Annotated in this window: 50 protein-coding genes and 1 tRNA gene (1 of these 51 running past the window's edge); 27 read left to right on the forward strand and 24 right to left on the reverse strand. The window is 30.3% G+C overall.

Annotated features, from left to right (window positions below):
* Nucleotides 1–1148: 1148 nt before the first annotated feature.
* The 3 genes from PKN74_RS00005 to PKN74_RS00015 all read right to left on the reverse strand — a co-directional run bounded on the left by PKN74_RS00005 (nt 1149) and on the right by PKN74_RS00015 (nt 3742).
* The gene (locus PKN74_RS00005) at nt 1149–1562 is read right to left on the reverse strand and encodes a hypothetical protein (RefSeq protein WP_472307305.1); all 414 of its coding nucleotides are present in this window, start codon (nt 1560–1562) and stop codon (nt 1149–1151) included.
* Between the two features lie 250 nt (nt 1563–1812).
* The gene (locus tag PKN74_RS00010; RefSeq protein ID WP_472307307.1) at nt 1813–2322 is read right to left on the reverse strand and encodes a hypothetical protein; all 510 of its coding nucleotides are present in this window, start codon (nt 2320–2322) and stop codon (nt 1813–1815) included.
* Nucleotides 2323–2509: 187 nt separating this feature from the next.
* Entirely contained in the window at nt 2510–3742 is a 1233-nt protein-coding gene (locus PKN74_RS00015; protein WP_472307309.1) for a hypothetical protein, read from the reverse strand.
* A 218-nt stretch (nt 3743–3960) separates the two neighbouring features.
* Between PKN74_RS00015 and PKN74_RS00020 the strand changes: the two genes are divergently transcribed.
* The 7 genes from PKN74_RS00020 (at nt 3961) to miaB (ending at nt 9172) form a co-directional block, all read left to right on the forward strand.
* Nucleotides 3961–4434, forward strand: a complete 474-nt coding sequence (locus PKN74_RS00020) for a hypothetical protein (RefSeq protein WP_472307311.1) — start codon at nt 3961–3963, stop codon at nt 4432–4434.
* Nucleotides 4435–4608: 174 nt separating this feature from the next.
* Nucleotides 4609–5160: a YceD family protein gene (locus PKN74_RS00025; protein ID WP_472307313.1), complete on the forward strand. Its 552-nt coding sequence runs from the start codon at nt 4609–4611 to the stop codon at nt 5158–5160.
* 82 nt (nt 5161–5242) lie between these two features.
* Nucleotides 5243–5425 (forward strand): 50S ribosomal protein L32, encoded by a 183-nt coding sequence (gene rpmF, locus PKN74_RS00030; protein WP_472307315.1) that lies wholly within the window; start codon nt 5243–5245, stop codon nt 5423–5425.
* Between the two features lie 3 nt (nt 5426–5428).
* Nucleotides 5429–6409, forward strand: a complete 981-nt coding sequence (plsX, locus tag PKN74_RS00035) for a phosphate acyltransferase PlsX (protein WP_472307317.1) — start codon at nt 5429–5431, stop codon at nt 6407–6409.
* A 29-nt stretch (nt 6410–6438) separates the two neighbouring features.
* Nucleotides 6439–6792, forward strand: coding sequence for a ribosome silencing factor (gene rsfS, locus PKN74_RS00040; protein WP_472307319.1), 354 nt, complete (start codon nt 6439–6441; stop codon nt 6790–6792).
* Between the two features lie 132 nt (nt 6793–6924).
* Nucleotides 6925–7773 (forward strand): 30S ribosomal protein S2, encoded by an 849-nt coding sequence (gene rpsB, locus PKN74_RS00045; protein WP_472307321.1) that lies wholly within the window; start codon nt 6925–6927, stop codon nt 7771–7773.
* Nucleotides 7774–7858: 85 nt separating this feature from the next.
* Nucleotides 7859–9172 (forward strand): tRNA (N6-isopentenyl adenosine(37)-C2)-methylthiotransferase MiaB, encoded by a 1314-nt coding sequence (miaB, locus tag PKN74_RS00050; protein WP_472307323.1) that lies wholly within the window; start codon nt 7859–7861, stop codon nt 9170–9172.
* A 59-nt stretch (nt 9173–9231) separates the two neighbouring features.
* On the opposite strand, the gene PKN74_RS00055 is transcribed toward miaB, so the two are convergent.
* Genes PKN74_RS00055 through PKN74_RS00065 form a run of 3 tightly spaced genes read right to left on the reverse strand, consistent with a single transcriptional unit; the run spans nt 9232 to nt 13491 of the window.
* Nucleotides 9232–11250, reverse strand: a complete 2019-nt coding sequence (locus PKN74_RS00055) for an ABC transporter ATP-binding protein (RefSeq protein ID WP_472307325.1) — start codon at nt 11248–11250, stop codon at nt 9232–9234.
* Nucleotides 11247–12977 (reverse strand): ABC transporter ATP-binding protein, encoded by a 1731-nt coding sequence (locus PKN74_RS00060; protein ID WP_472307327.1) that lies wholly within the window; start codon nt 12975–12977, stop codon nt 11247–11249. Before PKN74_RS00060 ends, PKN74_RS00055 begins: the two co-directional genes overlap by 4 nt.
* 4 nt (nt 12978–12981) lie before the next feature.
* On the reverse strand, nt 12982–13491 hold the full coding sequence (locus PKN74_RS00065; protein WP_472307329.1) for a MarR family winged helix-turn-helix transcriptional regulator: 510 nt from the start codon (nt 13489–13491) through the stop codon (nt 12982–12984).
* Between the two features lie 693 nt (nt 13492–14184).
* Here PKN74_RS00065 and PKN74_RS00070 point away from each other — a divergent pair.
* The 6 genes from PKN74_RS00070 to PKN74_RS00095 all read left to right on the forward strand — a co-directional run bounded on the left by PKN74_RS00070 (nt 14185) and on the right by PKN74_RS00095 (nt 22516).
* Nucleotides 14185–16839, forward strand: a complete 2655-nt coding sequence (locus PKN74_RS00070) for an O-antigen ligase family protein (RefSeq protein WP_472307331.1) — start codon at nt 14185–14187, stop codon at nt 16837–16839.
* Nucleotides 16836–17087 carry a hypothetical protein gene (locus PKN74_RS00075; RefSeq protein WP_472307333.1) on the forward strand — a complete coding sequence of 84 codons (252 nt, stop codon included), beginning with the start codon at nt 16836–16838 and terminating at the stop codon, nt 17085–17087. Before PKN74_RS00070 ends, PKN74_RS00075 begins: the two co-directional genes overlap by 4 nt.
* 14 nt (nt 17088–17101) lie before the next feature.
* A complete protein-coding gene (gene recG / locus PKN74_RS00080; protein ID WP_472307335.1) occupies nt 17102–19447 on the forward strand; it encodes an ATP-dependent DNA helicase RecG in 2346 nt (781 codons plus the stop codon).
* Between the two features lie 23 nt (nt 19448–19470).
* Entirely contained in the window at nt 19471–20373 is a 903-nt protein-coding gene (gene lgt, locus PKN74_RS00085) for a prolipoprotein diacylglyceryl transferase (RefSeq protein ID WP_472307337.1), read from the forward strand.
* Nucleotides 20374–20393: 20 nt separating this feature from the next.
* Nucleotides 20394–21218: a hypothetical protein gene (locus PKN74_RS00090; RefSeq protein WP_472307339.1), complete on the forward strand. Its 825-nt coding sequence runs from the start codon at nt 20394–20396 to the stop codon at nt 21216–21218.
* 95 nt (nt 21219–21313) lie between these two features.
* The gene (locus PKN74_RS00095; protein ID WP_472307341.1) at nt 21314–22516 is read left to right on the forward strand and encodes an alkaline phosphatase; all 1203 of its coding nucleotides are present in this window, start codon (nt 21314–21316) and stop codon (nt 22514–22516) included.
* Nucleotides 22517–22725: 209 nt separating this feature from the next.
* On the opposite strand, the gene rsmD is transcribed toward PKN74_RS00095, so the two are convergent.
* From rsmD to thiI, 8 genes are all read right to left on the reverse strand, one after another.
* Nucleotides 22726–23283 carry a 16S rRNA (guanine(966)-N(2))-methyltransferase RsmD gene (rsmD, locus tag PKN74_RS00100; RefSeq protein ID WP_472307343.1) on the reverse strand — a complete coding sequence of 186 codons (558 nt, stop codon included), beginning with the start codon at nt 23281–23283 and terminating at the stop codon, nt 22726–22728.
* 69 nt (nt 23284–23352) lie between these two features.
* Nucleotides 23353–23428 (reverse strand) — tRNA-Gly (locus tag PKN74_RS00105).
* A 33-nt stretch (nt 23429–23461) separates the two neighbouring features.
* Complete coding sequence (locus PKN74_RS00110) at nt 23462–24607, reverse strand: tetratricopeptide repeat protein (protein WP_472307345.1); 1146 nt, start codon at nt 24605–24607, stop codon at nt 23462–23464.
* 19 nt (nt 24608–24626) lie between these two features.
* On the reverse strand, nt 24627–27023 hold the full coding sequence (locus PKN74_RS00115; protein ID WP_472307347.1) for an esterase/lipase family protein: 2397 nt from the start codon (nt 27021–27023) through the stop codon (nt 24627–24629).
* A 5-nt stretch (nt 27024–27028) separates the two neighbouring features.
* Nucleotides 27029–27895 carry a polyprenyl synthetase family protein gene (locus PKN74_RS00120; RefSeq protein WP_472307349.1) on the reverse strand — a complete coding sequence of 289 codons (867 nt, stop codon included), beginning with the start codon at nt 27893–27895 and terminating at the stop codon, nt 27029–27031.
* Nucleotides 27896–27934: 39 nt separating this feature from the next.
* Nucleotides 27935–28471 (reverse strand): bifunctional nuclease family protein, encoded by a 537-nt coding sequence (locus tag PKN74_RS00125; protein ID WP_472307351.1) that lies wholly within the window; start codon nt 28469–28471, stop codon nt 27935–27937.
* A 76-nt stretch (nt 28472–28547) separates the two neighbouring features.
* On the reverse strand, nt 28548–29312 hold the full coding sequence (locus tag PKN74_RS00130; protein WP_472307353.1) for a lysophospholipid acyltransferase family protein: 765 nt from the start codon (nt 29310–29312) through the stop codon (nt 28548–28550).
* The gene (thiI, locus tag PKN74_RS00135; RefSeq protein ID WP_472307355.1) at nt 29309–30538 is read right to left on the reverse strand and encodes a tRNA uracil 4-sulfurtransferase ThiI; all 1230 of its coding nucleotides are present in this window, start codon (nt 30536–30538) and stop codon (nt 29309–29311) included. Before thiI ends, PKN74_RS00130 begins: the two co-directional genes overlap by 4 nt.
* Before the next feature lie 487 nt (nt 30539–31025).
* On the opposite strand from thiI, the gene PKN74_RS00140 reads away from it, so the two are divergent.
* The 14 genes from PKN74_RS00140 (at nt 31026) to PKN74_RS00205 (ending at nt 45600) form a co-directional block, all read left to right on the forward strand.
* Complete coding sequence (locus tag PKN74_RS00140; RefSeq protein WP_472307357.1) at nt 31026–31607, forward strand: TetR/AcrR family transcriptional regulator; 582 nt, start codon at nt 31026–31028, stop codon at nt 31605–31607.
* A 94-nt stretch (nt 31608–31701) separates the two neighbouring features.
* A complete protein-coding gene (locus PKN74_RS00145; RefSeq protein ID WP_472307359.1) occupies nt 31702–33147 on the forward strand; it encodes a radical SAM/SPASM domain-containing protein in 1446 nt (481 codons plus the stop codon).
* 232 nt (nt 33148–33379) lie between these two features.
* On the forward strand, nt 33380–34690 hold the full coding sequence (gene mtaB / locus PKN74_RS00150) for a tRNA (N(6)-L-threonylcarbamoyladenosine(37)-C(2))-methylthiotransferase MtaB (RefSeq protein WP_472307361.1): 1311 nt from the start codon (nt 33380–33382) through the stop codon (nt 34688–34690).
* On the forward strand, nt 34680–35495 hold the full coding sequence (locus PKN74_RS00155; RefSeq protein WP_472307363.1) for an aminotransferase class IV: 816 nt from the start codon (nt 34680–34682) through the stop codon (nt 35493–35495). The genes mtaB and PKN74_RS00155 overlap by 11 nt, the downstream gene beginning before the upstream one ends.
* Nucleotides 35496–35534: 39 nt before the next feature.
* Complete coding sequence (locus PKN74_RS00160) at nt 35535–35822, forward strand: DciA family protein (RefSeq protein WP_472307365.1); 288 nt, start codon at nt 35535–35537, stop codon at nt 35820–35822.
* Nucleotides 35823–35845: 23 nt separating this feature from the next.
* Nucleotides 35846–37777 (forward strand): DNA gyrase/topoisomerase IV subunit B, encoded by a 1932-nt coding sequence (locus PKN74_RS00165; RefSeq protein ID WP_472307367.1) that lies wholly within the window; start codon nt 35846–35848, stop codon nt 37775–37777.
* Between the two features lie 200 nt (nt 37778–37977).
* Complete coding sequence (locus PKN74_RS00170; RefSeq protein ID WP_472307369.1) at nt 37978–38274, forward strand: hypothetical protein; 297 nt, start codon at nt 37978–37980, stop codon at nt 38272–38274.
* Nucleotide 38275: 1 nt separating this feature from the next.
* Nucleotides 38276–39586 carry a cell division protein FtsA gene (locus PKN74_RS00175; protein WP_472307371.1) on the forward strand — a complete coding sequence of 437 codons (1311 nt, stop codon included), beginning with the start codon at nt 38276–38278 and terminating at the stop codon, nt 39584–39586.
* Nucleotides 39576–40700, forward strand: coding sequence for a cell division protein FtsZ (gene ftsZ / locus PKN74_RS00180; protein ID WP_472307373.1), 1125 nt, complete (start codon nt 39576–39578; stop codon nt 40698–40700). The genes PKN74_RS00175 and ftsZ overlap by 11 nt, the downstream gene beginning before the upstream one ends.
* Nucleotides 40666–41820 carry an ATPase, T2SS/T4P/T4SS family gene (locus tag PKN74_RS00185; RefSeq protein ID WP_472307375.1) on the forward strand — a complete coding sequence of 385 codons (1155 nt, stop codon included), beginning with the start codon at nt 40666–40668 and terminating at the stop codon, nt 41818–41820. Before ftsZ ends, PKN74_RS00185 begins: the two co-directional genes overlap by 35 nt.
* Before the next feature lie 36 nt (nt 41821–41856).
* Nucleotides 41857–43068 (forward strand): hypothetical protein, encoded by a 1212-nt coding sequence (locus PKN74_RS00190; protein ID WP_472307377.1) that lies wholly within the window; start codon nt 41857–41859, stop codon nt 43066–43068.
* Nucleotides 43069–43088: 20 nt separating this feature from the next.
* Nucleotides 43089–43988 (forward strand): DUF5685 family protein, encoded by a 900-nt coding sequence (locus PKN74_RS00195; RefSeq protein ID WP_472307379.1) that lies wholly within the window; start codon nt 43089–43091, stop codon nt 43986–43988.
* Between the two features lie 86 nt (nt 43989–44074).
* A complete protein-coding gene (locus tag PKN74_RS00200; protein ID WP_472307381.1) occupies nt 44075–44644 on the forward strand; it encodes a hypothetical protein in 570 nt (189 codons plus the stop codon).
* Nucleotides 44641–45600 carry a P1 family peptidase gene (locus PKN74_RS00205; RefSeq protein ID WP_472307383.1) on the forward strand — a complete coding sequence of 320 codons (960 nt, stop codon included), beginning with the start codon at nt 44641–44643 and terminating at the stop codon, nt 45598–45600. The genes PKN74_RS00200 and PKN74_RS00205 overlap by 4 nt, the downstream gene beginning before the upstream one ends.
* Nucleotides 45601–45641: 41 nt before the next feature.
* Here PKN74_RS00205 and PKN74_RS00210 read toward each other — a convergent pair whose 3' ends face one another.
* From PKN74_RS00210 to der, 10 genes are all read right to left on the reverse strand, one after another.
* Nucleotides 45642–45845 (reverse strand): heavy-metal-associated domain-containing protein, encoded by a 204-nt coding sequence (locus PKN74_RS00210; protein ID WP_472307385.1) that lies wholly within the window; start codon nt 45843–45845, stop codon nt 45642–45644.
* Complete coding sequence (locus tag PKN74_RS00215) at nt 45829–48081, reverse strand: heavy metal translocating P-type ATPase (RefSeq protein ID WP_472307387.1); 2253 nt, start codon at nt 48079–48081, stop codon at nt 45829–45831. Before PKN74_RS00215 ends, PKN74_RS00210 begins: the two co-directional genes overlap by 17 nt.
* An 18-nt stretch (nt 48082–48099) precedes the next feature.
* Nucleotides 48100–48372 carry a metal-sensing transcriptional repressor gene (locus PKN74_RS00220; protein WP_472307389.1) on the reverse strand — a complete coding sequence of 91 codons (273 nt, stop codon included), beginning with the start codon at nt 48370–48372 and terminating at the stop codon, nt 48100–48102.
* 176 nt (nt 48373–48548) lie between these two features.
* A complete protein-coding gene (locus PKN74_RS00225) occupies nt 48549–50252 on the reverse strand; it encodes a flagellar basal body-associated FliL family protein (protein WP_472307391.1) in 1704 nt (567 codons plus the stop codon).
* Between the two features lie 2 nt (nt 50253–50254).
* Nucleotides 50255–51058 (reverse strand): 16S rRNA (adenine(1518)-N(6)/adenine(1519)-N(6))-dimethyltransferase RsmA, encoded by an 804-nt coding sequence (gene rsmA / locus PKN74_RS00230; RefSeq protein WP_472307393.1) that lies wholly within the window; start codon nt 51056–51058, stop codon nt 50255–50257.
* Nucleotides 51059–51106: 48 nt separating this feature from the next.
* Entirely contained in the window at nt 51107–53617 is a 2511-nt protein-coding gene (locus PKN74_RS00235) for a polysaccharide biosynthesis/export family protein (RefSeq protein ID WP_472307395.1), read from the reverse strand.
* Between the two features lie 183 nt (nt 53618–53800).
* Complete coding sequence (locus PKN74_RS00240) at nt 53801–54271, reverse strand: tetratricopeptide repeat protein (protein ID WP_472307397.1); 471 nt, start codon at nt 54269–54271, stop codon at nt 53801–53803.
* The gene (locus PKN74_RS00245) at nt 54264–56090 is read right to left on the reverse strand and encodes a hypothetical protein (protein WP_472307399.1); all 1827 of its coding nucleotides are present in this window, start codon (nt 56088–56090) and stop codon (nt 54264–54266) included. Before PKN74_RS00245 ends, PKN74_RS00240 begins: the two co-directional genes overlap by 8 nt.
* Nucleotides 56091–56099: 9 nt before the next feature.
* On the reverse strand, nt 56100–56711 hold the full coding sequence (gene plsY / locus PKN74_RS00250) for a glycerol-3-phosphate 1-O-acyltransferase PlsY (RefSeq protein WP_472307401.1): 612 nt from the start codon (nt 56709–56711) through the stop codon (nt 56100–56102).
* A gap of 268 nt (nt 56712–56979) precedes the next feature.
* Nucleotides 56980–57671: the 3' portion of a ribosome biogenesis GTPase Der gene (gene der / locus PKN74_RS00255; protein ID WP_472307403.1), read on the reverse strand. It continues 706 nt past the right edge of the window; 692 of the gene's 1398 nt are visible here — the last part of the coding sequence; its start codon lies beyond the right edge, outside the window — the gene reads right to left on this strand; the stop codon is at nt 56980–56982.

Consider the following 57671-nt stretch of genomic DNA (forward strand, 5'->3'; position numbering starts at 1 on the left):
TTTACTTAAATGTGTGATTTTCAAATATTCTGGAATTTCTAAATAGATTGGAACATTTGCACTTTGAGATATAGCAAATGACATAGTGGTTATTAAAATGATACTCATAACGACTAATATCTTACCTTTAAATTTTCGCATCAATATCTCTCCGCCCTCTTATTTAGTTCTTGTCTTTATTGTACTCTTCATAATAAAAAATTAATAATTAAAAATTATAGTTTTATAAAAATTCGGCTTATATTACAAGAGATCATATAAATTTCAATAAATTATAAAAAATTACAAAAACAAAATTATGTTGTAATTTTTACCATTTATGATTTTTATAAATACAGGTTTTAATCGTCTACTTCTTTTCAGAAATAAGATATTTAGATTATTTAAAGAAAATTTTATTGCATTTTTTATTTATATTTAGAAAATATTTTAAATTGTTTCTAATTTTGAAACTATTACTTCAATACTTCCTACTTGTTCTTATCTGTCATTTCAATTTCAAAATATAACTTTTGTTTGCTAATATTTGCAATTTTTATGAATTTAGGAACAGTTAAATATATTCCTGCCTCTACACTATGAGAAATAAAGTAATTAAAAAATTAGGGAAGAAGAAAATAGAAAGGATTAAGATGCAGAAAGAGTAATATACACATTTCCTATATGTATATCATTACTGACAGTCATTACTCCCTCTGAAAAAGAAGCAGAATTTTATCCCTTTGTTCATTCCATAAATCAGCAAAGTCTACTTTTAATTCGATGTCATAGGAACAGTTACTGAATTTTTCAAATTGACTCCAATTAGAGTATAAGAAAAAGTTTGACAGACAACAGAGTTACACTCATTTCAGAGAAAAAACCAAGAAAAACACAACACTAAAAAAATATAAAAGTATTTTTTGTAGTTGAGGCAGAAATTCACCTTCCAGTTAACGTAAGCAAATATTGAAGTAAATAAAGACAGGTAATACTTTGATCAGAGAATTTCTTTCATAAAGAAAGTCAAGAAAGTCGCATAGAGTAGTTTCCCAAAATTAATTTAAGAAAAATGAAATATTGAATAAAAATTTGCCCCTTCAAGTTAATTTTAACACTTTTGGGGGCAAATTCTTAACTTTTTATTATTATTTATTTTTACAAAAAACTTATAGTGAACTTATTGTAAAAACAACATCAGCAATTTTTGTAGCTGGATCAACTTTGCCATACATTAAATGATCAATCACATTTATTTTTGCAGTCACAACGAAATTATTCTTGCCCGTCTTATAAGGTGTAGTTTGCGGGTCGGGTAGCGTTACTTGGATTAAGCTACCCCAGTGTGACTGACCTGCAGCATATGTAACTGATGAACTGAGAGTGTAAGCAACATTCGCTTCAACTACTAATGTAACAGTATCTTGTACCTCAACATCTGGATATAAAGGATCAAAAACTAAATCAAATTGTCCATCATCATCCGGATGAGTTGAAATTCTTACAAATTCTGGAACATTCAAATAAACTGGAACAGTTACATCACTCGTTACTGCAAACACTGAAACCGCTAAAATCATCATCAAAACAACCATACTTAAAACTTTTTTCATAACCTTAACCCCCCTCAAAAATTTTATTTTTATTTTATATTTTTTTAATATTTATTCTTAATTATAAAAGTCAAACTAAAAACTCAATAATTACAAATAAAAACTTAATCAAAATTGTGTTACAATTTTATATGCCTCAAACTGGTCCTGCAACCGTTATTGTAATATCTCCGATTTTATTATCTACCTTATGACTTAACTTTTATATTTAGAAAATATTTTAAATTGTTTCTAATTTTGAAACAATTACTTCGATACTTCCTACTTGCCCTTCAAACTGTGGATATCTACTCTCTACGGATTTAGTCATATCCATCTCAAAAATAAGTTTATATCTTTCAATACCTTTGTTTCTTTCCGCGATACGATTTTCTTTCGCATCTACTATCAATTGATTAGTTAGGTCAGTTATATATGAATCATATGTATCTTGCACTAACTTTTTTACATTTTCATTCAAATCATCTATTGTTTTAAATTCAAGTAGTAACGAATAATCTACATTTGCATAAACATCAAAAAAAAGATTATCCTCAAAAATAAGGTCATTATCTGTCATTTCAATTTCAAAATATAATTTTTCTTTGCTAATATTTGTAATTTTTATGAATTCAGGAATAGTTAAGTATATTCCTACCTCCACATTGTGAGAAACTTGGCCCCAACATAGACTTAAATTAATCGTTAAAATAAATAAAAGTCCAATGATTGTGCTTTTAAGTAATTGCATTCTTATCCCCCACAAAACTTTTTCTTTAATATCATAAGAGGTTTGGTATTAGAAGTTTTTGCAACATTATGCTGTATTATATCAACATTAAAAAAAAGATGATGAATATTAATGAAATTTAAATAAAAATAAAAACTTTAAAATAAAAAAAATAATTAAACAATTAATGAAGGAAAAATAGAGAGGATTAAGTTGCAGAAAGAGTAATATAAACGTTTCCTATTTGAACATCATTATCGACAGTCAAAACGCTATCTTGAAAAAGAGACAAAATCTGTTCTTTATTTTGATTCCATAAATCAGCAAAGTTTGCTTTTAATTGAATATTGAATGAATACTGTCCATTACTAACAGGAATCGTTTGCTCGTTTATCAAAAATATGTAATTGTGTAATAAATTATATTCATTAAATATTTCCAGATTCAAATTAATATTAAATGATGGGATACTAGAAGTTATAGTTACAGGTACAATAGAAGTATAACCATTTTCTGGATTTGCAGGATTAAAAAACAAGTGAAAACTTCCACCAATAACAATATCTATTGAAGGAGCTGGTAAAAGATAATAAACTGGTACAGCTAGATAATAATAATAACCTCCTTCCATCGGAATTGAAACAACTGCATCTGCAACATGTAAACCTTCTTGTGGACAACCTGCATCAAAATACATTTTTTGTAATTTATCTCCATATTTATTATAATGATTTTCAATATTTGTACCAACTTCAACTTGCACATTAAAAATTGTAGAGTCGCCTGAAAAATAAACGTCTTGAGTCCCGGTTAACTTTAATTCATCACTTAAAAATTCAAATTCTTGGTTAGATGGTTCTAAATGTACTCCGAATTTTAATGGAGGCAAATGGTTGAAGGTAATTGTAACAGTTGAAGTTTCATATTTCCACCAAATGGAGTTAGTTTCACCATTATATAATGGGATAAAGTCAAAAACAATTTCTCCTTCAGAAGTAATATCTTCAATATTGTATTTTGGAACAGTGAATACAAGATCGTAATACGCTATTTCAAGACCATTAGTTTTCTTTAGCCTAACTTGGCCCACGGTTATACTTTGTCCTTCAAGTAGAAGAATTTTTTGAAAATTCGCTTCCCATAATGCACGCTTTTGTAGACCTAGTTGAATTACAAAACTACTATTGTCATAATAGTATTGATTTATTAAATATTGTTCATTTATATTATTATCATAACAAAACAGATTATAGTTATCATTTAAATATAGATGTGAAGTTAAATTAGACTGTGCATTTTTAAGAGTTATTATACATGAATCATAATTTATATCTTTTTGGTCAAATACAAACTCAATATCTCCTAAATATCCAGAATAGTTTTGTGCAAATGAAGTTATTGCCGAAAATATAAATAAGATTGCGCAAATTGTTTTCTTCATAATATTAACTCCTTCTATCTTTTTTAAAATACCATTACCAACTAATTATACCTTAAGTTCTAATCAATTTATAAATTCATTATACACATTCTCAATAAAAAATCAATAAGATTTTTAAAAGACGCTTAGAATAAGTGTTTTATTTTTTTAATAGAGTTGACTTTTTTATTTTATCATGATATAATTTTATTGATAATTTATTAGGGTGTGATTTTTTAATGAAAAAGTTTAATTTTGTAATATTAAGTATAATTTCTTTGTTATTGATAAGTGGTTTATCTTTCACACAAGTATCTGACAGTGTGTCTATTCCTGTTTTTATAAGCATTCCAAGTTATGCCAGTATCGAAGTAGAAGCTGAAAGACTAGATTATGTTTTAGATTTATCTGATCCTCAAAATACGCAGAAGAAAGTTCGTGTAAAGGTTATTGCTAACTCGTCCAATCAAGTAGACGTTGAATTCATTTCTAGTGTTGAAAATCCAATCCTTTCTGAATTTTTAGTTGGGAGCTTCATATATAATTTGAATTCAAACGTATCAAACTCCGGAATAGTTGAAAAAGTTGTATCTGTTGGCTTTAACTTCCAAAATAAGTTGCAAAATGATTCTGAGGTAGAAAATGAGCTTTTGAAACTTGGGGAGTTCAACGAAAAGATAGGAACTGTTGTTTTTACTGTGTCTACAATATAAAATTAAAAAATTAAATATGAAGAAAATATTTTAGATTTAAGAAAGGCAGAAAATACTGCCTTTCTTTTCTTATAATTTTGTTATAATTGAAGATAGTGAATGATAAAATTTAACAAATTATTCTTTTTCAGTAAACTTTTATAAAGTAAAATATTCATCGTAGAGGTGAGGTAAATGTTTAACGAAGAATTAAAAAGTAGTCAATTAGTTATAGAATATGAAAAATTTGAAAAAATCTTTGAAAGAAGAGTAATCATAAGGAACTGGAAAGAAATAGAATTACCTTCTGAAAATTCAAGAATACTATCACCGATAGACGTGTTTTTCTTGCTAGAAAAGCGAGACAACCAAGTGTATGTTAGTGGAAAAGTGGAAACATTATTACAACTACACTGTTCAAGATGCTTAAAACCTATAGAATACTGGGTTGAAGAAAACTTTGACTGTATATATATTGACAGAAGATATGAAAGATTTTTATCGAAAACAAAACAGTTAAAATCTCTTGAAAATATAATCTACTACGATAATTCATTAATTGATTTGACAAATAGGGTAATTGAAGCTATAATATTAGCAGTACCAGAGATTCCTCTCTGTAAAGAAGATTGTAAAGGATTGTGTCAAATCTGTGGCGCTGATTTAAACGAAAATCCAAATCACACTTGTGAAACTGAAGAAATTGATCCACGATTGTTACCATTAAAAAACTTGCTAGAGAAGTAATTATCTTGAATTAAAGAATAGGCGATTACAATTCGTCTTAAATAATTAAACCGTTATTTATAAACCAAAGGAGGAACTATTCATGGCCGTACCAAAACAAAAATCATCTCGAAGCAGAACACACTCAAGAAAGGCAAAGTATTATTCTGCATATAAAATTAATGTAGTAAAATGTCAAAAATGTGGCGAGCCTAAGTTGCCACACAGAGTTTGTTTAAACTGCGGTTATTATAAAGATAAACAAATCTTAGAAATAGGGGAGTAATAAATGTCTAAGGTAAAAATAGGGGTAGACGCTTATGGAGGAGACAATGCGCCCAAAGCTGTGGTTGAGGGCGCACTGTCTGCTTTAAAAAACAATTATTTATCCCGTGATGAATTAGCTTTAGTAGGAAATGAGTTACCAAATGATCTATTAAAATCTTTAGAAGGTGTAGAGATTATTCCCGCAAAAAAATTGGTAACCAACGAAACTAAGCCTACCGAAGTTTTAAAACTTGAAGATTCTTCGATGTACATTGGATGTAAATATCTAAAAGAAAAAAAACTAGATGCTTTTGTTAGCGCAGGTAATACAGGTGCACTTTTAGCAAGCGGAACTTTTGTCGCTGGCAGGTTAGAAGGAATTAAAAGACCTGCTTTAGTTTTAGCTCTTCCTTCGAAATCCGACAAACCAAAAATATTGGTAGATGCTGGAGCAAATGCTGAAGTAAAGGCTGAACATTTTTATGACTTTGCTAGAGAAGGAATAGCGTACGCTAAATTTTTGAATATTGAAAACCCTCGTGTTGCCATTTTAAATATCGGCTCAGAAGAAGAAAAAGGTAACACTTTAATAAAAGATGCTTATAGTCTTCTAAAAAGTCATACAAACTTAAATTTTGTGGGATTCGTTGAAGCTAGAGAAATTTTTGATGATACTTGTGATGTAGTTGTAACAGATGGTTTCACAGGAAACAATGTTCTGAAAACGATCGAAGGAACTGCTTACTTTATTCTTCACGAATTAAAAGCCATTATTAAAAAAGGTGGATTGTTCACAAAGTTGGGAGCTCTATTTTTAAAAAGTCCTCTCAAAACATTGATGGAAAAAATTGATTATAGGAGCTATGGAGGAACGTTTTTTTTAGGTATTAATGGAATTCTTGTTAAAGCTCATGGATCTTCTGATGCAGAAGCGATTTCTAATGCTATTTACGTCGCTACCAAAGCTGCTAGATTTGATTTGCTTTCAAATATCGAATTGTAAATTAAAAATACAGTGGAGGTGTTAGCTGTTTGTTAAAATCAGAAGTGTTTGAATCTGTAAAAAGTATTGTTGGATTGTTGGATGAAAAAGAGGGCATGGATATTTCCGTAATTGATATGGAAGACTCTGAAATTATGGTTGATTATTTTGTCATAGTTACCGGAAATTCCGATATCCATATGGCAGCCTTAAGAGATGAAGTAGTTAAATATTTAAAAGAGGAGAATATTCCTATTCTTTCTTATGATAAAAGTAAGGGATTTGATTGGATGATAGTTGATGCAGGCACTTTTATAGTTCATATTTTCTCTCAGGAAGGCCGAAGTTTTTATGATCTTGAAAGTTTATGGGGAGAACAAAAGAAGATAGAAAATATTATTTAGATTTTATTATATGCAAACACTCACAGTTTTCGCTCTTCACCTCGGTGCCCGCTACATAATTAATAGTTAGGGTCGGTGTAAGGAGAAGACTGGAGGTTTAAAACCAAATCAAAACATTCGGAGGTGTTTTATTTGTCAGTAGTTAGCATGAAACAGTTGTTGGAGGCTGGAGCACATTTTGGCCATAGAACGAGAAGATGGAACCCAAAGATGCAACCATACATTTTTGCAGAAAGAAAAGGCATACACATAATCGATCTGCAAAAAACCTTGAAAGGAATTGATGAAGCGTACGATTTTTTAAAAAATGCCGTAATGGAGAGAAAAAGAGTTTTGTTTGTTGGAACAAAAAAACAGGCTCAACAAATTGTTGCGGATGAAGCGAGAAGATGCGGAGAATTCTATGTAAATAACAGATGGCTTGGAGGTTTACTAACTAATTTTAAAACTATCAAAAGAAGGATTGACAAATTAGAAGAATTATCTGAATATGTAGAAAGTGAAGAATTTTCTAGACTTCCAAAGAAAGAACAAGCAAACATTAGAAGAAATTTAGAGAAATTGGAAAAGAACTTAGGCGGTTTAAGAGGAATGAATAAATTACCGGGCGTTCTTTTTATAGTTGACCCAAAAAAAGAAGAGATCGCCGTTAAAGAAGCAAATATGCTAAAAATCCCTATAATAGCGATGGTTGATACCAACTGTGATCCTGATGTTATAGATTATGTTATACCTTCTAATGATGATGCAATAAGAGCTATAATGTTAATTACTTCAAAGATGGCTGATGCAATAATTGAGGCACAAGAAGGAAGAATAGATGTTCTAGAAGAAGTTGAACGTGAGGAAAGGCCGGAATTAGATGAACATATAATAGAAAAATTAAAAGCGGAAGAAAAATATGAAAAGTTTATTGAAGAAGTCGAAGAAGAGGAAGAAATAGAGATTCCGGATGAAGATGAAGAAGAAGACACATTTTGATTAAACTAAAATTGTTGAATATTTAATATAGTAAAATCGATTAATAGTCGGGGGATTTTCCCCCGATTTTTTTGGAGTGATATACATGAAATTTTACATTAGAACTTTTGGTTGTCAAATGAACTTGAATGAAAGCGAAATTATGGCAGGGCTTTTAACCGAGGACGGCTTTGAATGGACAGAAAATCCAGAAGAAGCTGATATTATAATAATTAACAGTTGTTCTGTGAGAGAAAAAGCTGAAAATAAACTTTATGGAGCTATAGGAGGATACGGAAAATTTAAAGAAAAAAATAAAAATCTAATAATAGGAATAGGTGGATGTTCTGCAGAGAAAGAGAGAGAAAACCTCCTAAATAGATTTAAAAACATCGATTTTGTATTTGGAACAAGAAATGTTATAGACATTCCCAATCTAGTAAAACGCGCATTGGGTGGAGAAAGATTCGCCGATTTTAGCGACAAGTTAGATGAAGTCAACTACATCATTCCAAAACGACCTTTTAGTAAGCATCATGCTTGGATAACCGTCATATATGGTTGCAATAAATATTGTACATATTGTATTGTTCCATATACTCGAGGATTCGAAAAAAGCAGACCGATAGACGATGTTATTAATGAAGTAAAAGAGTATGCAGAAAAAGGATATAAAGAAGTTACATTTTTAGGGCAGAATGTAGATTCCTATGGAAAGGATTTTGGAGATAAAAAACCAAAGTTAGATTTATTAATTCAAAAATCTGCACAATTTGATTCAATAAAAAGAATATGGTTTATGACCTCATATCCAACAGATATTACCGATTCTTTAATTGAAACCATAGCTAATGAAGAAAAAGCAGCTAAATATGTCCATTTACCGGTTCAATCAGGTAGCAATAGAATATTAAAATCAATGAATAGAAGATATACTAAAGAACAATTTATTGATCTAGTGAACAAAATAAAAAAGGAAGTACCTGAAGTTACAATAAGCAGCGATATCATAACAGGTTTCCCTTCAGAGACGGAGCAAGATTTTGAGGAAACTGTGGATTTAATTAAAAAATGTAGATTCGAAAGAATTAATATTGCAGAGTATTCCCCACGAGAAGGTACAATTGCGTACAAATATTTTAAAGACGACGTACCAAAACGTATTAAAAACAAACGATTACAACATATAATGGAAATTCAAAAAAAGATTAATCTAGAAGAAAATAAAAAATATCTTGGAGAAATATTGACAATAATTCAAGAGGGGAAAGCTGGAAAAGACAATACTTATATGGGTAGAACGATTAACAATAAATTAGTTATATATAAAAGTCAAGATCAATTAAATGGTCAGTTTTTGAACATAAAAATAAACAAAATATCTCCTGGACCCTTGTATGGTGAAATTGTAGAAGTTTAAAATAGTAATTAAAAAATTGGGAGCTTGTTAGCTCCCAATTTTTTCTATTTAAAGTACTATTAGCTCATTATTTGAACATCATCTGCTGAAGAAGATAATTCTTTTTCTAATTCTGTACCTATAAACTGGCTCATATACAGATCATAGTAAAATCCTTTTTTCTTAATAAGTTCTTCGTGATTACCTTGTTCAACTATTCTTCCATGATTCATTACAACTATTACATCCGCATTTCTTATTGTAGATAGTCTATGAGCAATAACAAAACTAGTCCTTCCTTCCATAAGGTTATTCATGGCTTCTTGTATTAATATCTCAGTTCTGGTATCAACCGAACTAGTAGCTTCATCTAGAATGAGCAGTGGAGGATTGGCTAGGAATGCCCTTGCTATTGTTATTAATTGACGTTGACCTTGAGATAAATTAGAAGCATCTTCATCAATTACTGTATCATAGCCATCAGGCAAAGTCCTTATAAAATAATCAACATAGGCTGCCTGTGCTGCTCTTATGATTTCCTCGTCAGTGGCTCCTTCTTTACCATAGGCAATATTCTCCTTTATGGTTCCTCTAAATAACCAGGTATCCTGAAGAACCATACCAAAGTTCTTTCTCAAGTCGGCCCTTCTCATTTGCCTAATGTCGACACCATCTAAGGTTATTCTACCTGCATCAACATCATAGAACCGCATGAGTAAGTTTACTAAAGTAGTTTTACCTGCACCTGTCGGACCAACAATAGCTACTTTCTGTCCTGGAAGTGCTTCAAGATTTAAATTTTCAATTAAAGGCTTTTGAGGATCATAACTAAAATACACATTCTCAAATCTTACATGTCCTTTCACTTTTTCTAATACAACAGGATTTTCAGGATCTGGTATTTCTTCTTCTTCATCGAGTAATTCAAAAACTCTTTCTGCAGATGCAACAGTTGATTGTAAAACGTTAATAATACTTGATGTTTGAATGATAGGCATTGTAAACTGTCTTGAGTATTGAATAAAGGCTTGGACATCACCTAGTGTCATCATTCCTCTAGTTACACGTAATCCTCCTACAACACTTATTATAACGTAACTAAGATTATTGATCAATCCTATAAAAGGCCTTATTAAGCTTGAAACAAACTGAGCTTTGAATGTTGCTTCGCGTAATCTTTCGTTTTCATCATCAAACTCTTTTTGCATATCTTCATGTTTATTAAAAGCTTTAATAACGTTGAACCCCGTATAAGATTCTTCAACATGACCATTAAGTTGTCCGGTACTATCCCATTGAATTTCAAATTGCTTTTGAGATCGTTTTATAACAAACAACGTCACGAGTAAAGCCAGTGGAATTACGATCAATGCTATAAGAGTTAAAAGCGGACTAATCGTGAGCATCATAATCAATACCCCAACTACTGTGACACTTGCAGTTATTAATTGGACCAAGGTTTGCTGTAAAGTATGCCCAATATTGTCAATGTCGTTAGTTACCCTACTTAGAAGGTCACCATGTGGATGACTGTCATAATACTTTAAAGGTAAACGAGCTAGTTTAGCATCCACTTCTTTTCTGAGATTGTAAACTGTTTTTTGAGCAACACCAGCCATTATATATTGTTGCAACCAACTAAAAAAAGCTGATAATGAATATATACCTAATAATGTCAGCAAAATCTTCGCTAATTTGTTGAAGTCCACCCCTCTACCTGGCACTATATCCATAGGGCCAAGCATTTCAGCAATTTGTTCTCTTCCCGAAAATTTCAAAAACTGAATCGCTTGTTCTTTTGTCATGTTGGGAGGCATCATTTTACCTATTACTCCCTCAAAAAGAACGTTTGTTGCTTTCCCAAGCATCTTAGGACCGATAATCATAAAAACAGTGCTTGCAACTGCAAATAATATTACTATAATCAGTGGAACTAATTGTGGTTTCAAGTAACCTAACAATCTTTTTAATGATCCCATAAAATTTTTTGGTTTTACACCAGCTGCACGCCTGCCTCCACGACCTCCTCCCGCACCAAGGCGTACAGGTTTTTTACCTTCGTCCTTCTTTTTATCTATTTGTTGGTTTGTCTGACTCATGCTGTTTCCTCCTTCGGAATCTGAGAGTAAACAATTTCTTGATAAACTTCACAAGTCTTTAACAACTCTTGGTGAGTCCCTATTCCTACGATAGTACCTTTATCACTTAGAACTATAATTTGGTCTGCAGTAAGGACTGTACTCACTTTCTGAGCAACTATTATGACTGTAGCGTCTTTCGTTTCATCTTTTAAAGCTGTTCGCACTTTTGCTTCAGTCCTATTATCTAATGCAGAAAAACTATCATCAAAAATATATATTTTTGGCCTTTTCACAATTGCCCTGGCAATACATAAACGCTGTCTTTGACCTCCCGAAAAATTGGTCCCACCTTGATCAACTGGTGCTTTAAGCTTTTCGGGCAATCTGCTGACGAAATTCTTTGCCTGAGCAATTTCAAGTGCGCGCCACATTTCTTCCTCAGTTGCATCTTTTTTACCAAATCTTAAATTACTTTCTATTGTGCCACTGAATAAATAGGACTTTTGTGGAACCAATCCTATCATGTCCCTAACTTCTACAAGTGGCATTTCTCTGATATCAACACCGTCTATCTCTATTGTTCCTTCTGTTACATCGTAGAATCTTGGAATTAAATGCACCAACGTACTCTTTCCGCTTCCAGTACTACCAACGATGGCGGTTGTTTGTCCAGGCAAAGCTGTAAAAGATATATTTGACAGAACCGGTGCTTCAGCATCAGGATACTGAAAAGAAACATTTTTAAAAGTAACCATTCCTTTTTTCTCAGGGGGTATTATAGGATTTTCAGGATCTTTAACAGACGGTTCCGTGTGTAATATTTCGTTTATACGCTCAGCAGAAGCTTCAGCACGTGGGAGCATTATAAACATAGTCATCGCCATCATGATCGATATCAAAATTTCCATAACGTATGTTAAAAAGGCGGTTAAATTACCTATAGGCATTGCACCACTATCAATACGAATTCCGCCAAACCAGGTGATAGCGATAGAAGTTACGTTCATAGCGAGCATAATTAGCGGTATTCCAAGAGCCATTATTCTATTAACTTTTAAAGCTGTTTGGGTAAGATCTTTGTTAGCTTCATCAAATCTTCTTACTTCATAATCTTCTTTAACAAAAGCTCTAATAACCCTAACTCCGGTTAATTTTTCTCGAAGTACTTGGTTAACTTTATCAACTTTTATTTGTAATTGTTTAAAAAGAGGTACGGTTTTTCGTACCAAGAAAAAGACTATTACTCCTATTACTGGAACTACAATTATGATTGATAATGAAAGAACTACATCTTGTTGAATAGCCATTATCATTCCACCAATGGACATTATTGGAGCCATTATCATGATATTTAGCATTGTCAAAATAAACATTTGAATTTGGTGAACATCGTTTGTATTTCTTGTAACTAGTGAAGCTGTTCCAAATCTGTCAAAGTCTTGTTTAGAAAAGCTGAGAACTTTATAGTATAATTCTCTTCGTAGATCTCTAGAATATGATGTAGCAACTTTTGAACTAAAATAAGAGGCTGTAATAGCAGCGCCTGCTAGTAAGAGTGCAATCAATAGCATTTTTCCACCAGTACGAACTATGTAATTTATATCGCCTTTTGCAATACCGTTGTTTATGATATCTGCATTCAAATTAGGCAAATATAAGTTGGCTACCGCTTGCACAACAAGCAACAGTACAGCTATTATTATCTCTTTGTAGTACGGTTTTAAATATTTAAGTAAGTGCTTCACTATTTCAACTCCTTTCTATTCTTTCTAAATATTTTATGATATTAGTTGAAACTTGGTTAAGATACTTTTTAAAGCAGGATAAGTCATCATAACTCATTCCTTCAAATTCCCAATTAATGATATCTATAAAAGTGTCTTTTATATCTTTTAAAATTTTTTCCCCCTCTTCTGATAAATAAATTCTTAAGGTACGTTTATCTTTTGTGTCCCTTTTACGCTCTATCAATCCTTTCTTTTCTAAATTTCTTAAAATCTTTGAAACGGTCGGAGTAGCTACATACATTTGTTCTGCTATGCTTTTTTGATTTGTACCAGGATTAAGCCCTACATACCATAAACAAAAGGCTTGACCCGGATAAAGATAAATATGTTTCTGAGTCAATAGTACAAAATTTAATTGGTTATGTAATTTTATAGTCAGAAATAATTCCTTACTAACTTCCCACTTGAGTTCCTTTAGATCATTAAGATCTTTTATAGTATTCTTTTCTTCTGTGGAGAAATCATGGTTCATCTTTACCCTCCTAAAAAATTTCGTTTAGGCATTTTAGAATTTCTGAAACTTAATTTCCATCAATGTTTCAAATCTTAATTTTTTCCAAAATATATACTTGATCAGAGACGACCACAATTTTTCAAGCTGTAGAGACGACCTACAGGGGCGTTTCCAAGGTTTTGACATACATATTGCACCTTTCTACAATTCTGATGAATTGCTTAGCCTATTAAATTGTAAATGAAATGTTCGTCTGTAAACCTAATAACTATTTTTTAAAAATTTAAATCAAAAAATAGTTAGCAAGCTAACTATTTATTATTTTAAACCAAAAATTCTAAAATGTCAAATCGTAACTAAAAATATTCATTTCTATAAAATAGATTCAATAAAAAGGTAAAGATCAAAGTTTGGTAAATATTTGGTATAATATAAAAGTTTATAAACAAAGCTTCTGAGAGTAATATCTATTTTTATTTTGGTCAAAATGCCGAACTTAATAGAAGTTTTGGTTTTTCTCTGGTTATCAGAATGTTCCCTTACTTAATCTTTTTCTGTGCAATGGAGTAAATAAGTGAATTCATCATAAATTAGCAAGAATTAGGCCATTTCTTAGAAGATCTTTAGTAAAAAGACTTCAATTTACAGAGCTTCTTGAAATCTATAAATTTTTAAATATAAGATTTTAAATATAAGCGGGGAGGATCAGAATTGAAAGATATCTCAAAAGAAAAAATTAATTTACCAAATGACATCATACTAATGATACTTTTGTTTCTTTTGATTCCTTTCTTAATGATCCCAAAATTTGTATATGAATACTCTACTCAAAAACATTTTGTTTTTTCTATATTTTTGTTTATTATTTTATTTTATTATTTGGTCAAATATTATTCCATATCTTTCGAACTTAAATACTCATCAGCACATGTATTCCTGTTTATGTTTTGTATATCTGCGTTTTTATCATTGATTTCTGTTTATCTAGAAAATAAATACTATTTAAGTACTTCAGCTGGAACCGCCTTTTACCTGGCCTTAATAGTATTATTTTCATATTTAGTTTCCTCAAGGTTTGGTGAAAACTTTAAATTTATAGAAATTGGTCTTTTCATGTTTACAATAACTGGTACCATTATTGCTTTTGATGGACTTTTAAATAAGTTTTTGGGTTTCGATTTATTCTTTGGTCAGTACGGTGATCCTTCTCGAAGGATCACGCTGCGCACCACGATAGGCAATCCTAATTTTGTATCTGATTATTTAGCTCAACTGTTACCGATTTCTATCTATTTTACCTTAAGAAAAGATACAAAAATATACACTAGGATATTTTCTTTAGGAAATGTTTTTCTAATGTTCTGGGTGATTTTACTTACTCAAACTCGAACAATATACTTTGCCACTTTTATAGGATTAGTATTTTCAATTATTAGTTTTCTTATTTCGAACAAGAAAGACTCTTTAAAATCATATGCAAAAACAAAAGAATTTAAGATATGGACATTATTGGTTTTCAGTGTTATTTTATTTTTAATCGTAATGTTTAGTTTTGAAACTCCTTTCAGTAAAGGAGGAAAAGTGACCGCAACAGAAAGGTTAGCAGCTTTGACCTCTGTTTCTTCATGGAACGATAGGATCTTGTCATGGCTTTCCGCAGTAAAGCAATTTAACGATAAAAATCATAGAAACCATTTTTTTATAGGTAGCGGAATTAACACATATTCTGTTTATTCGCTTCATTACCTTGCACAGGTTCAAGAAGGGAATCCTGAGAGGTTTTTGTCTGCCTGGTGTAATTTTAAAAGTGCTCATAATGATTATCTTCAAGTTTTAGGTGAAACTGGTATATTTGGCTTTCTTTCAATAATAATGATGATCTTAAGTCTTGTATTTATTTATTTTAAGGTACTAAAACATGAACAAGATAATGATAATAAAAATTTACTTTTTCCTTTGTTTGGTTGGTCAGCTGTAGTAATGATCATACATGCTTTCACAGAATTTGCATTTCATCTTCAACCTAATATTACCTTAAGCGTTTTTATTCTATCAGTTGCAGTATCCGAACAATTCAATCCAAAAATTAAATCTTTAAAGATTAAGAAAAGTTATGTATTTGTTATTTTGATGTTAGTAGTAGCTTTAGTTTCGTGTTATTTTAAATTTAGTGAATCATTATCGGAAGCATACTATGTTGTTGCAAATTCTCATTACAATGAGATGCTTTTGTCTTTGGATGTTTCTCAAAATCAAGTCCCCAATATATTAACTCAACTTGAAATTCAAAAAAATATTCAGCAAAATCAACTACGTAATTATCCTTTTAATTCCACCGAATACAACAAAATAACCCAAAATATTGCAAAAATTGAATCTGAAATAAAAAAGTATCAAGAAATCAAAGCAAATTATGAAAATAAATTACTTCAAAGCTATGAACAATCATTCAATTACTTTCTCAAATCGTTAAGTAAGAATCGTAATTATGGAAGATCAGCTTTTTATTTAGCTCAGTTATTTCCATCCGATGTTCGTTTGAACAATCTAAGATATGAAGATCTTCCAAAAATTTTTAGCTCAGAACTTGATGAATACAAATTTATGATTTCAAAATTCGAAGGCACTATAGATTTAATGCCTTTTCCTGACGATGTCTTGAGGGATACGGTGGAGATTATCTACAAAGATAGTACTACTGACATCAATGACAGCGCGAAATCTTTAATTCTTAGGATCCAGACCTTTTATGATATGATAAACCAATTAGAATATTCTTTTATATCATTCAATGAAAAAAATGCCTACAGACTTATAGGAAAAATGTATTACAATATCGTAGTTCTATCCGAACAATTAAAAGGATTCATTCCATCTGACAGCCATATACTCCCAAATGTTGAAAAACTTCAATTAGAAGCGTATAACAACTTCCATCATTGGATGCAACAAACAATTTACATTATTCCAGGAGGCTGGAACAATATTCCTGAGTGGGAAAATATATATTTCGAATACCTCTTGCTTACCGCAGAGTGTTTAGATATATACCCTGAAAATGAGGTTATAGAAAAAATAATAGAGATTACTCAAAAAGATGGAACGGCAAATTATTATATGGCAAAAAAATTTCGCGGAATTCCAGATGATTCGTTAACTCTTTTGTCTGAAATTTATCTAACCTTAAGTGAGAGAGACACTAAACTTCGGTTAGTTGAGGCGGTTGTTGAAAATTATCAAAGAGTTTATCAATATTACAATCAGCTAAAAAATGAGAATTCTCAAACTTATTTAATGTATCAACAAAGGATAGACAGTTTTTTAAACGAATACGAATTTTTTCAGAGAAGAAGTGTTTTGTTATGAATAAAGTAATGGTTTTTTTGCTATTCTTTTCTTTAAGTTGGTTTTTAATTGTTTATTCTGTTTATTTAAAAGTTAAATCATATGGAGAAGCTTTGGAAGGTAATCTAAAGGATTTTTATATTGGGAATTCTTCTTTAGCAAAAATACAACCTTTTATAAAAGAAGGAAAGATTAAAGAAATAACTCTCAATGGCTATAAAATGTATAAAAAAGATGGTAAAATATTAATAGAAAAAATTAAAGACTGAATAGGAGTTTAAAAATGATTGAAGAAATTCTTGATTCCTTTGAATATATTATTCTTCTAAAAGAAAAAAAGGTAAAAACTTGGGAAGATATCTTCCCAAGTTTTTATAGCATTGCGAAAAATAATATAAAAGAGATAAAAGAAAACGGCCTTTTTGAAGACATTAAAAAATTGCTAAGTTATGCAAACGCACTCCAAGCATTCGATGAAAACCAACGTCAAAAGATACTCGAAAACATAAAAAAGTATATAGTATTAATAAAAGAAAGGTTTTTAATCGATGAAATAAATGATTCACCAGAAAAAAAACTCAGTTTATTTACTGACATAAAATATATAAAAAATGTTGGACCCAAAAGAGCTGAATTATTAAGAAAAATGGGGATTGAATCTCTAAACGATTTTTTTTATTTCCCTCCTAGAGACTACGAAGATAGAAGAAAAGTTACAAAAATTTTCAACGCTAAAGATGGTGATAAAGTTGTTATTATTGGTAAAATTGTTAATTATGAAGAAGTAAAAGTAAACAAAGATCTTACAATCCTGAACTATTCAGTAGAAGACGACACAGGTGTTATTAGGGTAACTTTTTTTAATCGGACTTACCTAAAAAAATATTTATCGAAAGGTACATTAGCAGCTTTTTATGGAAAGATTGAGTATTCTTTCGGGTTGAAGCAAATGAATTCACCTGATTTTCAAGTGTTAAATTCAACAGAAGATTTTAAGAAAGAAATATTGCCTGTTTATCCTTTAACTTCTGGATTAACTCAAAATTCTATGAGAAATATTTCAAGAGAAGTTATCAAACAAACCTTTTTTCTAGAAGAGTTCTTACCAAACGAATTTATTGAAGAATTCAATTTATTGACTTTAAAGAAGCGTCTAAAAGGGCTGCATTTTCCCTTAAGTTTCTACCATAAAGATAGGGCAATCTATTCTTTAAAGTATGAAGAAGCTATACTTTTCGAACTAGCTATTATTTATGTTAAATTAAAATTGAAAGAAAATAAAAAAACTGAAGGTAAACAAATTAAAGGAGAATTATCTCAAAAATTTATTGATATACTAGATTTTGAATTAACAGATGCTCAAAAAAGATGCTATGAAGAGATTAAAAATGATTTGATTTCTTATTATCCTATGAATAGGCTTTTACAGGGAGATGTTGGTTCTGGTAAAACTGTTGTTTCTGAATTAGCAGTAATCGATGTATGCGAAGCCGGTTATCAATCAGCTATTATGGTACCAACTTCCGTTTTAGCAAAACAACAATTCAATAGAATATCTAAAGATTTAGAACCTTTAGGATTAATAACCGAGCTATTAATAGGGGAGACGAAAGAAAATGACAAACTGGCAATCAAAGAAAGATTAAAAAATGGAGAAATTGATGTAATAATAGGTACTCATGCGCTTATCCAGGAAGATGTGGAATTTAAAAAACTGGGATTTGTAGTTATAGATGAACAACAAAGATTTGGAGTTAATCAGAGACTTCAGTTGATAAAAAAAGGTAACCAACCTGATATTCTAGTCATGACAGCTACACCTATTCCAAGAACTTTGGCAATGACTTTCTATGGAGATATGGATGTTAGTATTTTAGATGAGATGCCAAAAGGAAGAAGACCTATTAAAACTTATTTAGTTCCTGATTCAAATATTGAAAGCGTTTATAAATTCGTAAAGCAAGAATTATCACAAAATAACCAGGCTTTTTTCATTTATCCATTAGTTGAAGAATCTGAAGCTTTGGACTTAAAAAACGCTACAGAAATGTATGAGAAATTAACTGAAGTTTTTAAAGAATACAAAGTTGGACTTTTGCACGGTAAACTGCCCTCCACAGAAAAAAATGAAATTATGGACAAATTTATGAAAAAAGAATATAATATATTAGTTGCTACATCTGTAGTAGAGGTAGGTATAGACGTTCCCAACGCTACAGTGATGGTGATTGAACATCCTGATAGATTCGGATTATCTCAGCTACACCAATTAAGGGGAAGGGTAGGTAGAGGGAAAAAACAATCTTATTGCTTTCTAATCTTAGACAAAAAAATAAACCAAGAAACTAGGCAAAAATTATCTGCTTTTTCTAAAACAAATGATGGCTTCAAGGTAGCAGAAATAGATTTAAAATGGAGGGGACCAGGTAAATTCTTTGGAGTAGAGCAACATGGAATACCTGAATTTAAATTTTTAGATTTAGTAGAAGATTTTTCTATAATAGAACAATCAAGAAGAATGGTAGAGCAATTTTTAGTGGTACCAGATGAACTTAAAAAGTTAGAAAGATTAAAAAGTGAATTAAAAATTAGATATGGTGATTCTATAGAACTAATCAATGTTTTATAAATTTTTACTATAAAGGTGATTCTATGAAAAAAGATAAAGTTTTTTTCAATGTTCTTTGGATTTCATTAGCTGCTTTTTTCTTAGTTTGTATAACAATTTTACCAAAAAGTTTTTCGGGTGAATGGTATGTTGATCCTGTCCTTATCAAAATTGGATCTCTAGAAATAAGATGGTACGGTTTGTTAATAGCTATCGCTATCCTTTTAGCAACATATATTGGTGAAAGAGAGGCCAAAAGAGAAAATATTAGTGAAGATGATTTTTTTATCGCTCTTTCATTGGGTATAATATTTGGAATTATAGGGTCGAGATTGTATTATGTTGTCTTTAACTTTTCGTACTTCTCTCATAACTTGAGAGATATTTTTAAAATTTGGGAGGGTGGACTAGCAATACATGGGGCAATCTTAGCTGCTTTCTTGGTTGTCTTTCTATATAGCCACTTCAAAAAGAATTGTACTTTTACGTTTCTCCAGGGTTTGGATTTATTTACATTTGTGCTGCCTCTGTCTCAATCAATTGGAAGATGGGGGAATTTTTTTAATCACGAGGCCTATGGGCGTCCTACAAGCCTCCCCTGGAAAATGTACGTAGCTCCAGAGCACAGAATGCCGGAATATCAAAATTATGAATTTTTTCATCCTACTTTTTTGTATGAATCTTTTTGGGATCTAATTGTTTTTTTAATTCTTTTTTATTATATAAGGAATAAAAGAGAAAATTACGGCGAAGTTACTGCTCTATACTTAATACTTTATTCGGTAGGGCGTATCCCAATTGAACTATTAAGAATAGACAGTTTATATATTGGAAACTTCAGAGTAGCTGTTATACTAAGTATGTTATTAATCATCATAGGTGTTTTTATGTTCATTTCTCTGAGAAGGAAATCTCTTAAACAGGACAAAAAGAAATCGACAATATAAGCTTTAGAAAGAGTGTAAATATGCAATCTAATGTTTTTAAAACTAGATATCTTTTATTTTTCATATTTTTTTCTTTGATAATTTTCTTTTTATTTTTTCCAATAACTTTTACTTTAGAAAAAAAAGGACAAATTATAATATTTTCATCAGGATACACAAACATTTTGTTATTTGACGAACTATCTTTTGATTTTAATAATAACAAATTCTTTTTCTATTACAAATTGCCTTATCATGATATACAAATCTTAAATATAATCAATAGTCCTTTAAGGATGCAAAAAGGAGAAAACTTGATTCAAAAACAAAACAGAAAATCATCTGCAATGGTATTTTATAAGGATTCTCATAATTTATTCAAATTTGATAATTATTATTACAATAGAAAATGGCTTGAAGCTAAAGTAAAAGACGTATCTAGCTTTTTACACAACATTGGACCAATTGAAGAAAAAGTATACATTTTGCATTTAGAAATGTACAGATCATTTCAAATTTTACCAAATGTCTATATAATAAGTTCTTTTAAGGATTTGGCTCACGAATTGTCTCATTACTTTTTTGGATATCAAGTTAAAGCTGATGCTAACAGTACTTGGCATGAATTGCTATGTGAAGTTAACTCTGTGCTTTTTCTTAGATCTTTTTCAAGATATAGATATTTAAAAGAGTTAGAACTTAAAACTGTTGGATTTTACTATGAACCTTACGGGAAGAGTGTAATTAATTTTCTCGAATATTTCAACTATGACCAAGAAAGAATTTTTGAATTGGAAAGGTTTATATTAAAAAACTACAAGTCTCTTGATGATAAAGAATTTGAAAATATAATAAAAAAGTTTTGATTTAATCGTGTAGAAACGTGCAACCTGCGCGTCTAAAACAGGAGACACCCATGTGGGTGGTCTCTACAACCAGAAAACATTGGGAGAGGATATCCGTGAAAAAGATATTAACTTTTGTTGTCTTTATTTTGATTTTTGTTTTTTCATTTTCTTACAAATTTATTTTTCTTTTCATTGCAGATGGCATGGGACTTCCTCATTTGCAATTAGCAAATATGTATAAAGAAAGCACAACTAATAGAGGTTTGAATGTTTTCAAATTACCTTATTTTTCAATTGTTGAAACATCTTCTCTAAATGGAGTTACTGATTCTGCAGCGGCTATAACAGCCATTTTATCAGGCGAAAAAACTTATAATAATAGAATAAATAAAGACTCATTGGGGGCTAACCTCTCTCCAATTACATATCAACTTAAAGAAAAAGGCTATAAAATTGGCGTTATATCAACAAATACACTTGTAGATGCAACACCTGCAGGGGCATATGCATTTGTTGATGAAAGAACTAGCAGAAACGAAATAGTGGGGTATCTCTTACAAAGTAATTTTGATTTATTTATTGGTGGAGGAAAAGCTTACTTCAACAAACAAGAGGCTGAAAAATATGGGTATCAATATTCTGAAACCTTAAAAAATGGTCCATACATAGGAAAAGAATTAATTGTACTATATTATGGCAATTTTCCTTTTCTCACTGACAATGAAGATAGGGTTCCTTTGGCGGATACTTTATCTTATGCGATAAAGAAATTTGGAAATGATCAGTTTTTTATTATTATAGAAGGAGGAAGAATAGATCATGCTGCTCATGCACATGATACAATTTCTCTCATAAAAGAAATTATAGATTTTGATGATTCTGTAAAAGTGGCTTTAGATTTTTTAAAACAACATCCCAATGATACACTAATCATTGTCACAGCAGACCATGCTACTGGAGGCCTAACCTTAGGGAACGGTTTCATATCCCTAAATAAAATTAAAAATTATGGTTTCTCTTATGAAAAATTTGTAGATATTCTGAACACCACCGACAACTACGAAGATTTTTCAAAAAGGCTAAATTTAAATGTTGATTTGAAAAATTACTTTTATATTTCTAAAAGCTCTTCAAAGACTCTTTCCTACCAATCTGAGATTGTGAAATACTATTACGATTATTTAAACAACCTTGCAGGTATAAATTGGAGTAGCTTTGGTCATACGATAGATTATGTGCCTCTATTCTCAAATATTTCACGAAATGTTTATTTTATAAAAAATAATGAGATTTTCTCTGTTTTTGAGATTTTTTGAAATAAACTGATCTAGTTTGCTATAACTAAGATTATATGAAATTATTTGCCTGACATTAGACTTTGAGAAAAAAATTTCATGATGTATAATCTAAATACAGAACACTTTTGTAGGTTACCCTCCCTCCTGGAGTGTTCTGTCCCCGGAAGAATTCATTTTCAAATTTTGGCCCGTTTTTAAAGAAGACGGGCCTTTTTTATTTTTCAAACTCACTCCACTTTTATTCTTTGAAGAATTAATAACTCAACATCTCCATAATCTCTTGTTTCTACAAGAGTTAAGTTTTCAAAGGCACCAATAAAATTTTCATTCTTGGCTTTTTCGATTATGATATATCCTTCTTCTTCTAAAATATAAAAGTTTTTATCTAATAGCTTTAAAAGTTCGTCTATATAGCCCAAATTAAACGGAGGATCAGCAAAGATGAAATCGAATCTTTCTGAGCTTAACTTTGAAAAAACCTTCCTATAATCGCTTTTTATTACTCTTATATTTTTTAATACGTGTAAAGTTTTTGCGTTTTCTAAGATAGACTTTACTGATTTTGAAGATATATCAACTAAAACACTTTTTTGCGCCCCGTTACTTAAAGCTTCAAATGAAAATATCCCGCTACCAGCAAATAACTCTAAAATAATAGCTCCGTTGAAATCAAACATATTCATTAATGCTTGCCTTAACATAGAAGTTGTGTATCTCGTTTTTGGATCGTTAACTGTCTCTATATACTTATTTTTGAATTTTCCTGTTTCAATTTTTAAACTCATTTAAACCACCTTTCCTACGAAAAAAAGGAGCCTTTTATTTAAGCTCCTTTTTCTCTTTGTTGAGAATAATGGAGCGGATGACGGGATTCGAACCCGCGACCCTCAGCTTGGGAAGCTGATGCTCTTCCGGCTGAGCTACATCCGCAAATCTTTTCTTCTATATTATAGCAAAATAAATTTAAAAATCAATGTTTTGATTCTTTAATTTTTCATAGTTTGTTTCATTAAACAATAAATTAAAAAACTCTTCTAAATCGTTTTTGTTAGCTTTTTGTTGTTCTTTGCGAATATTTTCTTTAAATGTTATGATGTCATGCCGATCATATTTCTTTAGGAACAATTCCTTTTGTTTAGTATTCATAATAAGGTTAAATTTACTCCTTGTTTCCTCATCAGGTTGAATAAATCCTTTAACCTCTTGATATTCTTTTTCAACTTTCTGTGTCTCTTTTTTTTCACGACTTGTTAAACTTTTTTCAACATCCAGAACTTCTTCTTCTTTTAATTCGAACAATAACATTTCTATATCGCTAACGTTTGCTGTATGTAGCAACTCTTGCAACGTATCCTCTATTTCTTTTTGAAGTCGATCAATTTCGCTCAATTCTTCTCTTTCTTTTTCTCTAGACGATTGAGCAGAGCCGGATTCTGGGTCCAAATCTATATTTAGCAATTTAAGTAAATTTTTGGATCCTTTCAAAATTTGTTTTACAGATTCTTCTTCAAATTCATTTAAAGTTTTAATTTTAACCTTCGTAGGCTGGATTTCTTCCATTTTACTAGATAAGTTATCAATAGGAGTTTGGTTTTTATATATTTTTAAAGGCTTTTTATATCTTCTCAACCATAAAAAAGTCAAAACTGCAGTTAGACAAGTTATTGAAAAGATAATAATTTCAACAACTAAAAATAATGAAAAACTTATGTCTTCTTCTCTTTTTTCTATAACAGTACTTTCTTGTTGCTCACTTGCAGGCACTTTTACAATTTGTCGATCATTCTCCATATCAATTGTTTCGAGAATTTCAAGAATTTGATCAACATAAACATTCCCTCGAAAATTTTCCAGGTATACCCCAGCAATTCTATAATTTTTGTTTTGAAAGGCCGATAGCCCTAAATACATTTTGATTTCAGGAATTTCGCTTTCCAATGTTGGAGATAACTCTAAGGCTCTTTGAAAGCAAATTTCAGCCATTTCGTAATTACCATTTCTATAATACTTCAACCCATTGAAATAGTATTCCTTCGCTATTTCATAATTTTGGGCTTGAGCAAAAGTTAATATTAAAATAAACATGAAAGAAAGTATTAATCTTTTCATCATATACTCCATTATTTTCCTATAAGTAATATTTGTATATTTCGTAATTTTCTGTATCATTTATTTCAGAAATTATCCATACCTCTAAATTATTTTTAATGGCAAAATCTTTGATATTTAAATTCAATCTTTGATAAATTCCCGGAAAAGTTTTATCTCTTAATTCATAATACGTAACATGATTATTGTCAAAAACATATAATTTTCCTTTGCAAATTTGCATTCCAAGCCTACCTATATCCTCCCTACCGATTACCTGAACATCATAAGTTGAAGAATCGAAAAATAGTAGTTTATAATCAGAAGTAAGAATATAATAATGTGAGTTATCTTTTTCGTATTCAACAATCTTTCCAAAACTCTCATTTATCGATCTTTGTACTTCTAATAAATTAAAAATTTCATTTAATTTATTGTTTTCAATCTTAGTAATCTTATCTTCAAGAACCACGTATACATCTTTACCATAACTTTTTAACTTAACAAAGTTTACCCCACTTGAGATTTCTTTTTCATTCAGATAAACTATACAATTGTCCAATGAATACTCTATACTCAAAAACCCTAAATCGGGGATATAATACATCTCATTACCTTTTTTAGGGATACTATCGATTTTTTTAATTACTTTAGAATCTTTATCAATAGTAAAAACTCCATTTATAGTTGTAACATAATAAATATCGTTGTAGACTATTCCCCCTAAAACTCGTTCATTTAAAATTTTGTTTAGTTCTCTATCATAAACTCCTGTGGGGCTTTCAAATAAAACATTATCAGCAAATAATATAATCTTTAACCTTTCATTTTTTATATTGCCTATCTTCACAGGATCTTTTAAAATTTTGTTTTCTCGGTAAGAAGAAGGTAACTTAAATATAGATGCCTTTTTAATTTCTTTTTTTACTTCTTGAACAGAGCTTACTTTTTTTTCTAATTCATATTGATATTCTATAAAATCATCATCTTGAAATGGTTTTATAGTTAAAGTTATTAAAGATTCATCAAGAAAGTCTTTTATTTTATTTAAAACATCTTGATCAAGGTAAATGTCGTAAAAACACTTATTTGCATAATAAACTTCATTAACACCTTCTATAATAGCGCTATCTATACTTACTACCCCATCACCGTCACCATTTTTAAATTCAGGATATATTTGAGAAATAACTTTATTGTTGATGTTTTCTTTAATGTTCGAATTAGTTCCTGCTACTACTAAATACTTAATATCGGCTCTTCTGCTAAAACTATTAGCTTTGTTTAAAAAATTGGAATTAGGAATAATATCATTGTAATAAGAATTTATTAAATCTAAATAGAAGGCAGATTCAGATGCTATAGTAGCAATGGTAGCTTTTTCAATCCCCAGCATTTTACTTAGTAAACTCTCATCTTTCCCCCATATTAAGTTTAAAAAAAGAGGATTAGCAAGGTTTGTTCCTTTATTGGGAGTTGAAATAAGTACTAGATTTTTAACATTTTTTATTTCAGGATCGGATTCAAGTGCATATTTTACTATTAAACCTCCTATCCCATGAGCAATAACATCAAACTTCCTGTTAGGAAATCTTTTTAATTCTTGCGCAAATTTTCTACTTTCATATTCTACGTAACTATTGATTCCCGTTCTATCAACAAAAGCATTAAAAGAATCAACATAATTTTTGCTCCTTGTAGAAGTCAAAGGATAATTGTACTTCCATATAGTTCTTGTCGGAAATAATGAAGACCAGATCGAGTAATCATAAATTTTGTCAGATACATTGACTAACTTTCCTAGGAAGTTAAGATCACTTCCAGGTACCAAAATTATATCGGGTTCAGTTGATGGGGTTGACTCTTTCATTATTTTTAATCCATATGAAGCTTCTTCGGGATTATCTAGCACTAAACCAATGTACTTGATTTTTGAAAGTTGGAATGTTTCTGCTTCTATATAATATTGATTGGCTAAGTTTATAATCTTAGAACCCGTAAAATCAGAAATAACAAAAGGCTCATCGTTCGTGGCGTAAACTAAAGAATAATGTACAAAATTGTCTCCATAATACATGTTGGAGGGGATTTTGTATTTTACCGTGAGAGGTAAGAGGGAGGATTCTTTTGAATCATCCGAAAATCCAATTTTATAAATATCACCATAAAAATTCCTATATGATTTAAGTTCTTTATATTCTTGTGAATCTTTAGAAAGAGGAGTTATTGTTAAACTTTTTTTTGAAGAATAGGCATTTTGTGGTATTATTATTTCTAAATCTCTTTTCAATTTTGTGCTCTCAACTGACTTTTGAGTAATATTTAGTGTGATTAAATAGTAAACAAACAGCGCTGTCAAAAAAATCGTTACTAACAAGAAAAACTTTTTCCATTTCTTCATATTATTGATATTGGAAAGAAGATTTTGGTTTTTCAAAAAATCTACCTACTTTCAAGAATATTCCTTATTCCCAACAACTTTTTTACTACAGCAGAATAACTTTTCTGGTTAAGATCTTTAATAACTTTTTCATAATAATTATCGGCTACTATTTTTACTTCTTTAAAATTTAATTTATTCAAAAGAGTTTTTTTATTTATGTCTTTTCGAGTATCTTTCCCTAACTCCTCTTGAGATTTTAATCGATCCTTTAAGTCGTCAAAAATTTGAAACGCTATTCCAAAATCTATTCCAATCTCATGCATTCTTTCACCTAACAGATTTTCTCCTACCATGAAAAAAGGTGCGGAAAATGACAAGCCAAATATTGCACCAGTTTTTTTTGCATACATATCTAAAATGTCTTCAATTTCAACTTCTATATCTTCTTTTTCGAAAATAAGATCTTTCATTTCTCCTTCAAACATCTTCAAAGTGTCTTCTATAAAATATTTTGTTAATACCATTTTATTTTCGATTTTTAAGTTATTTAGTTCCATTACTATCTTTAATGGCAAGATAAATCCATAATCTCCTGCAAGTATGGCTTTATGCTCTCCAAATCTAATATGATTTGTCAAAACACCTCTTCTATAGTGAGCGTTATCTAGAGCAGGTAAATCATCATGAATCAGAGAGGAAGAATGTAGTATTTCAATGGCTATCCCTACTTTTATCAATTCTTCATCTGATACCCTTACCTCTTTCCCAAAATTGTAGATAAACCAAGGCCTGAGCCTTTTTCCTCCGCTTCTTACACTGTAACTTAAAGCTTCTTTCAAACTTTCTTCCATTTCAATTTCTTCAAAAAATTTGATTAGGTGTTTATCAAATTCTTTTTTAAATTCGTCTAAATTATTATCATCCATTCTTAGAGCCCCTTATATTTTGTCTTTTTTGGGAAAACCTTATTCATTATCATTGTCATCATCTTCAAAATTTTCAAATCTTTTTCTTAATTCATCAATATCAAAATTCTCAATTTCTTTTCTAATATCCTTTTTTTCTTCATCGCTTTCTTCAAAATTTAAATCATAAAACAGCGAAGAATCTATTGAATGATCACGAACTATTTGATCATCAACAAAGATTGGGATATTCTCTTTTAAGGCAATTATAATACAGTCGGAAGGTCTTGCATCAATTTTAATTTCTTTAGAATTCTTATCTTTTAAAACTAACTTAGCATAAAAAATATCTTTTTTGAATTTATCGATTAAAACTTTCACAGTTTTTGCCTCTAAACTCTGAATTACACTAAGAAGTAGATCATGGGTTAAAGGTCTTTCAAAGTCTTCTTTTCTCAATATTAAGGCTAATACCCCTGCCTCACAAGGTCCTATCCATATGGGAAGTACCAAACTTGAATCTTCGATTCTTAAAAAAACAATAGGAGAATTGCTAATTTTGTCTATTCCCATCGATACATTACTTACTTCTTTCATAATTCCCGCCTCCAAATTTTTTCTAAGTTTCAGCTATTAAACTAGAAACATCTGAAGAAAATTTTAAAAGACGTTTCTAACCAGCTCTTACCAAAGTATCCTGATTTATTGTTTGACTAATTACATTCTGTACATACTTTCTTAATTCTTCTTCACTTGAAAATTTCTTTGGTTCAATGACCTCATGAATGTATAACTTAACTTTTCCAGGTTTGATCAAAATACTTCCCTTTTTGTTCATATTTATAGTGCCGTCTATGGTAACTGGTAAAATTTTGATGTTATATCTATATGGCACAAGTAAGGAACCCTTTTTAAACTCATGAACTTTTCCGTCTTCACTTCTGGTACCTTCAGGAAACACAGTAATTACATCACCTGTTTGAGTAATCTTGGCAAAATTTTTTAACGCTATTGCTCCACTTGTTGGACTGTCTCTGTCAATCAATATAGAACCTAGTTTTTTTATAAAAGTTCCAAGGAGAGGAATTTTGGAAAGTTCCTTTTTTGCAATAAATCCACTGGGATAAACATATCCTAAGATTAAAGGTATATCAAAAATACTTTGATGATTCGACACTATAACAAATGGTCCTTCTTCTGGAATATTTTCTTTTCCATAAACAGTTACTTCGCTCCATAAAAAACTAAAAGTAGCCCTACCAAACCAAGAGACAACTTCTCTTATGTATCTTCGAGAAGCTTCTTCTCCTTTACGTTTTTCTAAAATTTTAGCCTTTATTAAAACATAACTTCCATAGAAAATAACTACTCCTACAAAACCTAAAAATAACCATATTGAAAAAATTATTCCTTTAATTGCCTGCCAAATTTTTTTCATAAAACCCCACCCTTCAGAATTTTAAAGACGTCTATTTCTTCTATGTTCCCATTTTTGATTTCAAACTTTTTAGACTCCTGTAGTGCTTCTTCCTCTAATTCACTAATTTGTGGAAGAGCAGTTTCTATTTTCTTTATTTTGTTTAGTTGTGTTTTGGTTGCAGGGTTTTTAGGTACAAAAATGCTACATGAGTCTTCATAGGGCAATATCGATGTTTCGTACAGGCCAAAATTCTTTGATATCTTTATAGTTTCATTTTTCGTAAAGCCTATCAGCGGTCTAAAAATCACTTTTTGTGTACTTTCAGAAATTGTTAATATATTTTCAACAGTTTGAGAAGCCACTTGACCCAAACTTTCTCCAGTAATCAAAACCTTCGTATCAGTTATATCAGAAACTTTTTGTGCTATTCTCATCATCGATCTTCTTTGAAGAACAACCGAAAATTGATTTTCTTCCAAATTTTTAAATAACATTTGAATTTTCGTCAAAGGTACAACATACAGGTGAAAAGGAAAAGGTGTATATTCAGATATAATAGCGCCTATTTTGATGATTTTATCCAGCGATTTCGGTCCTGTAAAAGGTGGACTATAGAAATTAACAGCATTAATCACCATTCCTCTCCTTAACATAAGCAAGGAAGCCACAGGGCTATCGATCCCACCAGACAGAAGTATCGTCCCAGTTGAAGAAACACCGACTGGCAAACCTGCAGCTCCTTTAATACGATCTTTAAATAAGTATACTCCTTCAGGTCTTATATCTATTTCAAGGTTAATATCAGGGTGCGTTAAATCAACTGTTAACTGTGGAAGTTTCGACAGTACAAATTCTCCTATTTCACCAGCAATTTCCGGACTTTTCATTGGAAAAGATTTATCTGCTCTATTAACTGATATTCTAAATGACTTTGTCGAATTAACATCATCGTTAAGTGATTCCGCAACTAATTTATATGCTTCTTCTTTCATTTTTTCAAAATCTTTATCTATTTTTTTTGCAACTGAAAAAGAACTTATACCAAAAATTTTTTTTAAATTTTCTAAATCTCTGTTATTGAATGAATATTTTGGTAATAAATATATTCTATTTCCCACAATCTTACATGAAAAAAGATCTTTAAATTTACTTTCTATATTAAATTTAAGCTGCTTCATAAAAAGAATTTTATTTTTGCTTTTTAAACCAATTTCATCAACTCTAACTATGACGATATTATCCAAAATTTTTCCTCCTCAATTTATCAATTATTACATACAATAAAAACTCAAAAACTTATGTTTTGAAAATCATTATTTCTAATCTGTGATCAACACATTTTTTATGAACGCTTTGAAATTCTAAATTCTTAATCAATCTTTCAGGCGTTTAGAATGCTTCCAAAAAAATAATACTATGCTAATTAATTATACCATAAGTAACTTCTGTAGAATATATCTTTGAATTATGTATTCATAAGGCGTTAAGAGAAGTTAAAAATTCGTTGATTTTTTTAAATTATAGTTGATTTTTAGTTAATAAATAAATAAAAATGAACGCTTATGATTGAACAAATATGTTTATGCCTGTAATACCTTTTAATAAAGCATTTTTTGGCAAAGAATGAATGAACGTAACAAATCAGATTTCTTTAGTCATATTTGCAAAATAAGTTATTATGGTGTATAATAATTATTGACTGAACGGTCAGTCAAAGAATGAGGTGGTATCATGGCTAATACAATGAAAACATTAGATAAAATCGAAAAGAAAAAATACATAGCTGAAAAAACGTTAGAATTGATTAGTAAAAAGGGCTTAGCTAATTTTACGATGGAAGATGTAGCAGTCGCTTGCAATGTTTCAAAGGGTTCCTTGTACAACTATTTCAAAAATAAAAACGCTTTAATAATTGCTGCCTTTAGTGCCCTTATGGAAAAAATGTTGAGTTTTTTCGAAGAAAAAATATCTGAGCCCGAATCTGATAGTTTAGAGAAAAGTGCTGAAATTTATACCCAAATCTATTCAGAGATTTTGTCAAGCTTTCCTTCAGGTGATCTATTAAGACTATTAGAAATATTATTGAACTCAACACATGATCCGTCTATGATGCAAACTTTAACAAAAACATTCAAAGAATATTATAATAAAATTCTAAGTAACTTTGAAAAAATATTCAAATCAAAATCAAGTGCTTTGATGCTCCAGGCAATGTTCGACGGATTAGTAATCTATAAGGCATTTGGCGTAGAAATCTCTGATGAAGAAATAGAGGAAAACGTAAGAAAAATAGTGCTTTGCCTTGCTAAGTAAGTCTAAATAACGTTTTTTGATCATTGGTAATTTTATACTTGTTGTATTTTCCGGTGAATGTTTTACAATTCAAAAAATTCGGAGGTGTGTAAGAATGGCGGTTATTGATTCTATGAAAAATATGATGTTAAGACAAAGCTCCAAAATAGTTTCAAGTGTTGTTAGAAGGGCAGATATAGATAAGCTTGCCACCCTTTTCTGGACTTTATCAAAATTATCTAAAGAACCTGCCAAAAGTGGATTAAGAAAATTAGCAGAAGGAGCAGAAAATCATGACCCAATGTTAATGTATTGGTCGGAACTTTTTAAAAGGTCTGAGCCAAAAGTCGTAGAAAAAATAATAAATAATTTAATCATTAATGAGTTCGCTGTCGGTGAAAAGGTAAGACAAGAATTAATGCATGAACATAAAATTGTATTGCCAAAACTCGGTGTTATTTCTCCAACTTATGCATGTAACTTAAGGTGTGTTGGATGTTATGCAGCTCTATATGGTCATAAATATATGTTATCAAAAGAGGAAATGTTTGACGTTATCAAACAATTCAATGATCTAGGCATTTATTTCTTTATCATAACCGGTGGCGAGCCTTTTGTCTATCCATACCTTTTTGATGTACTAGAACATTTCAAAGATTCCTTCTTTTTAATTTACACTAACGGTACACTTGTAACAGAAGAAAATGCCAAAAAAATGGCTGAATTAGGAAATTCAACACTTGCTATATCGATCGAAGGATTCGAAGAAATGACCGATTGGAGAAGAGGAAAAGGCGTCTTTGACCAAGTGAAAAAAGCTTGGGAAATACTCACAAAATATAAATTGATATATGGGGCTTCTGTCACTGCAACACGAAAAAATCACGATGCTATTATGAGCGACGAGTTTTGGGACTTCCTGCAAGAAAATAACGTAAGTTATGTATGGGTATTTCAATTTATGCCCGTCGGTGCAGATGCCTCAATGGATTTAGTCCCAACTCCTGAACAAAGATACGAGAGATTTTATAAAGCTGAAGAACTTAGATTGAGTGGAAAATTCGCATTTGTAGCTGACTTTTGGAACCATGGATTCTTAACAAATGGCTGTTTAGCTGCCGGAGCAAATTATCTACACATAAACGCCAAAGGCTATGTTGAACCATGTGTGTTCCAGCAATTTGCAGTAGATAACATTAGAGAAAAAAGTTTGATAGAAATTTTGAAATCTCCTTTCTTTGAAGCATACAAAAGAACAATTCCATATTCGGATAATCTTTTCAGACCTTGTCCAATAATAGATAATCCTAAAGTTTTCAGAGCTATGATTAAAAAATATAATGCAATCCCACAACATCCAGGAAGTGAAAGAACTATTAACGAATTAGCTCCAGAATTAGATCAACTTGCCGAAGAATGGAAAAAATATGCAGATAAGCTATGGTATGAAGATGGATATTCTGAAAGATATCCCTCTAAACGAGGTGTTTACAACTATGAAACAAGAATGCGAAGATACGCTGAAAATGAAGAAAAATTAGCCATAGATAAAAAGGCATAGAAAGGCATAGTGTTTTTATAACATTTTAAATAATTCACGAAGTAACGGGTTCTTAGAACCCGTTATTTTAATTTATTATTCAATAATAATTAGCTTTAATATGATATAATATTAAAGGCAAAATATAATTGATTCTAAGTTAGAAATAGATTTAAAAAATAAATATTTGTTCATTTTTTTAAAAAAATTAAAAAAGACTCCAAGTGTATCATAAATCGGAGGAATTTGGTAAATGAAAAAGAAATTATCAATAATTACGTTCGGCTGTAAAATGAACCAAGCCGAATCTCAATATATATATGAAAAATTTTCAGAAGAGTTTGAGATCCTTTTTGAAGAAAAAGATGGAAAAAGTGATATTTATATACTCAATACATGCGCAGTTACTTCCGAAGCCGAAAGAAAAGTACGTCAAACTATTCGAAGAATAAAAAAATCAAGGAACAACTCAAAAATTATAGCTATAGGTTGTTATTCTAATTCAAATCCTATAGAGTTAAAAGAAATTGGCGCAGATTTAGTCCTTGGAAATTCGGAGAAAAAAGATATTGAAAAATATTTTGATAAGGAAGGAATATATGCCGATGAATTATTTTGGTTAAAAAACGACCAAAAAATTTTGGTTCCCAAAGAAGCATATGACAATAGAACCAGGTTCTTTTTACCCATTGAAGAAGGTTGTAACAATGGATGCACTTTTTGCAAAATACGAATGCTTCGAGGAACAAAAACATCGAGCTTGTCTCAAAAAGAGATAATAAATAAGATTGATGAATTGATTAAGAAAGGATATAAGGAAATTGTTTTAACAGGAACAAATTTAACGCGTTATGGTTCTGATAATTTAGAATCTTTTGAAGATTTGCTGAAGGCAATCGGCAAAAATTTTGAAGACAAAGAAATTAGAATTAGGTTGACTTCATTATATCCAGACGATGTAACTGACAATTTAGCATTTTTACTCAATAATTATTCTATATTCGAAAAACATTTACATTTGTCTATTCAGCACTTTTCAGACAGAATTTTGAAATTAATGCGGAGAAATTATAATAGAAAAGACATTTATAATTCTATTGAAAAATTAAGAAAGATGGATCAAAATTTTGCTATTACTTGTGATTTAATTGTTGGTTTTCCAAGTGAAAACGAAGAAGATTTAAAAATAATGTTTGATTCTGTTAGAGATCTTAAAATATTAAAAGTTCATGGTTTTAGATTTTCAGCAAGAGAGGGAACTCTTGCTTTTAAAATGGACCATCAAATTCCAGGGAGTGAAAAGAAGAATAGAATTATTGAACTTATAAAAAATTCACAAATTTCTAGAAGAGAGTATTTATCTCGATTAATTAATTCTGAAACCACAGTTTTAATAGAAGAGAAAAATAATAATCATTTACTTGGTTATGATGAATATTATATTCCTCATAAAATAAAATTAGAGTTTAAAAATTGTTCTTCAGATTTAAGGAGTACATTTCTTAAATCTAAAATTATTTCTATCTCTGAAGGAAGTGAAGGGGTGATATCTATTGTTTTATAATGGTAATGAATGGGTTGAATATCCTTTAGTAAGCGCAGATGACGAGGGTTTTGTTAATGGTTATTTAGTTTATGAAGTTATTAGAACATATTCTGGTATACCGTATCGATTGAAAAGCCATTATTATAGGCTTAAAAAATCAGCTAACTTTATGGGGTTTGATGTTCCATCACTAGAGAAGATAAACTTAGTTTTAGAACAAGCAAAAAAAATACATAATTATGACGAATATAAGTTTAAGATTTATGTAACCCCTTTCACTTCGAGTTATAAGACCTTTTACTGTTTCGTAGAAGAATTAAAAGAAGATATTGACATAATTGAAGAAGGGGTTGTAGTTAATATTGCTAGAGAAAGGAAACCTCATTCTTCTATAATACCATATTATGTAAAAACTCCCTTAAACAATTCGGTTAAGTTCATTCATAAGAAATATGATTATTATTATGAATCAATTATATTGAATGAATTTGGTTACGTGGCTGAAGGAACATTTTCAAATATATTTTATGTGAGTAGCGGTGTATTAATTACACCACATCTATCTACAGGAATAATAGCTGGAATTACAAGAACCAGTGTTATAGAGTTGGCCCGTTACTTATCCATGGAAATAGAGGAAAAACCTAATGTTGAGGCATGGGAACTACTATCTGCTGATGAGATTTTTCTTTGCCATACTTCAAAAGGTATAGTTCCTGTAAGAAGAATATTCCCAGACTTCACTTATACTGTGCCAGGGGTAGTAACAGAGGCTTTGTTATCTAACTGGAAAGATTTTATTACTAAAACTCTTGATGAGTAATAATGATTTTAAAAATCAGTAAATTTAGGTTGTTTAAAAATGGAAGAAAGATTTGAAGAGGTTCTAAAAAGATTATCATTCAAAAATCCATCTTTAAAAAAAATATATATTGTTTCAAAAATACGAAACGAAGTCAAAAAATGGCTGCCTGAAGATTTAGCAGAAGAAGTTCATGTGGTTAATTATATAATAAGTGAAAAAACATTATTGTTAGCTTGTTCCAATAATTTTGTGAAACAAGAAATAGTCTTTAGAGAAAACGAAATTTTGAAAAAATTAAATCTTTTTTTTGGAACCGATGAAATAAAAAAAATTAAATTAGTTTGAAGTAACAATTTGGAGGTGCTTTAATGATAGAAAAAGAAAAAGACTATTCTGAAGAACAGATAAAAGTTTTAAAAGGGCTAGAAGCAGTAAGATTAAGGCCGGGTATGTATATTGGTTCAACTGGAAAATCTGGCCTTAATCATTTAGTATATGAAATAATTGATAATTCAATAGATGAACATATAAATGGTTATTGTAATTTAATTCGAGTTACAATCAACGAGGACAATTCTGTCGAAGTTGAAGATAATGGTAGAGGAATACCTGTAGGTATACATCCTATTGAGAAAAAAAATACATTGGAATTAGTAATGACTTCTCTTCATTCAGGAGGTAAGTTTGACAAAAAGGCCTATAAGGTTAGTGGAGGGCTACATGGCGTAGGTGCATCTGTAGTAAATGCCCTATCTGAATACTTCGAGGTAAAGGTATACAGAGACGGAAAAATTTATTATCAAAGATATTCACGAGGTATTCCTCAAACAGAAGTTTTGGTTCTTGGAGAAACTGATAGGACAGGAACTTATATTAAATTTTTGCCAGACAAAGAAATTTTTGATGATGGCGATGTGGTTGTTGAATCAAGGTTGATCGAAAATAGACTAAGAGAAATTGCTTTTTTAAATCCCAATCTTAAAATTATTTTTGAAGATAAAAAAAGAGGTTACAAAGAAGAATTCCACTTTGAAGGTGGATTAGAAGAGTTTATCAATTACGTACTTAAAAAAAGAAAGAAAGAACCTGTTGCTAAACCTATTTATCTATCAGGATCTTACTTGTATATGGAAAATGAACCTGAAATTCAGGTTGAAATCGAACTTGTTTATACACAATCTGAAGATAGTGAAATTATATCCTTTGTAAATAATATTAGAACAATAGATGGAGGAGAACATGAGTCGGGGTTTAAGCAGGCCCTAACACGATTATCTAACGAATTTGCTCGAAAATATGGTGTTTTAAAAGAAAATGATGAAAATTTTAGCGGTGAAGATGTTAGGGAAGGTTTAATAGCTATTATACATGTAAAAATGTCAGAGCCTGTTTTTGAAGGTCAAACGAAAGGGAGACTTGGGTCAAAGGCTGCTCGTGAGGCTGTTAATCAAATTACTAGTGAAAAACTATCTTTATATTATGACGCCAATCCAAAAGAAGCAAAAAAAATTCTTGAAAGAATAAATTTTGCCTTTAAAAAAAGAATTGCAGCTAAAAAGGCAAGAGAAAACATAAAAAGAAAAACGATATTTGAGAGTACTACTCTGCCTGGTAAATTAGCGGATTGTGTATCTAAAAACCTTGAAGAATCGGAACTCTTTATAGTTGAAGGAGACTCTGCTGGAGGAAATGCTAAACAAGCTAGAGATAGATATTACCAGGCAATATTACCTCTAAGAGGAAAAATACTTAATGTTGAAAAAGCTGATTTATTAAAACTACTAAAAAATGAACAAATATCCAACATCATCACAGCTATAGGTACGGGAATAGGTGATGAATTTGACATATCCAAGTTAAGATATGGTAAAATAATTATAATGACGGATGCCGACGTCGATGGAGCTCATATTCGCACCTTAATTTTAACCTTTTTCTACCGATATATGCGTCCTCTTATCGAAGAAGGTCATGTATACATAGCTCAACCACCTTTATACAGATTTGAGGTAGGAAACGAACATTTCTATGCTTATTCAGAAGAAGAGTTAGAAAGACTCAAGGAAACATATGCAAATAGAAAGTGGAGAATTCAAAGATATAAAGGATTAGGAGAAATGAATCCCGATCAATTAAGAGAAACAACAATGGACAAAAATACAAGGAAACTTGTTCAAATTAAAATAGAAGATTTAGAAGCTTCCAACGAAATAATTGAAATACTTATGGGAGATGATCCAGCTATTAGGAGAGAATTTATTGAAAATAACGCATATAAGGTGAAAGAGCTAGATGTTTAATGAAATCAAAAAAAATAACATTACATTTTTTTTATTTTTTTCTTACAGGTTTAGTTTATTTTCATATATTTTATAGTTTTTTTGTGTATAATAATAAACTGATAAGCCAAACTTTTGTCGTTAACATTGATAAAAGTGTTTATTATATCTCATTTAATAATAGATATATTTATTTTGATATTTTTGATAATGTCACATGCGTGAGTGATATTGAATATCCAAAGTTCATAAAAGTAGTTTTTAGCAGTGAAGAAGAAAACAGACAAAAAGAATTAGATTTCGTGAAAAGTTTTTTTTGGATTCCTCAAATTATCAGTATAAATTTTCCTAAAAAACAAATCTTTTGCTATAATAATGTTATACTAAATTATTACGATTTAGGAGAAATAATGGTTTTTTTTGAAACTCATAAAACTGAATTTCTACAAGATTTAAAGGCTGGTGAATATTTTTTAATGGGGCAATCTGTTTTTAATATTCATGATCGGGGGCTTTGATATGGCAAAAAATTTCTTAATGGGAATAGATATAGGTAGTTTTTTACTAAAAGGAATACTTTTCGAAGTTGATGAAGAAGGGTATATAAGACCTATTTCATATGCAACTTTGCCTGTTGAAGGTATTATCAACGGCGAGATTCAGGACATGGAATCATTAAGGAGAACCCTTCTAACACTAATTGAGTTCCTTAAACAACAATCACAAAGAAAGGTAAAAAATGTTGAAATAATCGTTGGATACTCTACAAACAATCTACACATTACTCAAGAAAACTTTACTATTGAGTTCAGCAAAAGAACTGAAATTAGAGAAAGAGAATTGCAAAACATCAAAAAAAACATAACTAAAAAGTACATCGAGGAAGGTAAAATTATATTAGATTCATCTTTTGTAAAATTTATGATAGATAATAAAACTGTCAAAAATCCCGTTTCATTTTATGCAGAAAATTCTCTAACAACATCATTGAATATTGTATGGGTCGATGAAAATTCTTTTTCTCTACTCATTAATGTTCTTAAGGATGTTATTCCTTCTTCTCAAATACCACTTTACGATTCTACTTTGTCTGCTAGTTATGCAACCACAACACCTAACGATAGAAATGTAGGTATAACAGTAATTGATCTAGGATATAATGCTTCAAGATCTATCATTTTTAAAGATGGCATTCCTAAACTTTTTTACTCATTTCCTTATGGCACAAAATATGTCTTAAAAGACATCTCGAATGTGTTAAAGGTGTCTGAAAAAGAAGCTCATAGATTATTAGTCGAAGAAGGTTCTTGTTTGAGAGATACAAGAACTATAAAAAAAGTTGAATTTCAACCAATAACAGGAACAGGAATGTCTTATACATCTCTTGGACTTTTAAATAAAATAATTTATGCTAGAGTGAGAGAAATTATAAGCAGACTAAACGGAGAGCTGTCAAAAATTAGCTACGAAAAAACTCATGAAATAGGTGCTCTGCAAGGTGGTATAGTATTAACTGGAGGAGGTTCAAAAATAAAAAATATAGATCAAACTATTAAAGAGCTTATGGGTGAAAATTTTAGAAAAAGCTCATTAATTTTACATGATTACTTTAGAGATGTCCCTGAAGAGATAAGGAAAGATTCTTCATTTCTCCCAGTTTTTGGAATCGTAGACAGGTATAGACTCGATCTAATGGAAGAAAGTTTTTACGAAAGATCAAGGGAGTCTTTCTCTACAGAATCTCCTCAAAAATCTAAATCATCTGCGAAAGAGGGTACATTTAAAACGTTTATTAAAAAGATAACTGGGGGTGAAGAGGATGCCTTTTGAAATTGAAGAAATTGATAGACAAAAGAAATTATTCACAAAAAAGAGCACGTATAAAATAAAAGTAATTGGAGTAGGTGGAGCAGGTAACAACGCTATTCAACGAATGGTTAAAAAAGGGATTAGAGATGTAGATTTGATTTCCGCAAATACTGATGTGCAAGTGCTAGAAAACAATGATGCTCCTATTAAAATCCAATTAGGAAAGGAATTAACTCGAGGATTAGGAGCAGGAGGAGATCCGGAAATTGGAAGAAAGGCTGCGTTGGAAAGCTTGGAGGAGATAAGAGATATATTACAAGATACCGATCTTTTATTCATAACAGCTGGTTTAGGGGGTGGAACAGGTACTGGTGCTGTTCCTGTTGTTGCGGAACTAGCAACCCAAATGGGTATTTTAACTGTAGCCATAGTTACTACGCCCTTTCATTTCGAAGGTTCTACGAAAGAAAGAATTGCTTTAAAAGGATTTCATGAAACCAAACGTTATGTAGATAGTTTAATAAAAATATCAAATGATAAACTTATCGATAACGATGAAGATATCCCGATCGATAAGGCTTTTGAAAAAGCTGATGAAGTATTACTCCAAGCAATCACTGGAATCTCTGACTTAATTACTAAACCAGGCATGATCAATCTTGACTTCGCCGATGTAGCTGCAGTTTTAAAAATAAAAGGTTCAGCAATGCTGGGAATTGGTCTAGGAAAAGGTGAAAAAAGAGCTGAAGAGGCTATTAAAAATGCTTTAAATAGCAAAATATTAGAAGATCCTGTAAGAAATGCCACAGCAGCACTTGTTAATATTTCTGGAAAAAATCCTACCACTCAAGATGTTCGAATAATAAATGAAATACTTCGTTCTTATGCGGTTGATGATGCAAAATTAAAAATGGGTATTACTATTGATGACAAACTACCCGATGATTTAATAAAAGTTACTATAATTGCTTCTGGATATGATAAACTTCCGGGAGAAGAAAATTATATTGACTTGTATGAACAACCGGCACTTTACAGACATTTTGGCAGAGGAATTGTTGAGGAAGAAATAGAAAAATTAAATAAGTATTTAAAAGATCATGCAGAAGAAGCGATTATCGAACAATCTAAATAGTAAAAAAAACCAATATGACAAAAATATATTTAATATTTACAATTTATATAACAAAACTGAAAATAATTTTGTAGCATCAGAGGATTTGTTAGGTAAGTTTTTTTACAAATATGATGATGAAAACATTACAGACTTTCATTTTGAACCTAACAGTAACAACGTTTGTGTTAAAACTAGATATTGTGGAAATTTAGTAGATTTGAACCCTATGAGTTTGTACGAATACGATATATTTTTGAATAAACTGCTTATTAACTGCGGTTTTGACATAATAAAAGATTTTGAAAATATAGATGGTTCCTTTTCTTTTGAGAATACCAATTTTAGAGTTTCATTTGTTAAATCTTCTCTTGGCATTAGTTGTGTACTAAGAAAACTCAAAAATATAAATGATATCAGAGTTGAAATGGATCCGATAATAATTTCAAACATTGAAAAAATGATGCGTGAAAAATCAAAGGTACTTATTTTTTCTGGACCGACAGGTTCTGGTAAAACTACAACGATGCAATATGTAGTTAACAAATTTAAAAACAAAAGAAAGGTTCATAGTATCGAAAATCCTATAGAATATATTAATCCTGATATAATACAGGTAGTTTCTAAAGATGACGGGGAGAAAATCAATATATTAAAGTACATTTTAAGACAGGATCCAGACATAATAGTGGTAGGAGAGATTAGAGAAAAAATGTTTGCAAAACTATTATTTGAATCAGCAGTCACCGGACACTTGGTCTTTTCAACAATTCATACAAAAAATGTCTTTTTAATTTTTCAGCGCTTAAAAATGCTTGGTATAGAAGTAAAAAATATCTCTGAAAGCCTAGATTTTTTATTGAATCAACGTTTAATACCAAAAAAATGTGTAAATTGTAAGGGAACAGGATGTGAAGCTTGCTACGGTACTGGCAAAAGAGGTTATTTAACCATATTTGAAGGATTGTTAGTTTCAAATGAGCTGAAAAGAGATATCTCTTTAAACAAAAGTATTTCTTTCATTAAAGAGAAATATAAAAACTCAGAAAATTACTTAGATCCCTCAATTAAACTCAGGGAGTTTTTAGACAACAATTTAATTAATGACGAAGAATACTACGTCAATTTTCATTCTTTTTAAGTTAATATAAAATATATAGGAAAGTAGGTAACTTAATTGACTTACTTTTCAAGAAGTCCTGAAGAATGGAAGAAGTACGATGAAGAAAGAAAAAAAGAAAGAGACAAAAAAAACAAGCCAAAAAAAATGGTGGCAAAATACACTTTATTCATTATAATAGCTTTGTCGATTGTTGCTGTTTTTTTTACTTTATTCGGCCCCCGATTTTCAAGGTTTATTTTTTCTCATAGTGTAACCAAGAAAGGAATTAATTTAAATTTACAAACTCAAGATGATTACTATTATCCTGAAGCAGTTAAGATAAAAATCTACATACAAAATACTAAAAATAAAAAAGATTATATAAAAATTGAGGATTTTACTTTCCAAATTGTAAAAATCTCAGATTCGCAGGTTATTCATCATTTCTCATCACCTGAAACTGTTGAAGCTCAAATTCAACCTCTTCAAACGTTGCTACTTTTTGATTTATCAAAAGAATCAGAAATAAAAGCTTTACCTGACGGAAAATATCAAGCAACTGCTTCCTTTTTGTATAATGGAGAGAGAATAAATCTTACGAGAGATTTTTATTATAATCAGAGACTAGTACTTAATACCTATCCTAAGGAAATGTTTTATTTAAAAAACGAATTCCCAGTCTTTTCAATCGTCGCAGTGAATAGAACCAATAAAACAATAACTGATGAACTTTTTGGTAGAATAAAGATCAATGACAAGAAAAAGGAAGTACATGAGCAAAGTTTCTTTTTTGGTCCTCTAAATTTAAAATCTTTAGATAGTATTGCCTTTGAACTACCTTTAAATAAAAATTTTGAGCCGGGTATTTATAATTCAGTTTTTGAATTTGAATCAACTGAGGAGAATTACTATGCTCCTTTGATTGTTGTTGAAAAAATAGAAAAAGATACAAAAGACCTTTCTCTCATTTTTTATACTACAGTTTTTATTTCCAGAGGAGATCCCTTATACTTTGAAGCAAACCTTAAAAATTCTAAGAAGAAGCCCAGACCTTTAGAAATTGAAAAACTGGGATTTAGACTTTACTACGAAAATCAATTGATTTTTAATTACGAAAATAATGATGCATTTAGAATATATATATCAGAATTGGGTACAACAAAAGTATTTAATTTATCAGATGTTCGCTACATTACCCTCGATCGAAGTGGAAATTATCAAGTCGAGTTTAGTGTCACTATAGGAAATAACACTTTATCGAAACAGCAACAATTAAGTGTATATTGAAAATTAAGAGGTTAAACTTTATGTATGGATACATTTCCATTTACTTTCAGCCAACTGATGAGGAATTAAAATCTTATCTTTATTACTATTGTGGGTTATGTCACTCTTTAAAAGGCGATTTGGGAGTTATATACAGACCTTTTATAATAAGAGAAGTTGTTTTTTTTATGATGCTTCAAAATCCAATCAGTTCGGTAGAAAAGTTCAAATGTCCTTTCGCAACTTTTAAAACAAGATACAAACCCAAAACTATAGATTTTATAAAACCATATTCATTTCTCAATTTATTAATTATTTATGGAAAAATGTTGGATTTCAAATACGAGAATGCGCATGTTCCTCAAAAAATGATTAACAATTTCAGAGAAAAACTCTCATCTTTTTTTGATGCACCTTTTATAGAAGAATTTGAAAGCTACATACAGTTGCAACAAAGAGTAGAGCAACTATCTCTGGACTTAGATGAGTACGCCAAACCTTCTATAAAAATAATGGAATTGTTATTTCAAAAATTTTTCTCTGATAGTTATTTGGACGTAATTCCGATAATTATAGCATATTTAGTTTATATGTTAGACAGCATTTACGATTTTGAAAGAGATATTAAAAGAAAAAAATTTAATGCTATATCTCAAGCTTTCAATGTGAATAATATTCTAAATTTGGAAAAGGATCAAAAGGAAAGATTGCTATTTACTTATGATCTATGTGCAAAAGAGCTCATAGAAAAAATTGATTTTTTTGCAGAATATAATAATCACCTGAGTAAAAAAATAGCCTCTTTTTCTTTAATTTATCACAGAGAGAAAATAACTCACATACTAAATGGAGGAAAATCTCATGAACAACCAAAAAATTATTCAAAATTACCTAAAACAAGGCGACTTCAAAAACCTGTTTTTAAATTACCAAAACAATAATGATCTTAAAAATGACATTGATAAATTTAGGGCTGGATACTATAAAAAAGAAGCTTCAGGTTGCGGAGGATGTCTTCAATGTTTAGGTGCCACTGTTTGTATTGACACTATTTGTGAATGCTTTGGCGGGGACTTTTGTCGCTGGTTTTAAATATTTAACTATGAAGAATCTTTATAAATTAAACCCTCTTGTTCAAACCTCATTGCTAGTTGTTATTTTTTATCTCATTTTCATATTTGCGAAATTTTTAGGGATAGCTCCCAACGTTGTCAGTATATTATTACCTTTTGGAACGTTTTTCTTGAATCGTTGGTATACAGGAATTTTCTCTATTGCTCTTTTTATTTTAATTATAATTAGCGGATTTGTAATTGAAGGAATTGGAATCTTTTTACTTTTTATGCTTCCAGTTTTGATATATAAAAGTTTTAATAGAAAGTTTTTAAAACATATATTAATAACTATTGTAGGTGTATTTTCATTTTCTTTAATGTACTGTTCTTTTGGTAACCTTTTACCGGAATTTCTTTTAAAAAATAATTTAATGTGGATATTCTTTCTTTCGTATATAATTTTTGCTAATTTCTACGGTTTTTTACTAAATAAGTTGAAAGATGAAATAGCCAATCTTATAAAAAGGATGAAAATTAAATGAATTACACTATAACTGATGTTCCTGGAATCAAAGTTGGTCACTATACTGATTTACAGGCTGTAACAGGTTGCACAGTAATTTTAGCTGAAAGCGGAGCTATTGCTGGAGCTTGTGTAAGCGGATCAGCTCCCGGAACTAGAGAAACCGATTTATTGAAACCAGGCAATTTAGTTCAGCAAGTTCATGCAATCCTTTTAACAGGAGGAAGTGCTTATGGTCTAGATGCTGCAAGCGGAGTTATGGAATACCTTGAAGAAAAACATATTGGATTTCAAACGGATACGATAAAAATTCCTATTGTTCCTGCTGCAGTTATTTACGATTTAGATATTGGAAATCCTTATGTTCGCCCTACGAAAGAGTCTGGCTACATCGCTTCAAAAAATGCAACAGATCAAGAAGTAATACAGGGCAATGTTGGAGCTGGAACTGGTGCCATGATAGGCAAAGGAGCAGGTAAGATTTTTTCCATGAAAGGTGGTATTGGAAGTTATTCCATAGAAGTTGGTAAGGGAATAATTGTTGGAGCTATCGCTGTTGTTAATTCAAGTGGTGACGTTTATGAAAATGGAAACATCATAGCTGGAGCTATTGATGAAAATAATAATTTTCTTAACATATATGAACTAATGAAAAAAAGAGCATTTAAACCAAACTTGTGGGAAAATACAACTTTATCTGTAATTGCAACAAATGCAAGGTTGACAAAAGAGTGGGCTAACAAAATTGCTCAAATTGCAAATGATGGATTCGCTAGAGCTATAAAACCCGTTCATTCATTATTCGATGGAGACACGATTTTTTGCTTATCTACAGGAACTATAGACGTTGACTTTTTCGAAATTTCATTGATCGCAGAAATTGCTGCTGAGGTAGTTGAGAAATCCATAATTAACGCTGTTAAACATGCTAAGAAAATTGATAATTGTCTAAGTTATTCTGACTTATTCTTATAATACATCAAAAAAGGCAAAAATTTTCGCCTTTTTTAACTTATTTAACTACTGAGCTTTGCAGTATAACCCGCTTCATTCAATAATTCAATAATTTTTTTAGGAGATTCTTCAGTTTCAACTTCAACCTTTTTATTGTTTAAATCTACCTTATAATCGGAGACTATGTTCGATGATTTAAGTTGTTTTTCTATAACTGTCTTGCAATGATTGCAAGACATATCAGGAACATCAAAGATATATTTCATGGTTATCCCTCTTTTTTTGTAATTTTTTTTCAATAGTAGTAGAGTTTAAAATAACATTTATGGAACTTATAAACATAGCTATTTCTGATATTACTGGGTGCATAATTCCCATCATAGCCAAAGGAATCATAATTACATTATAAAAAAATGCCCAGAAAAGATTTTGTTTTATCTTTTGAAAAGTTATCTTTGAAATTTCTATAGCGTCTATTATTTTAGATATTTCACCTTGAATTATTATTATATCTGCACTTTCTATTGCAAGATCCGTACCAGTACCAATAGCTACCCCAATCTCTGATGCTTTTAATGCAGCTGCATCGTTTATTCCGTCTCCTACCATACAAACTCTTTTTCCTTCAATTTGATACTTTCTAACTATACCAACCTTTTCACTTGGACTAACATTCGCCCAGAATTCATCTACTCCAACTTGTTCTGCCACAATTCTGGCAGTAACTTCATTATCTCCAGTAACAAGAATCGGCTTAATGTTCATATTTTTTAATTCATAAATTGTATTTATAGCATTGGGCTTTATTTTATCTGCAATTCTTATATATCCTCTTAAATGATCGTTTATCGAAACTTCAACTATCGTCTCGCCCAGTTGCAAAAATTTTTGATATCTACTAAAATCTTTCGGTTTTCCAATAAAATATGAATCGCCTCTATATGTCCCAAAAATCCCTAATCCAGAAATTTCTTCTACTTCTTCCAAATTTATATTTTCAATATTTTTGAGTTGATAATTATTTTTTACATACTCAATTATAGAATTGGCTAATGGATGAGTTGAATTCTCTTCTATATTTGCAACTACCATCAAGGTTTCTTCATCCAAATTATGCCAAACGACACTTGGGCGACCTTCTGTGATAGTACCAGTTTTGTCAAACAATACAACATCGATATTTTTAGCCATTTGGATAGCTTCTCCATTTTTAATTATCAATCCTCTCTTTGCAGCTGCACCACTAGCTGACAAAAGTGCCATAGGGGTAGCTAACCCTAATGCACAAGGACAAGCAATTACTAAGGTGGCAATAAAAGAAAATAAGGCTGTCGAAAAAGGACCGGCATCGACAAGAACCCAAGGTAAAATATTTGACATCCTTACCAAAAATGGTTGAAATGTTTCGTAATTAAAAAACCGAAAAAATCCACTCAAAAAAGCTAGTGAAAAAACGATAGGTATGAAATAAATCGTAATTCTATCTGCAAATGCTTGAATAGGAACTTTTGAAGATTGAGCTTCTTCTATTAATTTTATCATTTGGTTTATAAATAGATCTTCTCCTATCTTTTGAACTTCTACTTTGAGAACTCCAGATTCAATAATGGTTCCACTGATCACCTGATCTCCAACTGTTTTGAACACGGGTAATGATTCGCCTGTCACCATGGACTCATCAATAGTGGCTTTTCCTTCTATAATGACGCCATCAACAGGGACCTTTTCACCCTTTCTTATCAATATCTTATCTCCAATTTTTACCGCATCAACTGGTAGCTCTACTATCTCATTATCAATTAACACATTAGCTTTTTCTACTTTCAAAGCTATTAAAGCTTGGATATCTTTTGAAGCCTTATATTTCATTCTAGATTCAATGTACTTGCCTAAGATATTTAAAGTTACTAGCATAGCAGAAATACTACCAAAAGATTGTATTTTTATTTCAAATATTACTAAGATAGTCGTAAACCATGAAGATAAGGCTCCTATTGAAACCAAAGTGTCCATGTTAGTATGAAAATGGGATAAAGCAATCCACGCACTTTTTAATGTTTTTCTACCAGGATAAAAGAGTACAATTCCTCCTCCAACTAGTTCGATAAAGACCATGTATGGAATATGAAAACCACTCATATGAAAAATCATAATTATCATCAATGGAATAGTAATAATTAAAGAAATAATTAGATCTTTCTTTGCTTCTTTAAATCGTTTTTCTATTAAATTTTCTGTTGGTGTTTCTCTAGATACTTTATAACCTATACCTTCCACCGCTTTTTCTATATCCTCAATTGTAACTTTTTCATCCGCAATTACTATCGCCTTTTCAGTAGCAAGGTTTACCGAAACATACTTCACCCCATCTATATTTTTTATAGCTCTTTCTACATTCCTGACACATGAAGCACATGTCATTCCTTGTACACTAAAGCTAATTTCTTTTTCTTGGAATGTAGATACTGAATTTTGTATAGATGTATTAATTTGTGATTTCATAATACAACACCCCTATAATTAATAAGCCTTATTTAAGTATTTAATAACTTCTTCAAGTTCTTTTAATTTAATATTTATCTCCTCTTGATCTTGTGAGGAAATAGCTTCTTTCAAACAAGTTTCAATATGTTTTTTCAAAATATCTGTATGAGCATTTTTTAAAAGTGATATAGTTGCTAATAGTTGTTTAGATATGTCTATGCAATATCTTTCTTCCTCTACCATCTTTATCGCTGCTTCTAGTTGGCCTTTTGCAGTTTTCAATTTATTTAGAGCTTTCTGATGCTTCAATTATTTTTACCTCCTATGGGAATTTTACCACCCCTAGGTAGGGGGTAAAATAATTATAAACAAATTACTTTTCCTCATTGTTAAATAATAATTAAAACATAAATATAAAACAGCCCGTTAAAGGCGGGCTGTTTTGAAGAAAAAATTTCAAATGAAACATATTTTGTTTGTCCTATTTATTCAACTCTTGAGATACTTAATTTTACTTGTTTTACACCATTTTCTTTAGTAGTTCCTAATAACTCGTTTATAGCTATTAATAATTTATTTTCTAGTTCTTTCTCTATACCAGATTTTCTAAACTGCTCAGGTGAATATGTAGAAAATATTATTCTAAGTGTGTCAAATACCTTTGCAAATGATTTTTCTACTTTTTCTTTAATTTCTTCATCCGCTACAACAAATGAAAATTCTGTTACATAAACACGATTGTTTAAATTTATCCTAATTGGATATTCTCCTTTAATAATATCGACAGTGATATCTGTCTGTTTTTCTACATACACAATTTCTGGTTTCTCTGAACCATAAAACTTAATATCTGTGTAGCCAAGAAATTTGGGGTGGCTAGGATCTTCTTTTATAGAATAAACACTTACTTTATCGCCGGTAAATCTAAGATATAAATAACCATTTGCCATTTTAATTCCATTTACTCCCTTGAGGTCTAACTTTGACTTTATTATAGGAGTTTCTGGATTGGAAATATCTGCTATATCAATACCCTCATCTAACCTCAAAATGTACAAGTAATTATCATTTTGAATAACGTCCGTTACATTACCAGATGTTTGAATACTTGAAATTTCTTTAGGATTGTTTGGATCTCCAACTTCGTAAATAGTTACTCCATATTTCCCACTTGGAGAATATAGATAAACTTTTTTGGTAACTTCTTCCTTGGTTGAAAATCTTATTTGAGTTGTTGATTCTCCACCCTTGCCATCTTTTGCTACTATTTTTAAGGTATAACTTTTTCCAGGTTCCAAATAATTATACTCATAAAAATAGTTTGTAATATTGCTTGCAATAAGTTTTTCTTCTTGAAAACCTTCTTTTAAGTATATATCAAATGTCAACTCATCATTATCTAAATCTTCGCTTTGCCAAACAAAATATATCCTTTCTCCTTCTATTTGTTGATTTTCGGTAGGGGATAGAACTATAGGCTGTGAAGGAGGTACATTTTTTAGAAACACATAAGGATTGGAAAATCCAAAAACTTTATTTTCCTTTACAACGGCAAATTTAAGCTCTAAACCTTCAGAAGGAAGGGAACTTAGCAAAACAACATTTTGAGACGAGGTCTTAAAAGGCTCATATATACCAGCATTATTTTTTTTGTATATTAAATATTGATCGTAACCCGACGGAAGAGTAATATATAAATCGTTACCCTGCCATTTGTAGTCAATACTGAACTTAATGGAGTTTCTATTTAATTTAACATTATCTAATGTCATATTGTCCTTAATGAATAAAGAGGGCTCTGAATAATAGTAATAGGCAATGTTATTATCATCTACTGCTAATACATTTAATTCATAAGTACCTTCTTCAACTTTTAGCTCTATTGGAGTACCTATAGGAAAGACAGATTCATAGACATTTAAACCTTTTAGTTCAACTTTTATTTTACTATAAGGTTCTGTCATGTTGCTTTCTTTGTTTATTGAATAATTAATTGTTACTTTATATTTCTTGCCTAAAAATATGACAGAGAAAGTTATTATGATTGCAACCACTACAATTGCAATTATTGTTGATATTATAATCGCTCTTTCCCTATTATTTCTAGGTTTTTGCTCTTTACTTCCTTCTATCAGCTGTTCATATTCTAACTTATTTTCTTTCTTATCTGGATTGCCTTGATCAGCCATGTCTATCCCTCCAACCGTTTATACATTTTAATATAAGTTTCAATTGGGACCACTTCTGGCCTTACTAACTCGTTAAGACCTATCTCTTTTAATAAAGTTTCGGGGTTGCTTATTATACTTTTTAAGTTATTTTTTAGTGTTTTTCTTCTATTAGAGAAACACTGATGTATAAATTTCATAAATTTATCCGGATCTAATTCCTCAAGATTTTTGTGGTTAGGTGTCAATTTTAAAACAACAGAATCAACCTTTGGAATTGGAACGAAATTAGTCTTCGAAACGTCCATAATTTTATCGACATCATAGTACGTCTGAACGAAAATGCTTAATGGACTGTAAGCTTTTCCAGCTTGAGCTATCATTCTTCCACCAAATTCCTTTTGAAACATTAATACTGCGTAATCAAAGTTAGGAGATTCCTTAAGTATTTTTTCAAGGATCGGTGAAGAAATATAGTATGGGATATTGGCAACATACTTTAACTTTTTATAATCTCTAATTTGCGACAGATCCGCTTTCAGAAAATCCTTAAAAATCAATTCTATATTATCGTAATTCTTCAACTTTTCAATTAACAGAGGTTTAAGTCTTTCGTCAATTTCAAAACTTATAACATTTTTGGCTCTTTTTGCAAGTTCTTCAGTCAATATACCAATCCCGCTACCTATTTCAATAACTGTATCTTCGAAAGTTACCAAACTTTTTGTGACTATTTCTTCAGCAATACTACGAACTGTAAGAAAATTCTGTCCCAAACTTTTTTTTAATTTAATGTTATACTTTTTTAACCATTCTGATGTAGTCAACTAACTTATCACCTTCGACCTGATTTGCACAAAACGCAACTCATTTTTTTAAAATAAATCTGTGACATTCCCAACAAGACTTATTCCAGTATTTACAAAACTCATGAAAAATTGTACAGTGCTCATAACTTCAACTACGTTTGTTAATGCATTTTTTGGAACATATATTATATCCTTAGGTTTAATTTCTGGATTCATAGATGTTTTTACTGGTGCTGCTTTTATTATACCAGATAAATCAAGAGTAATGGGTGGATTTTCAGGACCGTCTTTAAATAAGTAGACAGTAGACGGTTGTGCAGACTTTGTAGTGTTTCCAGCTTTAAGTATAGCATCCAAGACTGTCATACCTGCATTGTATGAAACTAAACCGGGTCTCGCCACTTCACCAAAAACATATACTACTGGTTCTTCAGCAGGAGGAACATATACAATTGAACCTGGTTTCACTAATATATTTCTAAGGTTGTCTACATTCGTAAGGTCTACTAATATTTCTTCGCTTTTTTCTGTATATATGATCGCATTTTCTTGATTTTTCCAGTCTATTTTTGAACCTGAAAGAATTTCAACCAAACTTATAGGAATATCGGTTCTAATACTTCTTGGATCTATATTTCCTAAAACAGCTATGTAAGATCCCTCTAAATCCGGTTGAACTATAACATAAGACCCCTTCGGAACTTCTCTGGTCAAATTATTCAATAGATCATTTGAATTAAAGCTTTCAATTAACTTTCCATCTTTATAAATTTGTATTACTCCTTTATCAACAGGTGAAAAGCCATTAACTGCAGAAAATACATCTATAATCCTTACAATATTATCTCTAATAACTCTAGTTTCCCCTGCTTTATACACTATCACTTCATTAGAAGCTTTCTTATAAATTTCTATAAAGACCTTCCCCTCCAAAGGAATCAACTTCAAACTATTGTAATCAGAAGCATTTATAGTTCCAGATTTGTTGAATGTTTGATATCTTATTTCATAAGCGTCACCTAAATTTAAAGGCAATAATAACTCGTACAATGTATCCCCTAATGTATATTCTACAGTTCCTGAGATTTCTCCAAATAAATAAGCCTTTCTTTCCATAGAATTAGCTACAATGGTTGAGCCAGGTTGAACGAAGACTTCTTTTAAGTTACTTAATTCTTTTGTATCAACTTTAATAGCTTTGGTAATCCCTAGAGTATCTATTATAACTAATTCTCCTGAAAAATCCTTAGTGAACCCATGTCCTAATCCTAAAACTTTGTCCATAGTTATATTTTCACTTGGAAGGAAACTGATCTTACCCGTTTGATTAAAAGCTCCAGTCAAATATACGTAATTCCTTTTTGATGTCACTTGAACAAAATCACCATTTTTAAGCTGAGAATCTAAATTAGATTTAATGTTGTTAATTTTTACTTCTTCAACAACCTCTTCATTTATTCCTATCTTAGATAATAAAGTTCTTACATTCATGTTTTCATGTTTTTCAAAATCAACTCTTTTCGATACCTCTTCTGAATTTACATAAACATAGCTCAGAAATTTATTGATTATGACCGTATCTCCTGGAAGTAAAACGAAATCTTTTCCTTTGGCTATCTCGTCTAATGACAAGCTAATAACCTTTGAATCTCGAATTATATTTATTGTATCATTAACTTGATTAAGCAAAATATTTATATTAGCGACAGAATCTAATAAAGCTATCGCTGATTTAATTCCCATTCCCTCAAAATAGTCTAAAGAGGCTGTACCAAAATCAGAAAACACGAGTACTTTATTGGTATAATTTAAAGGAATTATAACAGTATCTCCTGGACTTAAAAAGAAATCTTCCGATTTAATAATACTTTCTGAATTGATTTCTTTTATCTGTGAATCTCTGATAACAACTATTTTTGGTGAAATTTTGTTTACAGGAATATTCATTACTGAAATAACCGACTTTAAACTAATTCCTTCATAGTAATCTAAAGAAGTTGTACCAAAGTCTGAAAAAACATTGATTTTATTTGTGTAATCATATGGAAATAAAACGAAAGATCCAGATTGAATGTATGGATCCTCACCTTTGTTTCCACTTTTTAACCATCCAACACTTACTTTTTGCTCTTTTCCATCAGGGGTTCTAATTAAAGCATATGAGGACTTGTTTGCATCTTGAAATCCCCCTACTTGGCCAATAAGATCCGAAAGCTTTATCTTCTCGCTTTTAATATCGATTACTCCATTAACCTTTGTGTTGCCAAGAACCGTTACAGGAAATGGCGCGTATTTTACTACACCAACTGTAATCTTGTTAGTTTTTATATAACTTTGCATCTTAGTTGAAATTTCTTGCTCCAATTGATCTAAAGTCTTTCCTTCTGCTTTTATTCTTCCAAGAGGAGGAACAGTTATGTCTCCTTCAGGACCAACGATTAATTCAGAAATCGAATACTCTGGATACCCTAAAACCCAAATGCCCAATGCATCTCCTATTCTAACGTTATATGAAAAGGAAAGCAAAGACAAAATAACAAACACAGCACATAATAAAAAAGACTTTTGTCTACTCATTTTTTCCTCCTCCATAGTTATAATTTTTAGTAATATCTTTAATAATTTTTTAACTTTTTTATTGATTAGTTTGTTTTTATAGAAAATTTTATAATTTGAAACTTCGGTAAATCTAAATTTTGTTTGCACATTTTATATTTTAACAAATATAAGAACTGCTTAGAAACATATTTGTTTTTTTAATCATTCTAAATCATCTTTATAAAAGGCCATTTGCTCGATTAAACTAATTTCTTGAGAGTCATAACCCATAATTTTTAAACTATCTATGTATTTTTTAGCTAATTTTTTGTTGTTTGATTTCAAAGCTGATTTACTTTTTAAAAGTAAGATATTATACCTAATCTGTTCAGCTTCGGGTTCTTTTATAGTAATAACTTCTGCATAGTTATTTGTCTCGTACAAACTTTCCGCTAAGTAAAGATATGTTTCATCTAAAAATAATCCTTTTTCCAAGGATAATTTAAAATATTTAGTTGCATTCACGAAATCTTTATTTAGCAACAAACAAACTCCCATATTATGATAAAAGATAGGCTCTTCAGGCAAAATCCTAATAGCGTGCATATAATAGACTATTGCTTTTTCATACTGTCCTTCCTCTGTTAGATCATTTCCTTTTTTGTTGAAATAAAAAGCTTCGTTTTCACTCAAAGTCTATCCCCTCGGTGTAATAATAAAGTGTATCAACTAACAACGTATCTTCCAACAGTAAACTAATTGAAGTAGAATTAATTCCTGATATTATAGGAGGAAATAAGTTATATTCGAAGTAATCCACTGCTTTATAGGAAGATACCAAATACTCCTTCAAGTATTCTTCATAATTTTTGGTGACTATTGCTCCACCACTTAGATAAGCTAAATTTTCTATTTCTTCATTTGCTCCTTTTTCGTCGACAATATAAAACAGCGAACTGCTTGATAGTATAAAAGGAATACTTTTTTCAGGTGTTAATTCAAAGTTAATTTCACCGTAAGTTACTATGTTCGAATCAGTCTTTATTTGAGGCATATGTATTTGAAATAATTCATTTATATCGTAGTAATAAACTTCTGGAATTATATAATTTCTGATATATTGATATGGGACACGTCCTCCCATATCGATAATAATAGTATTCTTGGCCACAAATTCCATCTTCTCACCAGAAGCGTCTATTACGTTAACTTTAGCTGTTACTTTCCTGTCTTTGTCGTTGTAATTTAAACCATACAAATTTAAAAGGTAAAGATCATACTTTCCTCGTGAATTAACCCTTTGAAGAACAACTTGATTATTTTTGTAATCAGTGATACTCATTACTCCATTTTTAATCTCTATTCGACCTGTTGATTCTGCAAGATTGTCTTTCTTTATTAATTCACTAATTTTTACTAGTTCTACTTCACTTTCGTTCTCTAATATTTCTAATATTTCAATACCATCCTCTAAAGAAGTCAGCATTAATTTATTCCATGGTAAACATGATAAAGATAGATAAGTTTTATTAGGTAATTTTATTACCTCTACAACTTCATTTTTTAATATATCAAGATGAAAAATAGATGAACTTGCAAACTCAACCAAATATAAATTATTCCGCCACAATGCTCCAGCTATAAAAACTTGAGTATTGTCAAACTTTTTTTGATGAAGTATCTCACCATTAAATCCAATCATTTTTATTTCATTATTGTAAGGATCATAACCTATTATTCTTCCCGCATTATCAACTCCATAAATTATAAAAGGAAATCCTTCAATTAATGTTTGTATTTGATCTTCTTGTTCAGAAGTAACATAGGTGCTTTCTTTTGTTAACTCTTCGTCATTTTTTTTGCTTTCTTTTATTATATTGGGGGAATAACTTTCAAAATAGTATATCCCTTTATCTGAACCTAGGTATATCCTGTTTAAATTCTTGTCAGCATTAAGGGAATAATATTTCGTTTCCTTGTTGAGTCGAATCCATTTTTCATTAGTAGTATCCGTTTTATAAATCAAATGGTTTTGAGGATCTAAAATATAGAGATTTGAATTTAATATCTCAACAGCAACAGGATTATAGAATTTTTCAAAAGAATTTTTAACTCCTGGAATTAATGCTAAATCAAAAAATGTTGGAGCTACATAATTAGATAAAGAAAAATTTTTCATACTTTCAATGAAATTTTTTAACGTTTTTGCTTCTTCATTTACCGTAGAAAACAAAAGAGCGTTTTCCAAATCTTGAAGAGCTCTGTCAACCATGCCTAATTGTAAATCCAATTTAGCGGCATAATACCATAATCTGGGAATATCTGTTATGTAAATTTCGCCACTCATTGCTTCATTTAATTTTATCCTTGCTTCATATTTATTGCCTTCAAAAAGCAAGGATAAACTTTCTGCAAAAAGCTTCCTCGATTCTAATTCGCTTTTTGATAATTCTTGAGAAAATCCCATTGTCAAAAATATTAAAATAAAAATTACTATAACAAATTTTTTCATAAGTAATAATCACTCATTTTTTATTTTACCTTTTTTAATCATTCCTAGTATATCAGTTTTACTTTCTGTACCTTCAATTAATCTTTTTATATTCGATCTATGTTTATAAGCACTTAGCAAAAAAAGGATCAGAAAGGTTATGCCCGCTTTTAAATCTATGAAAAACCCCATAATAGCTGAAATAAATAATCCTAATAATGAAGCTAAGGAAACATATTTAGTAGTTTTTTCTACGGGAATCCAAACAATAAGAAAAATTATACCCAATAAAGGTCTCAAAGCAAAATATCCACCTAATGTAGAAGAGACACCTTTTCCACCTTTGAATTTAAGAAATAAGGAATAATTATGTCCTAAAACAGCTAAAATTAAACAAAGATAAGGGATCCATGAATTTATTCCAAAAAGTAATCTTGCTATAAGTACTGGTACAAATGATTTCAAAAAATCCAAAGAGATACAGATAGCTCCATATTTAGGACCTAATGCTCTTAAGACATTTGTCCCACCTACATTCCCACTGCCAACTTTTCTAATGTCAACCCCTTTTAACCAAGGTACTATGAAGCTGAAAGGCAAAGAACCACACACGTAACTTATAATTAAAAAAAGTATTTTCATGGATTCCCTCCCTCTACTTCTTTTTTTTTAACGATTTTAAAATTCTAAAAATCTTATTTAATGAAATGATTAACATAAAATCTATATTTCTCTAAATTTCTGTTTCCTTCAAAAAACAATCTTGAATCTAAAACTTATTGGAATATTCTTTGTTTTTAAGAAAATAGTTGGTAAGGTGCTATCCTGATAACCTATTAAATCAAAAAATCAACGTTTTATAAACTGTCAATATTCCTTAATCATTGAATAATCTGCTCAATCTGTAAATTTACTTCTTAGTTGATTGCGCCTTACCTTTTTCATCAGTCCTTTTACTAGAAGATTTTCTTTCCTCAAATTTTAAAAATATCGGGGAACCGATAAATGGATCTACGTAATTTCTTATCATGTTCCTTAATCCCTGCTGATAATACTTAGGTATATCATAGGGTAAATTTGTATAGAAAACAAATACAGGCGGCTTTACTCCAACTTGTGCAGCGTAATAAAACTTGATTCTTTTTCCTTTTTTTATAGGGGGAGGAGACACCATAACGTATCTTTCAAGTGCTGCGTTTAATAGGCTTGTTGGTACTCTTTTATTTCTTGATCTATTTGCTTCTTCTATTGCAACTATCAACTCATCTATCCCCCATTTTTTTGGAGCAGACGTAAATACTATTGGACTGTAATTCACAAAAAAGAATTCTTTATCAAAGTTTAACAAAAATTCTTCTTTTTTTTGTTTTTTATTTTTAATTAAATCCCACTTATTAAAAACGATAACACTAGCTTTTCCTTTATCTTCTGCCAATCCTATAATACTTTTATCTTGTCTGGTTATTCCTTCAACAGAATCAACCACCAAAACAACTACATCTGATTTTTCTATAGCTTTTATCGATCTAGAAATTGAAAACATCTCAATACTGCCATATGAAACAGCACTTTTTTTCCTTAGACCCGCAGTATCTATAAAAC

Origin of the sequence: Defluviitoga sp., from assembly GCF_035349255.1 — a bacterium.
GTDB lineage: Bacteria > Thermotogota > Thermotogae > Petrotogales > Petrotogaceae > Defluviitoga.

Excerpts from the sequence above, each read along its gene's own strand:
- PKN74_RS00120 (WP_472307349.1), bottom strand. The coding sequence starts at position 27,895 with ATGGATGATAATAATTTAGACGAATTTAAAAAAGAATTTGATAAACAC.
- PKN74_RS00195 (WP_472307379.1), top strand. The coding sequence starts at position 43,089 with ATGTATGGATACATTTCCATTTACTTTCAGCCAACTGATGAGGAATTA.
- plsX (WP_472307317.1), top strand. The coding sequence starts at position 5,429 with ATGTCTAAGGTAAAAATAGGGGTAGACGCTTATGGAGGAGACAATGCG.
- PKN74_RS00125 (WP_472307351.1), bottom strand. The coding sequence starts at position 28,471 with ATGAAAGAAGTAAGTAATGTATCGATGGGAATAGACAAAATTAGCAAT.
- PKN74_RS00140 (WP_472307357.1), top strand. The coding sequence starts at position 31,026 with ATGGCTAATACAATGAAAACATTAGATAAAATCGAAAAGAAAAAATAC.
- PKN74_RS00025 (WP_472307313.1), top strand. The coding sequence starts at position 4,609 with ATGTTTAACGAAGAATTAAAAAGTAGTCAATTAGTTATAGAATATGAA.
- PKN74_RS00065 (WP_472307329.1), bottom strand. The coding sequence starts at position 13,491 with ATGAACCATGATTTCTCCACAGAAGAAAAGAATACTATAAAAGATCTT.
- PKN74_RS00015 (WP_472307309.1), bottom strand. The coding sequence starts at position 3,742 with ATGAAGAAAACAATTTGCGCAATCTTATTTATATTTTCGGCAATAACT.
- PKN74_RS00235 (WP_472307395.1), bottom strand. The coding sequence starts at position 53,617 with ATGAGTAGACAAAAGTCTTTTTTATTATGTGCTGTGTTTGTTATTTTG.
- rpmF (WP_472307315.1), top strand. The coding sequence starts at position 5,243 with ATGGCCGTACCAAAACAAAAATCATCTCGAAGCAGAACACACTCAAGA.
- PKN74_RS00225 (WP_472307391.1), bottom strand. The coding sequence starts at position 50,252 with ATGGCTGATCAAGGCAATCCAGATAAGAAAGAAAATAAGTTAGAATAT.
- plsY (WP_472307401.1), bottom strand. The coding sequence starts at position 56,711 with ATGAAAATACTTTTTTTAATTATAAGTTACGTGTGTGGTTCTTTGCCT.
- recG (WP_472307335.1), top strand. The coding sequence starts at position 17,102 with ATGATTGAAGAAATTCTTGATTCCTTTGAATATATTATTCTTCTAAAA.
- PKN74_RS00175 (WP_472307371.1), top strand. The coding sequence starts at position 38,276 with ATGGCAAAAAATTTCTTAATGGGAATAGATATAGGTAGTTTTTTACTA.
- PKN74_RS00145 (WP_472307359.1), top strand. The coding sequence starts at position 31,702 with ATGGCGGTTATTGATTCTATGAAAAATATGATGTTAAGACAAAGCTCC.
- mtaB (WP_472307361.1), top strand. The coding sequence starts at position 33,380 with ATGAAAAAGAAATTATCAATAATTACGTTCGGCTGTAAAATGAACCAA.
- ftsZ (WP_472307373.1), top strand. The coding sequence starts at position 39,576 with ATGCCTTTTGAAATTGAAGAAATTGATAGACAAAAGAAATTATTCACA.
- PKN74_RS00055 (WP_472307325.1), bottom strand. The coding sequence starts at position 11,250 with ATGAGTCAGACAAACCAACAAATAGATAAAAAGAAGGACGAAGGTAAA.
- PKN74_RS00185 (WP_472307375.1), top strand. The coding sequence starts at position 40,666 with ATGCAGAAGAAGCGATTATCGAACAATCTAAATAGTAAAAAAAACCAA.
- PKN74_RS00005 (WP_472307305.1), bottom strand. The coding sequence starts at position 1,562 with ATGATGATTTTAGCGGTTTCAGTGTTTGCAGTAACGAGTGATGTAACT.
- PKN74_RS00205 (WP_472307383.1), top strand. The coding sequence starts at position 44,641 with ATGAATTACACTATAACTGATGTTCCTGGAATCAAAGTTGGTCACTAT.
- PKN74_RS00020 (WP_472307311.1), top strand. The coding sequence starts at position 3,961 with ATGAAAAAGTTTAATTTTGTAATATTAAGTATAATTTCTTTGTTATTG.
- PKN74_RS00110 (WP_472307345.1), bottom strand. The coding sequence starts at position 24,607 with ATGAAAAGATTAATACTTTCTTTCATGTTTATTTTAATATTAACTTTT.
- PKN74_RS00215 (WP_472307387.1), bottom strand. The coding sequence starts at position 48,081 with ATGAAATCACAAATTAATACATCTATACAAAATTCAGTATCTACATTC.
- PKN74_RS00010 (WP_472307307.1), bottom strand. The coding sequence starts at position 2,322 with ATGCAATTACTTAAAAGCACAATCATTGGACTTTTATTTATTTTAACG.
- PKN74_RS00130 (WP_472307353.1), bottom strand. The coding sequence starts at position 29,312 with ATGAAAAAAATTTGGCAGGCAATTAAAGGAATAATTTTTTCAATATGG.
- PKN74_RS00160 (WP_472307365.1), top strand. The coding sequence starts at position 35,535 with ATGGAAGAAAGATTTGAAGAGGTTCTAAAAAGATTATCATTCAAAAAT.
- PKN74_RS00210 (WP_472307385.1), bottom strand. The coding sequence starts at position 45,845 with ATGAAATATATCTTTGATGTTCCTGATATGTCTTGCAATCATTGCAAG.
- PKN74_RS00245 (WP_472307399.1), bottom strand. The coding sequence starts at position 56,090 with ATGAAAAAATTTGTTATAGTAATTTTTATTTTAATATTTTTGACAATG.
- PKN74_RS00090 (WP_472307339.1), top strand. The coding sequence starts at position 20,394 with ATGCAATCTAATGTTTTTAAAACTAGATATCTTTTATTTTTCATATTT.
- PKN74_RS00165 (WP_472307367.1), top strand. The coding sequence starts at position 35,846 with ATGATAGAAAAAGAAAAAGACTATTCTGAAGAACAGATAAAAGTTTTA.
- lgt (WP_472307337.1), top strand. The coding sequence starts at position 19,471 with ATGAAAAAAGATAAAGTTTTTTTCAATGTTCTTTGGATTTCATTAGCT.
- PKN74_RS00075 (WP_472307333.1), top strand. The coding sequence starts at position 16,836 with ATGAATAAAGTAATGGTTTTTTTGCTATTCTTTTCTTTAAGTTGGTTT.
- miaB (WP_472307323.1), top strand. The coding sequence starts at position 7,859 with ATGAAATTTTACATTAGAACTTTTGGTTGTCAAATGAACTTGAATGAA.
- rsmD (WP_472307343.1), bottom strand. The coding sequence starts at position 23,283 with ATGAGTTTAAAAATTGAAACAGGAAAATTCAAAAATAAGTATATAGAG.